Origin of the sequence: Actinacidiphila cocklensis (assembly GCF_907177275.1) — a bacterium.
GTDB lineage: Bacteria > Actinomycetota > Actinomycetes > Streptomycetales > Streptomycetaceae > Actinacidiphila > Actinacidiphila cocklensis.
On the sequence record NZ_CAJSLV010000084.1, the window covers coordinates 1 to 49,222 of the forward strand.

The 49,222-nt window shown below is 73.6% G+C and carries 44 protein-coding genes and 2 pseudogenes; 14 read left to right on the forward strand and 32 right to left on the reverse strand.

Annotated features, from left to right (window positions below; all coding sequences use genetic code 11):
* Positions 1 to 189, reverse strand: a pseudogene (locus tag NFU81_RS30710) (hypothetical protein); the annotation flags it as partial.
* A gap of 134 nt (positions 190 to 323) precedes the next feature.
* Between NFU81_RS30710 and hemG the strand changes: the two are divergent.
* The gene (hemG, locus tag NFU81_RS30715; RefSeq protein ID WP_251497162.1) at positions 324 to 1,811 is read left to right on the forward strand and encodes a protoporphyrinogen oxidase; all 1,488 of its coding nucleotides are present in this window, start codon (positions 324 to 326) and stop codon (positions 1,809 to 1,811) included.
* A 4-nt stretch (positions 1,812 to 1,815) separates the two neighbouring features.
* On the forward strand, positions 1,816 to 2,577 hold the full coding sequence (gene hemQ / locus NFU81_RS30720; protein WP_251497165.1) for a hydrogen peroxide-dependent heme synthase: 762 nt from the start codon (positions 1,816 to 1,818) through the stop codon (positions 2,575 to 2,577).
* A 7-nt stretch (positions 2,578 to 2,584) separates the two neighbouring features.
* Here hemQ and NFU81_RS30725 read toward each other — a convergent pair whose 3' ends face one another.
* Positions 2,585 to 2,998 (reverse strand): winged helix-turn-helix transcriptional regulator, encoded by a 414-nt coding sequence (locus tag NFU81_RS30725; RefSeq protein WP_251497168.1) that lies wholly within the window; start codon positions 2,996 to 2,998, stop codon positions 2,585 to 2,587.
* A 114-nt stretch (positions 2,999 to 3,112) separates the two neighbouring features.
* On the opposite strand from NFU81_RS30725, the gene NFU81_RS30730 reads away from it, so the two are divergent.
* Positions 3,113 to 4,045 (forward strand): NADP-dependent oxidoreductase, encoded by a 933-nt coding sequence (locus NFU81_RS30730; protein ID WP_251497171.1) that lies wholly within the window; start codon positions 3,113 to 3,115, stop codon positions 4,043 to 4,045.
* Between the two features lie 346 nt (positions 4,046 to 4,391).
* On the opposite strand, the gene NFU81_RS30735 is transcribed toward NFU81_RS30730, so the two are convergent.
* The gene (locus tag NFU81_RS30735; protein ID WP_251497174.1) at positions 4,392 to 5,093 is read right to left on the reverse strand and encodes a peptidyl-tRNA hydrolase; all 702 of its coding nucleotides are present in this window, start codon (positions 5,091 to 5,093) and stop codon (positions 4,392 to 4,394) included.
* A 50-nt stretch (positions 5,094 to 5,143) separates the two neighbouring features.
* Between NFU81_RS30735 and NFU81_RS30740 the strand changes: the two are divergent.
* Positions 5,144 to 5,956: pseudogene (locus tag NFU81_RS30740) on the forward strand (ABC transporter ATP-binding protein); the annotation flags it as partial.
* Positions 5,957 to 6,700: 744 nt separating this feature from the next.
* Here NFU81_RS30740 and msrB read toward each other — a convergent pair.
* The 4 genes from msrB to NFU81_RS30760 form a co-directional block, all read right to left on the reverse strand.
* The gene (gene msrB / locus NFU81_RS30745; RefSeq protein ID WP_251497177.1) at positions 6,701 to 7,105 is read right to left on the reverse strand and encodes a peptide-methionine (R)-S-oxide reductase MsrB; all 405 of its coding nucleotides are present in this window, start codon (positions 7,103 to 7,105) and stop codon (positions 6,701 to 6,703) included.
* A gap of 10 nt (positions 7,106 to 7,115) precedes the next feature.
* Positions 7,116 to 8,510 (reverse strand): UDP-N-acetylmuramate--L-alanine ligase, encoded by a 1,395-nt coding sequence (murC, locus tag NFU81_RS30750; RefSeq protein WP_251497180.1) that lies wholly within the window; start codon positions 8,508 to 8,510, stop codon positions 7,116 to 7,118.
* A 69-nt stretch (positions 8,511 to 8,579) separates the two neighbouring features.
* Positions 8,580 to 9,071 (reverse strand): indole-3-glycerol phosphate synthase, encoded by a 492-nt coding sequence (locus NFU81_RS30755; RefSeq protein WP_251497183.1) that lies wholly within the window; start codon positions 9,069 to 9,071, stop codon positions 8,580 to 8,582.
* Positions 9,072 to 9,244: 173 nt separating this feature from the next.
* On the reverse strand, positions 9,245 to 10,054 hold the full coding sequence (locus NFU81_RS30760; RefSeq protein WP_251497186.1) for a pyrimidine reductase family protein: 810 nt from the start codon (positions 10,052 to 10,054) through the stop codon (positions 9,245 to 9,247).
* A 123-nt stretch (positions 10,055 to 10,177) separates the two neighbouring features.
* Here NFU81_RS30760 and zapE point away from each other — a divergent pair, with 123 nt between their 5' ends.
* Together zapE and NFU81_RS30770 are read left to right on the forward strand one after the other, a co-directional pair.
* Positions 10,178 to 11,233 carry a cell division protein ZapE gene (gene zapE, locus NFU81_RS30765; protein ID WP_251497188.1) on the forward strand — a complete coding sequence of 352 codons (1,056 nt, stop codon included), beginning with the start codon at positions 10,178 to 10,180 and terminating at the stop codon, positions 11,231 to 11,233.
* Between the two features lie 19 nt (positions 11,234 to 11,252).
* Entirely contained in the window at positions 11,253 to 12,116 is an 864-nt protein-coding gene (locus NFU81_RS30770) for a PPK2 family polyphosphate kinase (protein WP_251497191.1), read from the forward strand.
* A gap of 162 nt (positions 12,117 to 12,278) precedes the next feature.
* On the opposite strand, the gene NFU81_RS30775 is transcribed toward NFU81_RS30770, so the two are convergent.
* The 3 genes from NFU81_RS30775 to NFU81_RS30785 form a co-directional block, all read right to left on the reverse strand.
* Complete coding sequence (locus NFU81_RS30775; protein ID WP_251497194.1) at positions 12,279 to 12,431, reverse strand: hypothetical protein; 153 nt, start codon at positions 12,429 to 12,431, stop codon at positions 12,279 to 12,281.
* Entirely contained in the window at positions 12,428 to 14,173 is a 1,746-nt protein-coding gene (gene treZ / locus NFU81_RS30780; protein WP_251497197.1) for a malto-oligosyltrehalose trehalohydrolase, read from the reverse strand. Before treZ ends, NFU81_RS30775 begins: the two co-directional genes overlap by 4 nt.
* Positions 14,174 to 14,274: 101 nt before the next feature.
* A complete protein-coding gene (locus NFU81_RS30785; RefSeq protein ID WP_251497200.1) occupies positions 14,275 to 15,708 on the reverse strand; it encodes an FAD-dependent oxidoreductase in 1,434 nt (477 codons plus the stop codon).
* An 88-nt stretch (positions 15,709 to 15,796) separates the two neighbouring features.
* On the opposite strand from NFU81_RS30785, the gene NFU81_RS30790 reads away from it, so the two are divergent.
* Positions 15,797 to 16,654 carry a LysR family transcriptional regulator gene (locus NFU81_RS30790; protein WP_251497203.1) on the forward strand — a complete coding sequence of 286 codons (858 nt, stop codon included), beginning with the start codon at positions 15,797 to 15,799 and terminating at the stop codon, positions 16,652 to 16,654.
* A gap of 58 nt (positions 16,655 to 16,712) precedes the next feature.
* On the opposite strand, the gene NFU81_RS30795 is transcribed toward NFU81_RS30790, so the two are convergent.
* Complete coding sequence (locus NFU81_RS30795; RefSeq protein WP_251497206.1) at positions 16,713 to 17,639, reverse strand: zinc-binding dehydrogenase; 927 nt, start codon at positions 17,637 to 17,639, stop codon at positions 16,713 to 16,715.
* A gap of 110 nt (positions 17,640 to 17,749) precedes the next feature.
* Positions 17,750 to 18,604: a helix-turn-helix transcriptional regulator gene (locus NFU81_RS30800; protein WP_251497209.1), complete on the reverse strand. Its 855-nt coding sequence runs from the start codon at positions 18,602 to 18,604 to the stop codon at positions 17,750 to 17,752.
* 151 nt (positions 18,605 to 18,755) lie between these two features.
* Between NFU81_RS30800 and NFU81_RS30805 the strand changes: the two genes are divergently transcribed.
* A complete protein-coding gene (locus tag NFU81_RS30805) occupies positions 18,756 to 19,526 on the forward strand; it encodes an SDR family oxidoreductase (protein ID WP_251497212.1) in 771 nt (256 codons plus the stop codon).
* A 22-nt stretch (positions 19,527 to 19,548) separates the two neighbouring features.
* The gene (locus NFU81_RS30810; protein ID WP_251497215.1) at positions 19,549 to 20,502 is read left to right on the forward strand and encodes a LysR family transcriptional regulator; all 954 of its coding nucleotides are present in this window, start codon (positions 19,549 to 19,551) and stop codon (positions 20,500 to 20,502) included.
* A gap of 19 nt (positions 20,503 to 20,521) precedes the next feature.
* Here the strand turns inward: NFU81_RS30810 and treY are convergent, their stop codons facing one another.
* Entirely contained in the window at positions 20,522 to 22,984 is a 2,463-nt protein-coding gene (gene treY, locus NFU81_RS30815; RefSeq protein WP_251497218.1) for a malto-oligosyltrehalose synthase, read from the reverse strand.
* A gap of 91 nt (positions 22,985 to 23,075) precedes the next feature.
* Positions 23,076 to 25,214: a glycogen debranching protein GlgX gene (gene glgX, locus NFU81_RS30820; RefSeq protein WP_251497221.1), complete on the reverse strand. Its 2,139-nt coding sequence runs from the start codon at positions 25,212 to 25,214 to the stop codon at positions 23,076 to 23,078.
* 258 nt (positions 25,215 to 25,472) lie between these two features.
* Between glgX and NFU81_RS30825 the strand changes: the two genes are divergently transcribed.
* Together NFU81_RS30825 and NFU81_RS30830 are read left to right on the forward strand one after the other, a co-directional pair.
* Positions 25,473 to 26,711, forward strand: a complete 1,239-nt coding sequence (locus NFU81_RS30825) for an SAV2148 family HEPN domain-containing protein (protein ID WP_251497224.1) — start codon at positions 25,473 to 25,475, stop codon at positions 26,709 to 26,711.
* Positions 26,712 to 26,811: 100 nt separating this feature from the next.
* A complete protein-coding gene (locus NFU81_RS30830; protein WP_251497227.1) occupies positions 26,812 to 27,516 on the forward strand; it encodes an exonuclease domain-containing protein in 705 nt (234 codons plus the stop codon).
* A gap of 61 nt (positions 27,517 to 27,577) precedes the next feature.
* Here the strand turns inward: NFU81_RS30830 and NFU81_RS30835 are convergent, their stop codons facing one another.
* Together NFU81_RS30835 and NFU81_RS30840 are read right to left on the reverse strand one after the other, a co-directional pair.
* Positions 27,578 to 29,029 carry an MFS transporter gene (locus NFU81_RS30835; protein ID WP_251497243.1) on the reverse strand — a complete coding sequence of 484 codons (1,452 nt, stop codon included), beginning with the start codon at positions 29,027 to 29,029 and terminating at the stop codon, positions 27,578 to 27,580.
* Between the two features lie 138 nt (positions 29,030 to 29,167).
* Positions 29,168 to 30,031, reverse strand: a complete 864-nt coding sequence (locus tag NFU81_RS30840; RefSeq protein WP_251497246.1) for an aminoglycoside phosphotransferase family protein — start codon at positions 30,029 to 30,031, stop codon at positions 29,168 to 29,170.
* Between the two features lie 249 nt (positions 30,032 to 30,280).
* Between NFU81_RS30840 and NFU81_RS30845 the strand changes: the two genes are divergently transcribed.
* On the forward strand, positions 30,281 to 30,544 hold the full coding sequence (locus NFU81_RS30845; protein ID WP_251497249.1) for an STAS domain-containing protein: 264 nt from the start codon (positions 30,281 to 30,283) through the stop codon (positions 30,542 to 30,544).
* Here the strand turns inward: NFU81_RS30845 and NFU81_RS30850 are convergent.
* The 16 genes from NFU81_RS30850 to NFU81_RS30920 form a co-directional block, all read right to left on the reverse strand.
* Complete coding sequence (locus tag NFU81_RS30850) at positions 30,446 to 31,492, reverse strand: sigma-70 family RNA polymerase sigma factor (protein ID WP_251497252.1); 1,047 nt, start codon at positions 31,490 to 31,492, stop codon at positions 30,446 to 30,448. The genes NFU81_RS30845 and NFU81_RS30850 overlap by 99 nt on opposite strands.
* A gap of 81 nt (positions 31,493 to 31,573) precedes the next feature.
* Positions 31,574 to 33,817 carry an MMPL family transporter gene (locus NFU81_RS30855; RefSeq protein WP_251497290.1) on the reverse strand — a complete coding sequence of 748 codons (2,244 nt, stop codon included), beginning with the start codon at positions 33,815 to 33,817 and terminating at the stop codon, positions 31,574 to 31,576.
* A gap of 256 nt (positions 33,818 to 34,073) precedes the next feature.
* A complete protein-coding gene (locus tag NFU81_RS30860; RefSeq protein WP_251497293.1) occupies positions 34,074 to 34,829 on the reverse strand; it encodes a sirohydrochlorin chelatase in 756 nt (251 codons plus the stop codon).
* A 14-nt stretch (positions 34,830 to 34,843) separates the two neighbouring features.
* A complete protein-coding gene (locus tag NFU81_RS30865; protein WP_251497257.1) occupies positions 34,844 to 35,800 on the reverse strand; it encodes an ABC transporter permease in 957 nt (318 codons plus the stop codon).
* Complete coding sequence (locus tag NFU81_RS30870) at positions 35,787 to 36,581, reverse strand: ABC transporter ATP-binding protein (protein ID WP_251497260.1); 795 nt, start codon at positions 36,579 to 36,581, stop codon at positions 35,787 to 35,789. The genes NFU81_RS30865 and NFU81_RS30870 overlap by 14 nt, the downstream gene beginning before the upstream one ends.
* A 71-nt stretch (positions 36,582 to 36,652) precedes the next feature.
* Positions 36,653 to 37,747, reverse strand: coding sequence for an aliphatic sulfonate ABC transporter substrate-binding protein (locus NFU81_RS30875; RefSeq protein ID WP_251497263.1), 1,095 nt, complete (start codon positions 37,745 to 37,747; stop codon positions 36,653 to 36,655).
* A 316-nt stretch (positions 37,748 to 38,063) separates the two neighbouring features.
* Positions 38,064 to 39,416, reverse strand: coding sequence for a sulfate adenylyltransferase subunit 1 (locus NFU81_RS30880; protein ID WP_251497266.1), 1,353 nt, complete (start codon positions 39,414 to 39,416; stop codon positions 38,064 to 38,066).
* Positions 39,417 to 39,418: 2 nt separating this feature from the next.
* Positions 39,419 to 40,354 carry a sulfate adenylyltransferase subunit CysD gene (gene cysD, locus NFU81_RS30885; protein WP_251497269.1) on the reverse strand — a complete coding sequence of 312 codons (936 nt, stop codon included), beginning with the start codon at positions 40,352 to 40,354 and terminating at the stop codon, positions 39,419 to 39,421.
* Complete coding sequence (gene cysC, locus NFU81_RS30890) at positions 40,351 to 40,890, reverse strand: adenylyl-sulfate kinase (RefSeq protein WP_251497296.1); 540 nt, start codon at positions 40,888 to 40,890, stop codon at positions 40,351 to 40,353. The genes cysD and cysC overlap by 4 nt, the downstream gene beginning before the upstream one ends.
* Positions 40,891 to 40,916: 26 nt before the next feature.
* Positions 40,917 to 41,621, reverse strand: coding sequence for a phosphoadenylyl-sulfate reductase (locus NFU81_RS30895; protein WP_251497272.1), 705 nt, complete (start codon positions 41,619 to 41,621; stop codon positions 40,917 to 40,919).
* On the reverse strand, positions 41,618 to 41,797 hold the full coding sequence (locus tag NFU81_RS30900) for an eL43 family ribosomal protein (RefSeq protein ID WP_251497275.1): 180 nt from the start codon (positions 41,795 to 41,797) through the stop codon (positions 41,618 to 41,620). Before NFU81_RS30900 ends, NFU81_RS30895 begins: the two co-directional genes overlap by 4 nt.
* Positions 41,794 to 43,518, reverse strand: coding sequence for a nitrite/sulfite reductase (locus tag NFU81_RS30905; protein WP_251497278.1), 1,725 nt, complete (start codon positions 43,516 to 43,518; stop codon positions 41,794 to 41,796). Before NFU81_RS30905 ends, NFU81_RS30900 begins: the two co-directional genes overlap by 4 nt.
* Positions 43,519 to 43,678: 160 nt before the next feature.
* Positions 43,679 to 43,834 carry a putative leader peptide gene (locus tag NFU81_RS41115; RefSeq protein WP_340188955.1) on the reverse strand — a complete coding sequence of 52 codons (156 nt, stop codon included), beginning with the start codon at positions 43,832 to 43,834 and terminating at the stop codon, positions 43,679 to 43,681.
* Between the two features lie 13 nt (positions 43,835 to 43,847).
* The gene (locus tag NFU81_RS30910; protein ID WP_251497281.1) at positions 43,848 to 44,420 is read right to left on the reverse strand and encodes a GNAT family N-acetyltransferase; all 573 of its coding nucleotides are present in this window, start codon (positions 44,418 to 44,420) and stop codon (positions 43,848 to 43,850) included.
* An 85-nt stretch (positions 44,421 to 44,505) separates the two neighbouring features.
* A complete protein-coding gene (locus tag NFU81_RS30915; protein WP_251497299.1) occupies positions 44,506 to 45,735 on the reverse strand; it encodes a GAF domain-containing protein in 1,230 nt (409 codons plus the stop codon).
* A gap of 251 nt (positions 45,736 to 45,986) precedes the next feature.
* Positions 45,987 to 47,624, reverse strand: coding sequence for an acyl-CoA dehydrogenase family protein (locus NFU81_RS30920; RefSeq protein WP_251497284.1), 1,638 nt, complete (start codon positions 47,622 to 47,624; stop codon positions 45,987 to 45,989).
* A gap of 18 nt (positions 47,625 to 47,642) precedes the next feature.
* Between NFU81_RS30920 and NFU81_RS30925 the strand changes: the two genes are divergently transcribed.
* Positions 47,643 to 48,863 (forward strand): YihY/virulence factor BrkB family protein, encoded by a 1,221-nt coding sequence (locus NFU81_RS30925; RefSeq protein WP_422665333.1) that lies wholly within the window; start codon positions 47,643 to 47,645, stop codon positions 48,861 to 48,863.
* 18 nt (positions 48,864 to 48,881) lie between these two features.
* A partial coding sequence (locus NFU81_RS30930; protein ID WP_340188956.1) for a DUF6597 domain-containing transcriptional factor occupies positions 48,882 to 49,222 on the forward strand: 341 nt, incomplete at its 3' end.

Here is a 49,222-nt window from a genome sequence, read left to right on the forward strand (position 1 = left end):
GGCCTGCGGCGCGCTGCGGTCGCCGTCGGACGCGGCCGACGCCGCCGCCTTGTCGGACGAGGCGGAGCTGTCGGACGACGCGCTGCACCCGGCGACGCCGAGCGCGCCGGCCAGCAGCAGCGCCGCGACCGCGGCGCCCCCGCGGCGGCGCCGGGCGCCGGGTGTGTTCTGTCTCGTGCTGGGTCTCATCTCAATTCCCCCCAAGGACAGGGCCGTTGTGTCATGCCATCGGTTGGACGGGCGACCCTCCCGGCGCGTTGCCGTTCCGCGGTACCGAAGGAGTCACGGTCGGAACTCGATCCGGAGTCTGAGACAGTGGACGCATGAGCGAGACGCACAGCGGCACGGGCGCGGAGGCCGCGCGCGGCGGGGCGGCAGGCCCCGGGACGGGACCCGCCGCGGGACACGTGGTGGTCGTCGGGGGCGGCATCTCGGGGCTCGCCGCCGCCCACCGGCTGGCCGGCGCCGGCGCCCGGGTGACGCTGGTCGAGGCCTCGTCCCGGCTCGGCGGCAAGCTGCACGCCGACGAGATCGCCGGGATGCCGGTCGACCTCGGTGCCGAATCGATTCTGGCCCGCCGCCCCGAAGCCGTCGGCCTGGCCCGCGAGGTCGGCCTCGGCGACGACCTCGAAGCGCCCGCCGTGCTCGGCGCCACCGTGTGGACCCGCGGCCGGCTGCGCCCCATGCCCAAGGGCCACGTGATGGGCGTCCCCGGCGACCTCGGCCCGCTCGCCGCCTCCGGGGTGCTCTCGGCCGCCGGCCTCGCCCGGCTCCCGCTCGACCACGTCCTGCCGCGCACCGAGATCGACGGCGACGTGGCCGTCGGCGCCTACGTCGCCGCCCGGCTCGGCCACGAGGTCGTCGACCGGCTCGTCGAACCGCTGCTCGGCGGCGTCTACGCGGGGAACGCGTACGAGATCTCGCTGCGCGCCGCCGTCCCCCAGCTCTACGCCGCAGCCCGCCGCGGGCGTTCGCTGATCGAGGCCGCCCGCGGCATCCAGCGCAAGGCCGCCGCCTCGACCGCCACCGGGCCGGTCTTCAACGGCATCCGCGGCGGCATCGGCCGGCTGCCGCTCGCCGTCGCCGAGGCCTGCAGGGCCGCCGGCGTCGTCATCGAGACCGGGGCGCCGGTGCGCGAGCTGCGCAGGACCGGGCCGCACGGCTGGCAGGTCCGCCTCGACGACCGCGCCATCGACGCCGACGCCGTGGTCCTCGCCGCCCCCGCGCCCGTCGCCGCCCGGCTGCTCGGCGCCGAGTCGCCCGCCGCGGCGGCCGACCTGGACAGCGTGGACTACGCGAGCATGGCGCTGGTCACCCTCGCCTACCGCCGCTCCGACCTGCTGCGGCTGCCGCAGTCCAGCGGCTTCCTGGTACCGCCGGTCGACGGCCGGACGATCAAGGCCTCGACCTTCTCCAGCCGCAAGTGGGGCTGGCAGGACGCGGCCGGCGGCGACACGATGGTGCTGCGCACCTCGGTCGGGCGGTACGGCGACGAGGCGGACCTCGCCTGGGACGACGCCGACCTGGTCCGGCTCTCCCGCGAGGACCTCGCGGACGCGGTCGGCCTGCTGGCCGCGCCGGTCGCCGCCAGGGTCACCCGCTGGGACTCGGGGCTGCCGCAGTACCCGGTCGGGCACGTGGACCGCGTCGCCCGCATCCGCGAGCAGGTCGCCAAGCTCCCCGGGCTCGCGGTGTGCGGCGCCCTCTACGACGGCGTCGGCATCCCGGCCTGCGTCGGCAGCGGGCAGCGCGCGGCCGCCGAGGTACTGGCCACCCTGGTGCCCGCCGGCCAGGGCGGCGCGGGAGAATAGCGGCATGACCGACTCCACTGCCGCCCACACCCCCGACCCCGCCGCCGCGGAAGCCGCGGAGCACGCCAGGACCGCGAACGCGGGCAAGAAGGCCAAGGACCTCAACGAGGTCATCCGCTACACGCTGTGGTCGGTGTTCCGGCTGCGCGCCCCGCTGCCCGAGGACCGCACCGGCTACGCCGACGAGGTCGACGAGCTGTTCGCCCAGCTCGCCGCGAAGGACGTGACGATCCGCGGCACCTACGACGTGTCCGGGCTGCGGGCCGACGCGGACCTGATGATCTGGTGGCACGCGGAGACCGCGGAGGCGCTGCAGGAGGCCTACAACCTCTTCCGCCGCACCCGGCTGGGCCGGGCGCTGGAGCCGGTGTGGTCCAACATGGCGCTGCACCGCCCGGCCGAGTTCAACAAGTCGCACATCCCGGCGTTCCTCGCCGACGAGACGCCCCGCGACTACGTCAGCGTCTACCCCTTCGTGCGCTCGTACGACTGGTACCTGCTGCCCGACGAGGACCGCCGCAGGATGCTCGCCGACCACGGCAAGCTGGCCCGCGGCTACCCCGACGTGCGCGCCAACACCGTCGCGTCCTTCTCGCTCGGCGACTACGAGTGGATCCTGGCCTTCGAGGCCGACGAGCTGTACCGCATCGTCGACCTCATGCGGCTGCTCCGCGCGTCCGAGGCGCGGATGCACGTCCGCGAGGAGGTGCCCTTCTACACCGGGCGCCGCCGCCCGGTCGCCGAACTGGTCGCCGGCCTGGCCTGACCCCGTCCTACGCGTCGGCGTCCGCGTGCGCCGCGTCGTAGGCGTCGCGGGAGTCCAGCACATGCTCGATGTGCCGCTCCGACCAGGACTTGACGGCGGCGAGCACGACGAGCAGGTCGCGGCCGATGCCGGTCAGCTCGTAGTCCACCCTGACCGGCACGGACGCGGTGACCGTACGCGTCACCAGCCCGTCGCGCTCCAGCGCGCGCAGCGTCTGGGTGAGCATCTTCTGGCTCACCCCGGCGATCGTCCTGGCCAGCTCGGCGTAGCGCAGCGGACCGTCCGCCAGCGCCGTGACGATCAGCGTCGCCCACTTGTCGCTGATCCGGTCCAGCAGCTGCCGGGACGGGCACACCGCCATGAACGCGTCGTAGGCGGTCCGGGCTTCCGCGCGGCGCTCGGCCGCGGTCCTCGTGGGCATGACGACTCCCGTGTGGGTTACGCACTTCCAGGTGCCTTCTTACCGAAAGAGAGTAACGCGACCTAGGTTCGCAGGTGTTGGGAGCAACACCACAGCGAACCCAGGAGAACAGCCATGCGTGCAGTCGTCGTACGGGACTTCGGCGGTCCCGAGGCGCTGGTCACCGTCGAGCAGCCGCTGCCCGAGCCCGGCCCGGGGCAGGTGCGGATCGCGGTACAGGCCGCCGCGGTCAACCCGATCGACCTCGCCGTACGCGCCGGGGCCATGATCACGATCGGCTTCGCCGAGCCGCAGCCGCAGTTCGGGCTCGGCTGGGACGTGGCCGGCACGGTCGACGCCGTCGGGGCGGGGGTGGAACTCGCCGTCGGCGACGCCGTGATCGGGCTCGTCGACCGGCTCGACCTGCCCACCGGGGCGTACGCGGAGTACGTCGTACTCGACGCGACGGCGGTCGGGCGGGCGCCCCGGCATGCGTCCCCCGCCGAAGCGGCCACGCTGCCGCTGTGCGGCCTCACCGCCGCACAGGGGCTCGACCTGCTCGGCCTCGCCCCCGGCGGCACCCTGCTGGTCACCGGCGCGGCCGGCGGCGTCGGCGGCTTCGCGGTCGAACTCGCCGCGGCCCGGGGCCTGCGGGTCGTCGCCCTCGCGGCACCCGGCGACGAGGAACTGGTCCGCGGTTTCGGTGCGGAGCACTTCGTGCCGCGCGGCAGCCGGGTCGCCGACGCGGTCCGTGCGGTCGTGCCGGGCGGCGTCGACGGGGTGCTCGACGCCGCGGTCGTCAAGACCCCCGCGCTCGAAGCGCTGCGCACCGGAGGGGCGTTCGTGGCCGTCGGCCTCGGGGCGGACCCCGTTCCGCGGCGGGGGACGCGGGTCGCGAACGTGTGGGTCCACGCGGACGGGGCGCGGCTCACCGAGTTGGCGGGGCTTGCCGATGCGGGCCGGCTCACGCTGCGCGTCGCCGGTACCTTCGCCCTCGACGGCGCCGCGGCCGCCCACCGCCGCCAAGCCGAAGCCGGCCTCCGCGGCCGCCTCGCCCTCCTCCCCTGACCCCTCACCCCTTGCGGCGGGCAGGTCCGCCTTTCGCCGGTGGTGGGTGTACGCGCAGTTCCCCGCGCCCCTTCGGGTCCTGCCCCTTGCGGCGGGCGGTTGGCTTCCCGGCCGTCTCGGCTGGTCGCGCAGTTCCCCGCGCCCCTTTCGGCCTGCGTCCTCCTGCGCCAGGTGATTGCCCCTGGCAGGGGCTTGGGCTTTGACGTGGAGGGTGAGCGTTCTTCGGGGGCGCTGGGGGTACTCCCAGGCGAAGCTCTGGGGGCGGAACCGCGCGACCAGCCCACGGCGGTGCGGCAGGCAAGCAACTCGCCGCAAGGGGCACTCGCCCGGAGGCGCCAGCAGAGGCTCAGGCGTGGAGGGCCGGGTGGGTGGCGATGACGGTCGGGGTGTTCGGGGGGATCTCGGTGAAACCGGCATCGCGGACGACGGGGAGGGCCGGGTCCGAGGCGAGTACGGCCCACGCCTGGGCCGTGGGGGTGCGGACGGCCAGGGGGAAGCCCGCAGAACGCCAGGCCGCGCGGCCGGAAGCGCCCAGTTCCCACCAGGCGAGCTGCGCTCCGTGCCCGGCCTGCGCCATCGCCTTGCCCGCGGACATCGTGACGTCCGGGTTGGTCCACAGCACCGGCACTCCCGGCTCCGGCGGAGCCACCGGCTCGGGATCGTCCAGCTCGGTGCCGGACACCTGGAGCCTGGCCAGGTCCTTGGGCCAGCCGTCGAGCGGCACCGGCGGGTAGACCCGGACCTCGGCCGAGCGGCCCGTGACGGTGATGCCCGGCAGCGCCTCGGCCCTGCGCCATTCCGCGCCCCGCGCGCGCCGTACGACCTTCCTGATCCTGGCGTCCTGCCAGTCGCGTACCGCCTGCGTCCACTCGCCGTCCTCGGCGGTGGCGCGCTCGTCGGACAGCAGGGTCAGTACGGCGCGGGCCGCCGTCTCCATCGCGTCGGTGCGCGCCGGCGGGGCGTCCCGCTCGATGCGCACGACGAGCGGCAGGACGAACTGCGGTGCCGCGTCCCGCTCGGCGGCAGTGTGCTGGAAGGGGCTGGTCACAGGCCAAGTCTGCCACCGGCCCTTGGCGCCACGCGGGCGGGTGGGCCAGGATGAGGCCCGTGCACGACACGGGACTGCTGCGGCTCGACGGCGTCGGGCGGCGCTACGGGCTGCGCGGGCCGTGGGTGCTGCGCGGCGTCACGCTGGACGTGCCGGCCGGGGCGCTGGTCCGCGTCGAGGGTGTGAACGGCAGCGGCAAGTCGACGCTGCTGCGCATCCTGGCCGGGGTGGACACGCCCGACACCGGCCGGGTCACCGGCCGCCCCGCGGCGTCCACCGCCTACGTGCCCGAGCGCTTCCCCGCGGCGCTGCCCTTCCCCGTGCTGCGCTACCTCGTCCACCTCGGCACCGTCCGCGGCCTGCAGGCCGCCGCCGCGCGGGAGCGGGCCGAGCACTGGCTGGACCGCTTCAGCATCGGCGGGTACGCCCGCACGCCGCTCGACGAGCTGTCCAAGGGCACCTGCCAGAAGGTCGCGGTGGTACAGGCCCTGCTCGCCGACCCGGAGCTGCTCGTCCTGGACGAGGCGTGGACCGGCCTCGACACCGTCGCGCGGGGCACCCTCGACGCGGTGGTCCGCGCGCGGGTGGCGGCCGGCGGCACGGTCGTCTTCGTCGACCACGACCCGCGCCGGCTGGCCGGCGAGGCCACCGTGACGGTGACCGTCCCCGCAGCGGCGGACCCGGTGACCGCCGTGGTCACGACGGCCGCGCCGCCGCCCGCCGCGGGCGTCGTCATCGAGGCGGTACGGCCCGGCGCGGGCACAGAAGGGAAGGACCTGCGGCTCGTCGTCGCCGCGGAGGAGTCCGACGCGGTGCTGCGCGAGCTGCTGCACGCCGAGCCGGCCTGGCATGTCACCGGCGTCAGCACCCACACCCGGGCCGCGGGCGACGCCCCCGGCCTGCCCGACGTCCCCGCGGCCGCCGCCGGGTCACGCAGGACCGCCGCACTGCTGCGCTACCAGGCCGACCTGCTGGCCCGCTCGCACCGCTGGCTCCCCCCGCTGCTCCTCTACGGCGCCGTCATGGCGATCGGCGTCACGGGCGGCCAGCCCGTGCTGGGCTCGCTCGGCTACGCGGCCGCGCTGCTGCTGCCGGTCGCCGCGTGGATGGTACGGGTCTGCGCCGGCAACGAGCCCCCGGCCGCGCGGGCGTGCGTCGCCTCCGCGGTCGGCGCCGGGCGCGCGCAGGCGGGCGCGCTGGTGACCGCGCTGCTCGCGTCGGCGCTGCTCGGGGTGATCGGTACGGGAGTGGTCGCGGTGATCAGCAGCGCCTACTCCGACGACAGGCACGTTGCGGTGCCACTGGGCCCGGCGGCCGTGGCGGGGCTGCTGGCCGCCGCCGTGTCCGTCTTCCTGGGCACGGCCGTCGGGGCGCTCACCAACCCGCCGCTGCTGCGCAGCGGCGGCTGGTCGCTGCTGGTCACCGCGCTCTCGGCGGGGGGCGTCCTGGTGGTCTCCGGCTCCCCGGCCCACGCGGCGGTGACCGACATGGTCACGGCCTCCCGCACCGGGTCCGTCACCTACCCCGTCCCCGCCGCCGTGGCGGCGGGGCTGCTCGCGGCCGCGGCGGGCTACCTGTCCACGCGCGCGGCCCGGCACACGTACTAGCTACTCCTTCGGGGCGAGCTGCAGGGAGATCGAGTTGATGCAGTAGCGCTGGTCGGTCGGCGTGCCGTAGCCCTCGCCCTCGAAGACGTGGCCGAGGTGGGAGCCGCAGCGGGCGCAGCGCACCTCCACCCGGACCATGCCCATCGTGCGGTCCTCGATCAGCTCGACGGCGTCGCTGTCCGCCGGGTCGTAGAAGGACGGCCAGCCGCAGTGCGAGTCGAACTTCGTGTCGGAACGGAACAGCTCGGCGCCGCACGCGCGGCACGCGTACACGCCCTCGGTCTTGACGTCGGTGTACTCGCCCGTGAAGGGACGCTCGGTGCCGGCCTTGCGCAGGACCGCGTACTCCTCGGGCGACAGCTCCGCACGCCACTGCTCGTCGGTCTTGTTCACTTCGTATGACATGGAGGTCCTCTCAGCTGCCGAGACGGGCGAGAATCCGCGGTCCGAGGTCGGTCACGTCACCCGCCCCCATGGTGAGAACGAGATCACCCGGCTTGGCCATTCCTGCCACCACTGCGGGCACCGCGTCCCGGTCGGATTCGGCGGTCACGTCGGCGCCCGCGGTCCTTGCCGCGTCGATGATCAGGGCGCTGGTCACGCCGGGGATCGGGTCCTCGCGCGCCGGGTAGATGTCCAGCACCACCGAGGCGTCGGCGAGCGCCAGGGCGCCGCCCATCTCCACGCCCAGCTCCCTGGTGCGGCTGAACAGGTGCGGCTGGAAGACCACCAGCACCCGGCCGCCCTCCGCGGCGCCGCGGATCGCCTCCAGGTCGGCGGCCATCTCCGTCGGGTGGTGAGCGTAGGAGTCGATCACCTGCACGCCGGCCGCCTCGCCCTTGAGCTGCAGGCGGCGCTTCACGCCGGTGTACTTGCCGAGCGCCGACGCCAGGTTGCGGGCCGGCGCCCCGATCGCGATTCCCGCGGCCAGCGCCGCCACCGCGTTGAGGGCGTAGTGCCTGCCGGGCACCGAGACGGTGAAGGTCAGCATCCGCCCGTCGAGCAGCACGGTGACCTCGCTGGTCAGGCCGCGCGGGTTGATCTTCACCACCCGCACGTCGGCGTTCTCCGCCTCGCCCACCGTCACGATCCGCAGGCCCCCGATGTCCCGCACCCGGGAGGTCAGCTCCACCGCGCCCGGCTGGTCGGCCGAGACCACCAGGGTGCCGCCCGGCCTGACCTTGCCGACGAAGGTCTCGAAGGAGTCGTAGATCTCCTCGATCGAGGCGTAGTTCGCGTGGTGGTCCAGCTCCACGTTCAGCACGATCGCCACCTCGGGGGCGTACGTGTGGAAGCTGCGGTCGCTCTCGTCCGCCTCCGCGACGAAGACCTCGCCGCCGCCGTGGTGCGCGTTGGACCCGGGTGCGTCCAGGTCGCCGCCGATCGCGTACGAGGGGTCCGCGCCCAGCGCGGTCAGCGCGACCGCCAGCATCGAGGTGGTCGTCGTCTTGCCGTGCGTGCCGGCCACCGCGATCGGCCGGGTGCCCTCCATCAGCGCGGCCAGCGCGTCGCTGCGGTGCACCACCGGCACCCCGCGCTCGCGCGCCGCCGCCAGCTCCGGGTTCTCCGGCCGGATCGCGCTGGAGACCACCACGGCGGTGGCGTCCTGGGCCAGGTGCGAAGCGTCGTGCCCGATGTGCACGGTCACGCCCAGCGCGCGCAGCGCCGCGGCCGTCTCGGAGTCGCGTGAGTCGCTGCCCGCCACGCTCGCCCCGCGCTGCGCGAGGATCTTCGCGATCCCCGACATCCCGGCGCCGCCGATACCGATGAAGTGCGGTCGGTCCATGCTGGGCGGAACGGACGGGCTCATACGCGGATCTCCAAAGGGTGAGCCGTTGACGGGTCAGCCGATTCTCGCACTGCGCGCGGCCGCCGCCCGTCACCCCTGGGCCGGCTGCTCCCCGTCGTCCTGCTGTGCGAACAGCTTCAGCACGGGCACGCCCACCTTGTGCCGGGCGCGGGAGGTCCAGTCGCGGTGGAAGAACTCCTCCACGAAGTGCGGCGCCGTCAGCACGATGACCTCGTCGGCGCTCGTCCGCTCCACCACCGTCCGCAGCATGTCCAGCGGGTGCTTCTGGACGATCTCGCCGACCGCCTCGGCGCCGGCCGCGCGCAGCGCCTCGATCGAGTGCGCCAGCGCGCGCTCCGCGGGCTGGAAGGCCTTCTCGCCTTCCGGCACCTCGTTCTCCCTGGCCGCGTCGTCCAGCCGGCCCAGCGCCACGTCGTCCACCGCCCGCAGCAGCCGGTCCTGGTCGCCACGGGGCTGCATCAGCACCACGAAGGAGACCTGCTCCTCGCCGTGCAGGTTCGTGATCAGCTCCACGTCCGCCGAGGCGAGCGGCTTCTCGATCATGAGTACGGTCGTGAACACGGACGCGTCCTTCTTTCTCGCGGGCCACTCGGCCGCCTTGGAACAATCCTGCCCCGATCTTCACAGAGCATCGCTGTAAGTGTTCCCGAGCGGAGCCAAGCGGAACGGGGGAATCCGGTTTTTTGCGGCTCATCCTTGCCCCCGTACGGTGCGGGGCTCGAACGGGGATGCGCCTACCCGCGGACGTAGCGCGTGAACAGGTAACCGTCCTCCTCCAGGACCGACAGCGGTACGAAACGGGCCGGTCCCTCGGGCACCGGGAGGCCGTTCATGACGCGCGGTGCGGCACCGCCCACCAGCAGCGGCGCCACCGTCAGGCACAGCTCGTCCAGGACCCCGGCCGCCGCGAACTGGGCGAGGAGGCGGGGGCCGCCCTCGTGCAGCAGGCGGGTGTGGCCCAGCGCGACCAGTTCCGCGACCGCGCGGGCCGGGTCCACCCCGTCGCCGCCCGCGAGGACCAGCCGGGCGCCGGCCGCCTGGGCGGCGGCGCGGCGGGACTCGGGTGCCGCCGAGCAGGTCAGGACCACCGTCGGGGTGACCGGCTCCCGGAACAGCGGGGCGTCGAAGTCCAGGTCGAGGTGGCGGCTGACCACCGCGATCGCCGGGGCAGGCGACTGGCCGGCGGCGGCGCGCTGCGCGGCGAAGTCCTTGCGGGCCTTGGCCGGGCGGTAACCCTCCCGGCGGACGGTCTCGGCGCCGACGACGACCGCGTCGGCGAGGGCGCGCAGCGTCCCGAAGATGCGCATGTCGGCGGGGGAGGACAGAGGGGCGGACCTGCCGTCGGCGTGGGAGGCGCCGTCGAGCGACCCGACCATGTTCGCCCGCAGGTACGGGCGGTGCTTCTCGCGGGCCGCCGGGTACGCGTACGCGGCCGCCAGACCGCCCGGGGTGTCGAGGTCGGCGTCGAGGTCGGTGTCGGGGTCCGCCGGCCCGGCGGGGGGATAGAGGTCCGCCGTCCCGGCGGAGGGATACAGGCGGCGCATGCGACGAGTCTGGCACGGTCGCCGCAGGTCCGCCCGCTGATGCGCGGCCGCCGGTTTCCGGGTAACCAGCCCGAAACACCCCGCGCCCTCAGGCGTAGCCGGCACGCATTACGCTAGGGAGCCGTGTCGTCCTCCGCCCTGATCAGACCGGTCGCCCTCAGCGTGCGCAGCCCACACGTCGAGGTCGGGAGGCTCGTCCAGGAGATGGTGCCGCCGCCGCGCTTCGACGGGGTGCGGTTCGAGACGTACGAGGCGGACCCGGCGCAGCCGAGCCAGGCCGCGGCCGTGGCGCGGCTCAGGGACTTCGCGGAGCGGAAGGCGCCGCAGGCCCGGCGCGGGTGGTTCCGGCGGGAGCCGGCCGCCCCGGCCGGCGGGGTGTATCTGGACGGCGGCTACGGCGTCGGCAAGACGCACCTGCTGGCCTCGCTGTGGCACGCGACGCCCGCGCCCAGGGAGCGCAAGGCGTTCGGCACGTTCGTGGAGCTGACGAACCTGGTCGGGGCGCTGGGCTTCCAGCCCGCCGTACACGCCCTCAAAGACCACCGGCTGCTGTGCATCGACGAGTTCGAGCTGGACGACCCGGGCGACACCGTGCTGGTGTCGACGCTGCTGGGCAAGCTCGCGGACGCCGGCGTACGGCTCGCGGCGACGTCGAACACGCTCCCGGGCAAGCTGGGCGAGGGGCGCTTCGCCGCGGCGGACTTCATGCGGGAGATACAGGGCCTGTCCGCCCGGTTCACCAGCGTGCGGATCGACGGCGAGGACTACCGGCACCGCGGCCTCCCGCAGGCGCCCGAGCCGTACGCGGACGAGCAGGTGACGCGGGCGGCGCTGCAGACGCCGGGGTCGGCGCTCGACGACTTCGACGCGCTGGCCGCGCACCTGGCGACGGTGCACCCGAGCAGGTACGGGGCGCTGTGCGACGGGGTCGAGGCGGTCTTCCTGACCGGGGTGACCGAGGTGACCGACCAGGCGACGGCGCTGCGCCTGGTCGTCCTGGCCGACCGGCTCTACGACCGGGAGGTTCCGGTGATGGCCTCGGGCGTGCCGTTCGACCGGCTCTTCGCGCCCGAGCTGCTGGCCGGCGGGTACCGGAAGAAGTACTTCCGTGCGGTGTCCCGGCTGACCGCGCTGGCCAGGGACGCCGGGCGGCGGAACGGAGCTGGCGGGGCCGCCTGAACGGGCGCACGATCGGTGCATGGCCAAAGACAGGCGCAAGAAGGCGGACGGCGGCCTGCGGTCGCTGCTGCGGGTCCCGCAGGGCGGTGTGAGCCTGGTGGACTACGACACCCGGGCGACGCCCGGCGGCCCCGGGGGCAAGGCGGCGGCGCTGGCCGAGATGGCGCAGGTGCGCGCACGGCTGGCCGAACTGCAGGAGCGGCTGTTCGCCCAGAGCACCGCGGGTGACCCCCGGTGCCTGCTGCTGGTGCTCCAGGGCATGGACACCTCGGGCAAGGGCGGCACCGTCAAGCACGTGGCGGCCGGGCTCAACCCGACGGGCGTGCGGGTGACCGCCTTCAAGGCGCCGACCGCCGAGGAGTCGCAGCACCCCTTCCTGTGGCGTATCCGCAAGGCGCTGCCGACGCCGGGGGAGATCGGCGTCTTCGACCGCTCGCACTACGAGGACGTGCTGATCGCCCGGGTGCGCGACCTGGTGCCGCGGGCGACCTGGGGCCGGCGCTACGGCGTGATCAACCGCTTCGAGCAGTCGCTCGCGGACGACGGCGTCACCGTCGTGAAGGTCTTCCTGCACATCGGCTACGAGCAGCAGCGCGAGCGCCTGGTGGCCCGCCTGGACAACCCGGCCAAGCACTGGAAGTTCAACGAGGGCGACATCGCCGAGCGCGCGCTGTGGCCGGCCTACCAGCAGGCGTACGAAGCCGCTCTCGACCGCTGCTCGACCGACAGCGCGCCCTGGTACCTGGTGCCCGCGGACCGCAAGTGGTACCGCAACTGGGCGGTCGCCAAGCTGCTGCTGGAACACCTGGAGCTGATCGGCCCGGAATTCCCCAAGGCCGACTTCGACGTCGCCGCCAGCCGGGCGGCGCTGCTGAAGACCTAGGGTCTGTCGTTTGGATCTCCGTGGAGCAAGGAGCGGTGTTCGGCACGCGCATCTGCCGCGTTGTCGTCGGTCGACGACGCTCCGCGTCGCCTCCCTCCTCCGCCTTGCAGCTGCACGCACCGAACACCGCTCCTTGCTCCACGGAGATCCAAACGACAGACCCTAGCCGGAGCAGGCCGTGCGCTGGGCCTCCTGCCACTCGCAGACCGGGCAGTAGGTGGCGCCGCGGGTGCTCGCCGGGTGCTCGGTCGGCTCGCCGCACAGCACGCAGTCGGCGAGCGGTTCGGTGTCGGGGGAGGTCGGTGTCTGCGTCACCCGTCCACCGTAGCCCCTGTGGTGCGCAGGACGGCCGCCCCGCGGGCGGGGAGCTGGACGGCGGGCTCGGCACCCGGCAGCAGCTTGCAGCCGGGGCGGGCCAGCACGACCTCGCAGGGGGCGTTCAGCGGCACCCGGGCCGGAGCGTCGGAGAAGTTGGCCACGATACGGAACGGGCCGCGGGCCACCCGCAGCGTGCGGCCGCCCGCGGTCGCGGTGACCGCGTCGAGCTGCGGGTCGGTCAGGGCGGGCTGGGCGCGGCGCAGGGCGATCAGGGCGCGGTACCAGTCGAGCAGTTCGCGGTGCTCGGGCTTGTCGGGCTCGGCCCAGTCCAGGCAGGAGCGGTCCCTGGTGGCCGGGTCCTGCGGGTCGGGCACGTCCTGCTCGGCCCAGCCGTGGCCGGCGAACTCCCGGCGCCGGCCGCGGGTGATGGCCGCGCCCAGCTCGCGGTCGTGGTGGTCGGTGAAGAACTGCCAGGGCGTTGTCGCGCCCCACTCCTCGCCCATGAACAGCATCGGCGTGAAGGGCGAGGTCAGCACGAGGGCCGCGGCGGCGGCGAGCTGCCGCACGGTCAGCCGGTCGCCGGTGGCCCGGTTGCCGACCTGGTCGTGGGTCTGCGCGTAGCCGACCAGCCGGTGGCCGGGCGCGGTGCTGGGGTCCAGCGGGCGGCCGTGGTGGCGGCCGCGGAAGGAGGAGTGGGTGCCGTCGTGGAAGAAGCCGTGCCCGAGGGTCTTGGCCAGCGCGGCGGGTCCCGCGGCGGCGAAGTCGGCGTAGTAGCCCTGCGCCTCGCCGGTGACCGCGGTGTGCAGGGCGTGGTGGAAGTCGTCGCTCCACTGGGCGTGCAGGCCCAGGCCGCCGGCCTCGCGCGGGGCGGTGGTGCGCGGGTCGTTCAGGTCGGACTCGGCGATCAGGAACAGCGGGCGGCCGAGCGCCGCCGACAGCCCGTCGACGGCGAGGGACAGCTCTTCGAGGAAGTGCAGCGCGCGGGTGTCGACCAGCGCGTGGACCGCGTCGAGCCGCAGCCCGTCGAGGCGGTAGTCCCGCAGCCAGGCCAGCGCGCTGCCGGCCAGGAAGGAGCGGACCTCGTCCGAGCCCGGCGCGTCCAGGTTCACCGCGTCGCCCCAGGGCGTGTGGTGGCGGTCGGTGAAGTACGGGCCGAACGGCGGGAGATGGTTGCCCGACGGGCCGAGGTGGTTGTGCACCACGTCGAGGACCACGCCGAGGCCGTGGCGGTGTGCCGCGTCGACAAAGCGCTTCATCGCCTCGGGGCCGCCGTAGGGCTCGTGCACCGCCCACAGCGACACCCCCTCGTACCCCCACCCGTTGGTGCCGGGGAAGGGGCAGACCGGCATCAGCTGGACGTGCGTGACGCCCAGCCTGGCCAGGTGCGGCAGCCGCTCGGCGGCCGCGTCGAAAGTGCCCTCGGGCGTGAACGTGCCGATGTGCAGCTCGTACAGGACGGCGCCGGGCAGCCCGCGGCCCGGCCAGGGCGCCGACCACGCGAAGGCGTCGTGGTCGACGACCGCGCTCGGCCCGTCGGGTCCGTCCGGCTGCCGGCGCGACCGCGGGTCGGGCAGCGGCGGACCGCCGTCCAGGACGTACGCGTAGCGGGTGCCCGCCGGTGCGGACAGCTCGGTGCGCCACCAGCCCTCGCGGGACGGGTCCGGGTCGAGCCGATGGGTGCGCTCGTCGATCAGGATCTCCACCTGCTGGGCAAGGGGCGCCCACACCTCGAACAGCACGCACGTCTCCCGTCCGGTCCGCGACAGTCGGTCCCGGGCAATGCATGCCCGCGGACCGGGCCGCTCAGACGAAGTTCACTCGCCGCAAATCCGGCGGCCGCTCACGCCGACTGGTGCAGCCCGCGGCCCGCCAGCGTCAGGAACACCTCGCCGACCGCCTCCGACAGCGTCGGATGCGGGTGGATGTGCCAGGCCACGTCGGCGGGCTCCGCCTCCCAGCCGACGATCAGCTGGCTCTCCGCGATCATCTCCGAGACATGCGGTCCCACCAGGTGGACACCGAGCACCGGCCCGCCGCCGCCGGTGGCGACCACCTTCACGCTGCCGCCCTGCCCGTGCACCATGCCCTTGGCGACCGCGGTCAGCGGCATCGTGTTCACGACCACGTCGAGCCCCCGGTCGCGGGCCTGCTGCTCGGTCAGGCCGACCGAGGCGGTCTGCGGGCTCGAATACGTCACCCGCGGCACCGCCGGGTAGTCGATCGGCCGCGGGGCGCCGCCGGCCAGGACCTCCGCGACCAGCAGCCCCTCGGCGAACGAGGCGTGCGCGAGCCCGGGCGACGGCGGAGGCAGCAGGTCCCCCACCACGTGGATGCCGGGCACCGCGGTCTCCAGCCGCGCCCAGTCGGCGGGCGCCACATGACCGCGGGCGTCGGTCGCGAGCCCGGCCGCGGCCAGGCCGAGCCCGTCGGTGACCGGCTCCCGGCCGACCGCGACCAGCAGCCGCGCCACCTCGTGGACCCGGGTCTCCCCGCGGTCCGTCAGCACGGTGACCCGCACCCCGCCGCCGTCGCCGCTCCCGTACGGCTCCGCGCCGGTCAGCCGCGCGCCGGTCAGCAGCTCGATCCCGCGCCTGCGCAACCCCCTGCCCAACTGCCGCGACACCTCGGCGTCCTCCAGCGGCAGCAGCCGCTCCGCGGCCTCGACCAGGACCACCCGGGCACCCATCGAGCGGTGCAGCGAGGCGTACTCCACGCCGATCGCGCCGCCGCCCAGCACCAGCACGGAATCCGGCAGGCCCGGCGCGAAGAGGGCGTCGTCGCTGGTGACCACCCGCCGCCCGTCGGGGACCAGCCCCGGCAGCAGCCGCGGCCGCGACCCGGTCGCCAGCACGACGCCGCGCCGCGCGGTGTACTCCCGGCCGCCCGCCGCCACGGAACGCGGCCCCGTCAGCCGGGCCGCCGCCCGCACCACCCGCACCCCGGCATGCGCCAGGTGGGCCTCCACGCCGCGGTGGTTGCGGGCCACGATGTCGTCGCGGGTCGCGGTCAGCGCCGGCCAGTCCACCGCGTCGAGGGTGGCCTTCACCCCCCAGCGCTCCCGCGCCTCGGCGATCCCGTCGACCAGTTCGGCCGCGTGCAGCATCGCCTTGCTGGGGATGCAGCCGCGGTGCAGGCACGTACCGCCGACCAGGTCCCGCTCCACCAGCACCACGTCCAGGCCGAGTGCCGCGGCGCGCAGGGCGGTGCTGTAGCCGCCCGTACCGCCGCCGACCACGAGGACATCCGCCGTGTCCGGCTCGTTTCCGCTCGTCATGACCGCCAGTCTCCGGCGGGGCGGTGCCATGAGTCCAAGGCCTAATGTGTGTACCAGTCATGCAGAACGTTTATGGGAGGGGGCCGGGATGAGCCTGCGCCAGATGGAGTACTTCGTGACCGTCGTCTCCGCGGGGTCCTTCACCCGGGCCGCCGAGCAGCTGCACGTCACCCAGCCCGCGCTGTCCCACCAGATCAAGGCGCTCGAACGGTACGTCGGCGGCCCGCTGCTCGAACGCCTGCCACGGGGTGTGCGGCTGACCCCGATGGGCCGGGCCTTCCTGCCGCACGCCGAGGTCGCCGTGGGCAGCGCGGCCCAGGCCGAGCGGGCCGCCCGCGCCGCGGCGGGGGTGCTCGGCGGCGAGCTGCACGTCGCCGCGGTCCACTCCGTGGCGGCCGGGCTGCTGCCGCCGGTCTTCGCGCGCTGGCGGCGCGAGCGGCCGGGCGTGGAGCTGGTGCTGCACGAATACGCGCGGGACGAGGACCTCGACGACAGCATGGAGCGCGGGGTCGCCGACGTCGCCGTCGGCCACGGCGGGGACGGGGCCGCGGCCCGGGTGCCGCTCGGCGACGAGGAGGTCGTCGTCGTGCTGCCCACGGGCGACCCGCTGATCGGAGCGGGACCCGTCACGCTGGGTGCGCTTGCCGGGCGGGACTGGATCCGCTGCGCCATGGAGCCGGTCGTGGACGGCCGGCCCTTCATCGACCTGGCCTGCGAGCGGGCCGGGTTCGCCCCGAGGACCGCGGTGCGCACGGAGCACACGACCACGGCGGTGGCCATGGCCGCGGCCGGGGCGGGGATCGCCGTGGTCCCCTCCTACGCGGTGCCCCCCGGCACCCCCGCCACCACCCTCACCCCGCCCTGGCGCCGCCCCCTCTTCGCCTGGTCCCGCACCACCTTCGCCGGCCCCGCCGCCGCACTCATCACCCTCCTCACGCCCCCGTGACGGTTGCCCACCTGCAGTGGCGTTGCCTCTTTCCCGCCGCGGTGGCGGGGCGCCGCGGTCAGGGTGCGGTCGTGAGGACCGCATTGCCTGCAATGCGACGGTCGTGGAGATCGGAGAGCACCTCCGCCGTGGAGGACCAGTCGGAGAGCCGCCCGATCTCCGGATGCAGCCGCCCCGCGGCGACAAGGCGGACGAGCGTCGCGAGGTCGGCCCCGTACGACTCGGGGAAGTCCTCGTAGTGGAAGTGCCGGATCGTCGCCGACGACGGCCCGTCGAAGAAGCCGAAGAAGTCGAGCGTGGCGGGCTGCCGGGAGGCCTGGCCGAACCAGATCAGCTCACCGTGCGGGCGCAGCAGCGCGAGCGCGCGGGCGGTCGCCGGGCCGCCGACGGACTCCATCACGGTGTGGAAGGGGCCGCCCGCCGCAGCGACGTCGTGCACGACGGTCGCCCCGAACTCCGCGAGCCGCCGCCCGCGTTCGGGCGTCGCACTGACCGCGGTGACGTCCGCACCCGCGGCGACGGCGAGTTCGGTGACGTAGTGGCCGACTCCGCCCGACGCGCCCGTGATGAGCAGGGAGCGTCCGGCCGGCCCGCCCGCGGTGCGCAGCAGGCGCAGGGCGGTGAGGCCGGCGAGCGGCAGGGCCGCCGCGGTGACCGAGGAGACGGTGTCGGGCAGCACGGCGAGCCGGTCGGTGTCGACGGCGGCGTACTCGGCCCAGCCGCCGCCCGGCGGGTGGGCGACGACGCGCTGCCCGGCGCGCGGCCCGCTGCCGTCGGCGGCGGCCTGCACGACCAGCCCCGCGATGTCCTTGCCCGGCCGCAGGCCGACGCCGGGCAGGGCGCCGTGCAGCCGGAAGACCTCACCGCGGTTGACGGAGAAGGCCTCGACCTTCACCAGTGCCTGGCCCGGCCCCGGCCGCGGCTCCTCGGCCTCGCCGTGCACGACCAGTGTCGCCGGGTCTCCCGTGGGAAGCAGTGCCCTCATCGTCGGCTCCTCGATCCGGTGCGGTGTGCTCCGCAGCGCTGAACCAAGGAAAACCGCAGGTCAAAGCCCGTGTCCAACAGCCTTCCTGCGCAATTGACAACCGCCGGTTGTCACCGCTGGCGGGTGACGGCGTCCGCGGGGGCCGGGTGCGCCGCCGCGTGCCAGCTGGCCAGGACCGCGAGGCGTTCCGCGGTGGGGGAGCCGGGCGGGGCGGTGTAGATGATGACGGTCAGGTCGGCGTCGCCGGGGAGGGCCAGCGTCTCGTAGGCGAGGTCCAGCTCGCCCACGACGGGGTGGATGAGGCGCTTGACGCCGTACGTCTTCTCCCTGACCAGGTGGTCGGCCCACAGCCGGCGGAAGGGCTCGCTCTTCATGGACAGTTCGCCGACCAGCTCGGTGAGCCGCCGGTCGTCGGGGTGCCGGCCCGCGTGGTAGCGGAGGTAGGCGACGGTCTCGGCGGCGACGGCGGGCCAGTCCGGGTAGATGTCCGTGGCCTGCGGGTCGAGGAAGACGCGGCGCGGCATGTTGCGGCCGGCGGTGTCGCCCGCGAAGTCGTGGACGGCGTCGCCGAGGGCGTTCCAGGCCAGCGCCTCCATGCGGTGGTCGATGACCATGGCCGGGCGGTCGGCCATGCCGTCGAGCAGCAGCCGCACCCCCGGGCGTACGCCGGTGGAGGGCGCGGTGGAGGCGGTGCGGCCGGGCCTGGCCAGGTCCCGCAGGTGCTCGTGCTCGGTCGGGTCGAGCCGCAGCACCCTGGCCACGGCGTCGAGCACGGCGTCCGAGACGTTCTTGCCGCGGCCCTGTTCGAGCCGGATGTAGTAGTCGACGCTGACCCCGGCGAGCTGGGCGACCTCCTCCCGGCGCAGCCCCGGCACCCGGCGCCTGCCGTAAGGCGGCAGGCCGACGTCCTCCGGCTGGATTCTGGCCCGCCTGGACTGCAGGAAGTCCCCCAGTGTGTTCTCCATGGGTACGAGCCTAGGACAGCTCCGGCACCCGGAGCCTGGTACTGGCGGACCCAGGTAGACGGGAGCCCTGGGTGGGCTTCGCGGGCCGCCGCACAGTGGAGGAGTCAGCACGGCAGAGCCCGCACGGCGGGTCACCCCAGGGAGTCACACCATGAGCACCGCATACGGCAACCTCAGCGGCCGCACCGCCGTCGTCACCGGCGCCGCCAGCGGGATGGGCGAGGCCACCGCACGGCTGCTGGCGGCGCAGGGTGCGAAGGTCGCGCTGCTGGCCCGCCGCGCGGAACGGCTCGACACGCTCGCCGAGAAGATCGCCGCGGACGGCGGCCAGGCGCTCGCGGTCACCGCGGACGTCACCGACGACGCCTCGGTGCGGGCCGCGGCCGCCCGGATCAGGGACGCGTACGGTCCCGCCGACCTGGTGGTCAACGCGGCCGGCGTGATGCTGCCCAACCCGATCGACGCGGGCCGCAGCGACGAGTGGGCGCGGATGGTGGACACCAACCTCACCGGCGCCCTGCGGATCATCGACGCCTTCCGCGACGACCTGCTCGCCGCGGGGGCCGAGGGCCGGCCCGCCGACCTGGTCAACGTCTCGTCGATCGGCGCGCACCTGGTCTTCCCCGGGTACGCGGTCTACAGCGCGACCAAGGCGGCACTGACCCATCTGTCGGCGTCGCTGCGCGCCGAGTTCGGGCCGCGCCGGGTCAGGGTCACCAACATCGAGCCGGGCCTGACCGACACCGAGCTGGGCGGGCACATCGACAACCCGGAGCTGTCGGCGCAGCTCGACGGGATGTTCCAGGCCTTCCCCGAGACGCTGACGTCGGAGGACATCGCTGACCTGATCGCGTACGTCACGAGCCGTCCGGCACGCGTTAACCTGCGGCAGGTGATCGTCCTGCCGACCGGGCAGGCGTGATGCGAACGGACGGAGGCCGGCGGTGGATCTCGACCTGGGGCAGGTGCGGGCCTTCGTGGTCACCGCCGACCGGCTGCACTTCGGGCAGGCCGCCGCCGAGCTGTACCTGACCCAGCAGGCGCTGTCCAAGCGGGTCGCCCGGCTGGAGGACGCGCTCGGCCGCAAGCTCTTCGACCGCACCGGGCACGGTGTCGAACTCACCGACGCGGGCCGCAGGTTCCTCGACCCGGCCCGCGAGCTGGTGCGGGCGGGGGAGGCCGCGGTGGCCGCCGCGCGGCACGAGGAGCGGCCGCTGCGGGTCAGCGTCTGGGGCCACATGTTCCTGCCGCTGCGCACGGTCCGCGAGGTCGTCGCCCGCGACCCGGACCTGGACATCGAGCTGAGCCTGCGGCCCGGCTTCCCCGCGGCGCTCGCCGGGCTGCGCGACGGCGAGATCGACTTCGCGCTCGGCCGCGCCCACGTGCTGGACGAGCCGTGGCCGGCCGGTGTCACCCGGCGGCTGGTCAGGCTCGAACCGGTCAAGGCCGTGATGAGCACGGCGGCCGCGCTGGCCGGCGCCACCGCCTTGAGCCCGGAGGAGCTGCGGGCGGCGCGGCTGTGGTTCCCCGCGCCGCGGGCGAAGGTGGAGTTCCTGCGGGCCTTCACCGAGCGCTTCGACGTGCCGGGCGAGTTCGGCGGCATCAACCTGGGCCTGGACCCCTTCCTCGCCCACCTCGCCGACCACCCCGAGCTGTTCTCGCTGCTGTGCGGGGACGTCGAGGTGCCGGGCGGCAGCGGCCTGAGCGAGATCCCGGTCGCGGGACCGGCCCCGCTCTACGCCTGGCACGCGATCTGGCGCACCGGCGAGCAGCACGCGGTGCTGCCCCGGCTGCTCGCCGCCTTCGCCGCCGCGGCGGCCGCGGAGTCCTGGCTCGACTACGACCCGGACCGGCACTGGCTCCCCGAGGCCGACCAGGCCGCGCTGCCGGGGGCGTAGGGCCGGGGCGCGGGCACGCTCAGCGGGTGAGGAGTGCCACCGGGGAGTCCGCGAACAGCTCGGCCAGCGGCACCCGGCCGCGGTACGCACCGGCGCCGAGCCGGTTGCGCCAGTGGCCCGGGGGGAGCGGCAGCACGGTGTCCCGCCAGCCGCCCGCCTGCTCCAGGCGGCGGGACAGCCGGGTCACCGCGGTCAGCGCGCCGCCGCCGCGCAGGAAGGCCACGCAGTGGTCCGCGGCCGGCCCGTCGGCGGCCAGCGGGTCGTACGCGCCGGTGGGGCCGTACCACTGCGGGTGGTCCCTGCGCAGCCGCAGCGCCACCGCGGTCAGGAGCAGCTTGGCCTCGTCGGCGCCGCGCGGGACCTGCCCGGCGAGCAGGCCGTCCAGGGTGCCACCGACGCCGAACCGCTGGGTGCCGCCCATCGGGCCGGTCATCGGGCCGCGGTTGTCGGGGTCGACCAGGGTGTGCACGGGGAACTCGGTGCCCTGGTAGACGTCCGGCACACCCGGCATCGTCAGGTGCAGCAGGGCCGCGGCCAGCGAGTTGGCGGTGGCGTACGGCTCCAGCCGCCCGGCGAACTCGCCGATGTCGTAGACCTGCACCCCGCAGGGGCCGTGCTCGACGAACTCGGCGACCGCCTTCTCGTACCCCTCGTCCTGCTCGGTCCAGGTGGTGTGGAGCCCCGCCTCCCGTACGGCCTTGAGCACCGCGGGCACCAGCCGGTCCGGGTGGCAGAAACCCAGGCCCACGCCGGTCTGGTACGCGGTGTACCGCACCTGCGGGTTGGGTGCGGGCGGGCAGTCGAGCTGGGCCTCGCGCGCCTCGCGCCGCCCCATCCACTCCCGCCACACCTCGGGCAGCTCGGACAGCACCGCGAGCCGCAGCCGCAGGTCGGCGCTGCGCTTGGTGTCGTGGGTGGACAGGACCGTGCCGGTGGTGGGCCGGTCGCGCTGGACGGCGGCGCAGTAGGCGTGGAAGTCCGCCGGCGCCGTGGCCGGCCGGCCCGGGTCGCGGCCGACCTCGCACAGCGACAGCAGCGGGGTGTAGCGGTAGAAGGCGGTGTCCTCGACGGACTTGGCGTGCAGCGCCGAGGCGACCTGCGCGAAGCGCACCGTGAAGTCGTCGGCGTCGGCGTCGGCGGCGGGGTCCGTGCCCCGGCCCGCGGCGGGGCGGGCCAGCGCCAGGTCCCGTACGAAGTCCACGGCGCCGCCCGGCCCCTGCCCGAGGGCCTCCCTGGCGCCGAGCGCGGCCCGCTCCAGCATCGCCTCGTCCGCCGCGCCCGCGGGACCGCCCGGCGGGACGTAGGGGCGGTAGACCGGCACCCGCACCAGCACCTCGCGGATCGCGTCGTCCATCACGTCCGGGGGATACGGCCGGGCGCCGGGCAGGCCGGCCCTGACGCGTTCGGCCGTCCGGCGCAGCCGGGCGACCTCGGCGGCCAGGTCGAGGGTGACCACCCGGTGGGCGGCCCTGCGCACGGTCGGCTCCCACCGGCCGCCGCGGTCGTCGGGGGCGCGGGTGTAGTCGCGGTGGAAGGCGTCGAGGTCGGCGGCGCCCTGCGGGTCGGTGAACAGCCCGTCGATCCGGTCCAGCGCGTCGTAGCCGGTGGTGCCCGCGCACTCCCAGCCCGCGGGCATCGGCTCGTCGCGCTGCAGGATCTTCTCCACCACCGTCCAGCGGCCGCCGGCGGCCTCGGCCAGCTGCCGCAGATAGCCCTCGGGGTCCGCGAGGCCGTCCGGGTGATCGATCCGCAGCCCGTCGGCCACCCCCTCGCGCAGCAGCCGCAGCACGGTGGCGTGGGTGGCCGCGAAGACCTCGGGCCGCTCGACCCGGACCGCGATCAGGTCGGCGATGGTGAAGAAGCGGCGGTAGTTCAGGTCCGTACGGGCGGTACGCCAGTACGCCAGGCGGTACCACTGCGCTTCCAGCAGCTCCGGCAGCGGCAGCCCCTCGGTGCCCGCGCGCAGCGGGAAGCGGTGGTCGTAGTACTGCAGCACCCGGCCGCCCGCGGCCTTGTCCCGGACGACCGACAGCGCGCCCATGGCGTCGGGCAGGGGCTCGCCGAGCACCGGCAGCAGCACCTTGCCGCCCAGCGCGGCCCAGTCGATGTCGAACCAGTCCCCGTGCGCGGAGCCGGGGCCGTCCCGCAGGACGGCCCACAGCGGGCCGTTCAGGTGCTCGGGGGCCGGGACGGCCATGTGGTTCGGCACGATGTCCAGGACGAGCCCGAGGCCGTGGTCGCGGGCCGTGCGGGACAGCTCCCGCAGGCCCTGCTCGCCGCCCAGCTCCGCCCTGACCCTGGTGTGGTCCACCACGTCGTAGCCGTGGCTGGAGCCGGGCACGGCCTCCAGCACCGGCGACAGGTGCAGATGGCTGACGCCGAGCCGCGCCAGATACGGTGCCGCGGCCGCCGCCTGGGCGAACGTGAAGCCGGGCTGTACCTGTATTCGGTAGGTGGCGCTCGGCGCAGCCATTTCGCTCATGCCAACCTCTCTACCCCGGTTCCGCCCGCTCTGCCCCTGGAGCCTGCCCCGTGCGGCGGAGGAAACGCGCAGCCGCGGGACACCCCAGGCCCTAGTCGGCGGGCCGCTGCAGGACGACCATGCTGCGGTCGGCCAGCAGGATACGGTCGCCGGCCGCGACCCGCTCGCCGGCGCCCGGGGGCACGCCCTCCGGGCGCTCGGTGTCGACGATCAGCTGCCACTCCTTGCCGTGGTTGACCGGGACCAGGAACTCCTGGGCGCGGGGCGCGGCGTTGAACATCAGCAGGAAGGAGTCGTCGGTGACCGGCTCGCCGCGCGGCCCCGGCTCCGAGATGGCGTTGCCGTTGAGGAAGACGACCAGCGAGCGGGCGTGCGCGGCCTGCCACTCGCGCTGCGTCATCTCCCCGCCCTCCGCGGTGAACCACGCGATGTCGGACAGCTCGTCGTGGGTGCCCTCCACGGGCCGCCCGTGGAAGAACCGGCGCCGCCGGAAGACCGCGTGGTCGCGCCGCAGCCACACCATCGTGCGCACGAACTCGTGCATCCGGTGCGCCTCGTCTGCCTCCTCGCCGGTGCCCTGCTTGTCCGGCCAGGTGATCCAGGCCAGTTCGTTGTCCTGGCAGTAGGCGTTGTTGTTGCCGCCCTGGGTGCGGCCGAACTCGTCGCCGTGGGAGAGCATCGGCACGCCCTGCGACAGCATCAGCGTCGCGAGGAAGTTCCGCATCTGCCGCTGCCGCAGCGCCTTGACCTGCCGGTCGTCGGTGGCGCCCTCCGCCCCGCAGTTCCACGAGCGGTTGAAGCTCTCGCCGTCCCTGTTGTTCTCGCCGTTGGCCTCGTTGTGCTTGTCGTTGTACGAGACCAGGTCGCGCAGGGTGAAGCCGTCGTGGCAGGTGACGAAGTTGATGGAGGCCAGCGGGCGGCGCCCGTCGTCCTGGTAGAGGTCGGAGGAGCCGGTGAGCCGGGAGCCGAACTCGGCGAGCGTGGCGCTCTCGCCGCGCCACAGGTCCCGCACGGTGTCGCGGAACTTGCCGTTCCACTCGGTCCACAGGGGCGGGAAGTTGCCGACCTGGTAGCCGCCCTCGCCGACGTCCCACGGCTCGGCGATCAGCTTGACCTGGGAGACCACCGGGTCCTGCTGGACCAGGTCGAAGAACGACGACAGCCGGTCGACCTCGTGGAACTGCCGTGCCAGGGTCGCCGCGAGGTCGAAGCGGAAGCCGTCGACGTGCATCTCGGTGACCCAGTAGCGCAGCGAGTCCATGATCATCTGGAGTACGTGCGGGCTGCGCATCAGCAGCGAGTTCCCGGTGCCCGTGGTGTCGGTGTAGTAGCGCTTGTCGCCGCCGAGCCGGTAGTACGAGGCGTTGTCCAGGCCGCGCAGCGACAGGGTCGGGCCGAGGTGGCTGCCCTCGGCGGTGTGGTTGTAGACCACGTCGAGGATCACCTCGATGCCGGCCCGGTGCAGCGCCCTGACCGCGGTCTTGAACTCCAGCACCTGCTGCCCGCGGTCGCCCAGCGAGGCGTACGCGTGGTGCGGCGCGAAGAATCCGATGGTGTTGTAACCCCAGTAGTTGGCGAGCCCGGCGTCGCTGAGCCGGTGGTCCTGGATGAACTGGTGGACCGGCATCAGTTCCAGCGTCGTGACGCCCAGTTCCACCAGATGGCCGATCACGGAAGGGTGCGCGAGGGCCGCGTAGGTGCCGCGGATCTCCTCGGGCAGGCCTGGGTGGGTCATCGTCAGGCCCTTGACGTGGGCCTCGTAGATGACCGTCCGGTGGTAGTCGATCCGCGGCGCGCGGTCGTCGGCCCAGTCGAAGTACGGGTTGACCACGACCGAGGTCATCGTGTGCGGGGCCGAGTCGAGGTCGTTGCGCGAGTCGGGGTGGCCGAAGCGGTAGCCGTAGACCGACTCGTCCCAGTCGATGTCGCCGCTCATCGCCTTGGCATACGGGTCGAGCAGCAGCTTCGCGGAGTTGCAGCGGTGCCCGCGCGCCGGATCGTACGGGCCGTGCACCCGGAAGCCGTACCGCTGACCGGGCATCACCCCCGGCAGGTAGGCGTGCCGTACGAAGGCGTCGGCCTCGCGCAGTTCGACCGCCGTCTCCGACCCGTCGTCGTGCAGCAGGCACAGTTCGATACGCGAGGCCACCTCGGAGAAGACGGCGAAATTGGTGCCCGCTCCGTCGAAGGTGGCGCCGAGGGGGTAGGACTGACCCGGCCAGACTTGCATGTCGAGACTCTTCCACTCCTGACCGGGCGCACGCCCCGGTCACCTGGTCCTCGCACCCGGCGGCGCCGTTGCCGAAGGTTTCCGAATCGTCATCCTCCCACCAGCTCCCTGCCGAGGGTGACACAGCCACAACAGGCAGCGACCGTACGAGTGATGGGGTTGTCCGGTAGTAGTCAAGTAGGGTCGATACTGCTGCGACAGCCCCCGCACCGCAGTACCCTTCCTTGATCGTGGACGGGGGTGGGAGGCGGTGAAGTGGTGACGTCCGGAGGTCTGATGCTCCCGGGAGGCGGTGAGCAGGGTGACCAGCACGACACCACTGTCGAGGCGGCGCAAGGAGCGGTCACTCTCGCCCAGCCCATGGAGATCGGAGCGGAGCTGGACTGGGGCGCCGACGCCTGGGCCGAGGTACGCACCCGCGCCCGCCGGGCCGGCCGCGCGTACGTCTGGCTGAACCTGGTCGAGCAGCGGCTGCGGGCCGTCGTCAACGCGGTGCTGCGCCCCATCTACGAACCCGTGCACGGCGAGGAGTGGGTGGTCGCCGCGGCGGGGCCCGCCGGCCACGAATGGGTCCAGCGGGCCGTCGCCGTACGGGAGGTGAGCCGCAGGAAGGGCTTCCTGCTCGACCCGGCCGACGACAACGTGCTCAGCTTCCTGACGCTGCCGCAGCTGCGGGAGCTCGTCGTCCAGCACTGGCCGTGCTTCGAGCCGTACTTCGACGACCGCCGCGACCTCGAACTCGCCCTGGACGAGCTGGAGGTGGCCCGGCATGTCGTCTCCCGCAACCGGGCGCTGTCCCGCACGGTCCTGGACCAGGCGGAGCGCGCCAGCGCGCGGCTGCTGGAACTGCTGGGCGCGGGAGACGCCCGTACGGCCGCGCAGCGGCTGCCGGTCGACGCGATCGAGGAGCTGGTCGCCGACCGCTTCTCCGACGTCGTCGGCGTCTACGCCGACCGGGTGCGGCTGCAGCGCCAGCTGCCCGTCGAGGACCTCTTCGCCGGCGCCAGGCGGCTGGACGCGGTCGGCATCGGGCTGAACCTGCTGGTGCAGAACTACTCCGGGCGGCGGCTCATCCGGCTCGCCGAGGCCGGCTGCCGGGTACGGCTGCTGTTCCTCAACCCGGCGAGCAGCGCGGTGCGCCGCCGGGAGCGCGAACTGGGCCTCGGCCGCAGCGAGATGAGCCGCTCGGTCGAGATGAACATCATGCACATGCGGCGGGTGCGGGCCAGGCTGCGCGACCCGGGCGCGTTCGAGATCCAGGTCTTCGACGAGACCCCGCGCTTCACCGCCTACCTGGTCGACGGCGACAGCGGCGACGGGCTCGCGGTCGTGCAGTCGTATCTGCGCAGGGCACGCGGCATGGAGGTGCCCGTGATGGTGCTGCGCGGCGGGTCGCGGCGGGTGGTCGCCGAGGACCGGCCGGCCGACAGCGGGCTCTTCGAGGTCTACCGCGAGGAGTTCGAGAGCATCTGGACCGACGCCCGGCCGGTGTCCTGACCCCGCGGCGCCGACTGCCCGGGCGGCCGTCCCGAGTGTCAGTGGTGCAGGCGATGATGGCAGGGCAAGGCGGGACAACGGGGCGGGAAGGGGACTCGGCATGGCATGGCACGAGGATCTGCTGGTCGGCTTCGACCTGGAGACCACGGGGACCGATCCGCGGCAGGCGCGGATCGTGACGGCGGCGGTCACCGAGGTCAAGGACGGCCAGCCCGTGCGGCACCGGGCCTGGCTCGCCGACCCCGGGGTGCCGATACCGGCGGAGACCACGGCCATCCACGGCGTCAGCACCGCCCGCGCCGCCGCGGAGGGGCGCCCGGCGCCCGAGGTGGTGGCCGAGATCGCCGACGCGGTGCGCGGCTACTGGGCCGTGCAGGTCCCGGTCGTGGTCTACAACGCGCCCTTCGACCTCACGCTGCTGGACGCGGAGCTGCGCCGCTACGCGCTGCCGCCGCTGGTCGCCCCCGGCGGGCGGCCGGGACCGGTGGTCGACCCGCTCGTCATCGACCGGGCGCTGGACAAGTACCGCCGCGGCAAGCGGACGCTGGAGGCTGCGTGCGCGGTCTACGGCGTGGTGCTCGACGGCGCCCACGACGCGGGCGCCGACGCGCTGGCCGCGGTGCGGGTGGCCCGGGCACTCGCCGCCCGCTTCCCCGAGGCGGGCTCCGCGGACCTGTGGGACCTCCACGAGGCGCAAGGCGGCTGGTACGCCGCCTGGGCCGAGGACTTCACGTCCTGGCTGCGCCGCCAGGACGCCGGCGCTGAGCCGATCCCGGGCGACTGGCCCCTGCACGCTGCGGCGTGACCCTTCGGGGGTGCCACTTGCGGTGGCGTTGCCTTCTTGCAAGGTGCACCGCCCGGAGGGGTCAGTCCGTCGGGGCCGGCGCGGCGTGGGGGGTCGCCGTCGCGGGAGACGGCGCCCGGGGCGGCTCACGGAGGGACGCGAGGGCGACCAGCAAGCCCAGCGCAGCGACCCCCGCCGCGCCCAGGAAGGCGAGGTGGAAGCCCGCGTTGACCGCGTCGGCGGGCGCACCGCCGTGGTGGGCGGTGCGCGAGGTGGCGACGGCGGCCAGGACGGCCACCCCCAGCCCGGCGCCGAGCCGCTGCGCGGTGTTGACCAGGCCGGAGACGATCCCGGTCTCGTCCGGCGCAGCCGCCCGCATCGCCGGCATCGTCGCGCCGACGAAGCAGGCCGGCAGGCCGACCGCGAAGACGAACGCGGCGGGCAGGAAGTCCGCCGCATAGTCCGCGTGGGCGGGAATCCTGGACAGCAGCAGCAGCGCGACCGTCAGCAGGGCCATCCCGCCGGCCAGCACCCTCCGCGGGCCGACCGCCCTGAGCGCCCGCGGGATCAGCAGCCGCGCCACCGGGATGCCGGCCACCGCGATGGGCAGCACCGCGAGCCCCGACCTGACGGCGCTGTAGTGGTGCACCTCCTGGAAGTACAGCGACAGGAAGACGAAGACCGGCACATGCGCCGCGCCGACCAGGAAGTTCGCCAGCGCCGAACCGGTGATGTCGCGGGTGCGGAAGAGCCGGAAGGGCAGCACCGGCGTCGCGGCCCGCCGCTCGGCCAGGACGAAGGCCGCGCCGAGCAGCACCGCGAGCCCCGCCAGCAGCCAGTGCCGCAGGTCCAGCGAGCCCTCGGCCCCCTTGGTGGCGACGTAGACCGCCAGCAGCAGGCACCCGGTGCCGGTGACCATGCCGGGCAGGTCGAGTTCGCCGCGCCGGACCGCGCGCAGGTCGATGCCGTCGCGCGGCAGCAGCCTGCTGCCGGCCAGCAGTCCCAGCACGCCGATCGGCACGTTGACCAGGAAGACCCACTGCCAGCCGAGCGCGGAAACGATCACCCCGCCCACCGCGACTCCGCCCGCCGCGCCGACTGCGCCCATCGCGCTCCACACGCCGAACGCCCGCCGGTAGGCCTCCGGTTCGGTGAACACCGCCGTGATCAGGGCGAGTTCCGCCGGGATGAGGATGGCGGCGCCGACCCCCTGGAGCGCCCGTGCGGCGATCAGCGCCCAGCCCGTATGGGTGAGGCCGGCCAGCAGCGACGCCGCGGTGAAGACGGCGAGGCCGGTCTGGAACATCAGCCGCATGCCGAGCCGGTCGGTGGTGCGGCCGGCGCCCAACTGGAAGCCGCCGAAGGTCACCTGGTAGGCGCTGCTGACCCAGACCAGCGTGGCCACGCTCATGCCGAGCGCCTTGCCGATGCTCGGCATCGCGAGGTTGACGACGGAGGAGTCGAGGAAGACGAGGAGTTCGACGCTCGTGAGCAGCAGGAGCGTGCTCCGCTGCCCCGCGAGTGTGTTGGGCATGCCGATTCCCTTTCCCGGCAGGGGAGTCACCCGGAAGCGGACGACCTGTTAAGTCTTACACCGGTGATAGAGATAGTGCCAGGCATGGCGGTGCCGCAAACTCAGGGCGGCCGCCCTGCAATTGCAGAAAGTGATCCCTCAGAAGGAGTACCAGCGCACCGTCGTGTCGCCGGAGCGCAGCGACGCCACCCGGCGCCGGAACTCGCTGCGCGCGGCCGGGTTGGCCGCCGCGTGCTGGGCGACCCAGGCGCAGCCCGCGGTCTCCCGCGCCCCGCGCAGCACGTCGCAGCCCTCCCACTCCGCGACGTCCCAGCCGTAGGCGGCGGTGAAGGCCGTGTACGCGGCCTGCGACACCCCGTAGCGGTCGCGGCTGAGGGTCTGCACGACGAGGTCGTGCTCGCGCAGGTCGGAGGAGAAGGTCTCCAGGTCCACCAGGACCGGCCCGTCCGGGCCGATGTGGACATTGCGGGGGAGCGCGTCGCCGTGGATCGGGCCGCGCGGCAGGTGCGGCACCAACTCCGTGACCGCCGCGGCCAGCCGGTCCCTGCGCGCCCGCAGGAACGCCGCGTCGGCCGGGTCGATCGCGTCACCCGCCAGCCGCAGCCAGCGCTCGACGCCGCCCAGCAGATCCCGCGGCGGCAGCCCGAAGTCCGGCTCAGGCAGGGCGTGCACCAGCCGCAGCAGCGGGGCCACGTCGGCGGGCTCCGCCGGCCGCAGCGACTCGGGGAGCCGCTGCCAGTAGGTGATCGGGTGGCCGTCGACCAGCCGCACCTCGGACTCCGCGGAACGCACCGCGGGCACATCGTGCTTGGCGAGCCAGTCGGCGGTGCGCACCTCGCGGCGGGCGCGGTCCAGCAGGTCGGCGCCGCGGCCCACCTTGATCACCAGCCGGCCCGCGGCGAAGACCGCGTTCTCCCCGAAGGAGAGCAGGTCGGCCGACGGGTGGCCGGCGGACTCCAGCACGGCCTGCGCCCGCTCCTGCGTGAACACCGCTGCCGCCATGCTCCGACCCCTCCGAGTCCGACGGCCGGGACCGGCAGCCCGCCGCCCCCGCCCACCTGCATATGCCGTTGTCATCGCCCATGTGTACGGACAACGGCAAGTCTCCCACTGGTGCGCCCCCGATTCGCGCCTGGTCTGCCGCCAATCCGCTCCGAATACGTACCCCGGTGAGCGATGACTTCGCACCGCGCGGGCGGTCGGTATCTGCGAAGCCCGCTGCTCGGCGGCCCTGCGCAAGGAGGACAACTGGTGACGGCGGCTCCCGGCACGGAGAACACCGCAGGTCACAGCGAGCCGACGACGGTCAGCGTGGACGCGGCGGGGCTCCCCGCCACGACCGCGACCCTCGGCGCGCTCGCCAGACTGCGGCTCGCCGCAGGCCGCACCGGCTACCGGGTGCGGCTGTGCGGTGCGTCACCCGGGCTGCGGATGCTCGTCCAACTCGCCGGGCTCGGCGGGGAGTTCGAGTGGGAGACCGAAGAGCGGGAAGAGCCGGGCGGCGTCGTGGAATGACGTCATCGTGCTGATCCGCCCGTCGGAGGTCTCGATCACCTGCAGCGCGAACGCCCGGAAGGTGCCCTCGGGCGTCGAGCGGTACTGCGCGAAGCCCGGCAGCCCGCTGGCCTCGACCGGCACCAGCCGTGAACCCGCGCAGCCCGCCCCGACGGTCGCCATGAAGTCGCGTATGTCGGCGTGGCCGGTCACCCAGATCGGATACGGCGGCATGTTGAGCACCGCGTCCTCGTGCAGCAGGGTGGTCAGCGACGCCAGGTCGTACCGCTCGAAGGCGTCGACGTAGCGGGCCAGCAGCGCCTCCCGCTCCTCGTCGAGCGCCGCGTCGCGCACCGCGGTGTCGGCCGAGGCGCCGGCCTCCGCCAGGGTGGCCCTGGCCCGCTGCAGCGCGCTGTTCACCGACGCCACGGTCGTCTCCAGCAGCTCCGCGGTCTCGCTGGCCTTCCAGGCCAGCACCTCGCGCAGGATCAGCACCGCCCGCTGCCGCGGTGGCAGATGCTGGAGCGCGGCCACGAAGGCCAGCCTGACGGTCTCCCGGGAGACCACCACGTCGGCCGGGTCGCCGCCCTCGGGCACCACCCGCCCGTCGGGCGCGGGCTCCACCCACATCCCGTCCGACGTCGGATCGGGCAGCACCGCGTCGGCGTGCGAGGCGGGGGAGAGGTCCATCGGCCTGGCGCGGCGCTTGCCGGCGTTGAGGCTGTCCATGCAGACGTTGGTGGCGATGCGGTACAGCCACGACCGCAGCGAGGAGCGGCCCTCGAACCGGTCGGCGGCACGCCAGGCGCGCACCAGCGTCTCCTGCACCGCGTCCTCCGCCTCGAAGGCGGAGCCGAGCATCCGGTAGCAGTAACCGGTCAGCTCCACCCGGTGCCGCTCAAGACCGCGCTCGACCTCGTCGGCGCCCGTCACCGTCGTTCCGCTTGCGCTGCTCTCCCGTACGGTCATGCTCTCCACCGTAACCGCGACCACTGACAGTGCCCCCGTACCGCATCGGTACGGGGGCACTGCCGTCGCAAGGCGACCAGGTCAGACGCGGTCGGGCAACTGCTGTGCCGGGTGCGGCGCGGCGGCCGGCGGCTGCGGCAGGGCCGACTCGTCGTGCGTGAGGTCGGGCAGCCGGTGCATCCAGCGCGGCAGGTACCAGTTCCGGTCGCCGAGCAGCGTCATCACCGCCGGCAGCAGCACCCCGCGGATCACGGTGGCGTCGATCAGCACCGCGAAGGCCAGGCCGACGCCCATCTGCTTCATGCTCTGCATCGACAGGGTGCCGAAGATCGCGAAGACGGCGACCATGATCACGGCGGCGCTGGTGACGACGCCCGCGGTGGTGGTGATGCCGTGCTCGATGGCGCCCTTGGTGGACAGGCCGCGCATCCGCGCCTCGCGGATCCGGGAGACCACGAAGACGTGGTAGTCCATGCTCAGCCCGAAGAGGATCACGAACAGGAACAGCGGCAGCCAGGCCACCACCGCGCCGGTGCCGTGCGCGCCCACCAGCGACGCGCCCCAGCCGTGCTGGAAGACCGCGGTCAGGATCCCGTAGGCGGCGCCGACCGACAGCAGGTTCAGCACGATCGAGGTCACCGCGATGGTCAGCGACCTGAAGGACAGCAGCATCAGCAGGAAGGCGAAGACGGTCACGAAGGCGAAGACCGGCGGCACACTGCTGGTGATCTTGTGGGTGAAGTCCATGGAGCCCGCCGTCTCACCGGTGACCGGTGCCTGCAGGCCCGCGACCTTGCCGAGCGTGTCGGGCCGCACGTGGTCGCGCAGCAGCTTCACGTCGGCCTCCGCCCTGGCGCGGTCGCTGCCGCCCTCCAGCGGTACGTCGATCCTGGCGACGTTCTGCGCGCTGTGCACGGTGACGGTCACCGGGCCCTTGCTCGCGCCGGAGGAGACCGCCTCCGCGCGGAAGTCGGCGATGGCCTGCTTCACCGCGGGGGAGTCGATGTCGGCGGCCTTGACGACCACGTGGGCCTGGTCGGGGCCGCCGGGGAAGGCGGTGTCGATGTGCTCGTAGGTCTGGATGATCGGCAGGCTGTCGCCCAGCTCCTGCTGCATCGACAGGTTCGCGGTCTTCATCCCGAACGCGGGCAGTGCCAGCGCCAGCAGCGCGCCGCCGGCGATGACGGTGGCGGCCTTGGGGTGGCGCAGCACAGGGCCGAGCACGGTCCGCCACAAGCGGCTGTTGCCGGGCGCCGCGGGACGTCCTGCGGCCTGCTTCCTGCGCCGGTTCAGGAACGGGAGGCGGCCCTTCTCGACCCGGTGGCCGAGCAGCGACAGCAGCGCGGGCAGCACGGTGACCGAGCCGAACATCGCGATGGCGACCACGATCATGGTGGCCACACCCATGGCTTTGAAGTCGCCGATGCCGGTGAAGAGCATGCCCGCCATGGCCACGATCACGGTGATGCCGGAGATCAGGACGGCCCGGCCCGACGTGGCGGCGGCGATCCGCAGGCTGGTGTCGGCGTCATGCCCCGCGGCCCGCTCCTCGCGCTCCCTGCGCAGGTAGAACAGGCAGTAGTCGACGCCGACCGCGAGGCCGACCAGCAGCATCACCGAGTTGGCGGTGTCGCTCATCGGCACCAGGTGGCTGACCAGCGCCACCACACCGCCGGCCGCGACGAAGGCGGTCATCGCCAGCGCCACCGGCAGCAGGGCCGCGACCAGCGCGCCGAAGGCGATCAGCAGGATGCCCAGCGCGAGCGGCACCGCGGAGAACTCGGCGGTCTTGAAGTCGCTGCCGAAGGCGTCGTTGAGCACCTTCTCCGCGCTCGCGTCGCCGAACTCCTCGACGCGCAGGTCCGGATGCTTCGCCTGTACCTGCTTGACCTGGTCGAGCACCGGGTCGATGCGGTCGGCCGCGGTCTTCTGGTCGCCGACCACGTCGAACCGGACCAGCGCGGAACGCCCGTCCGCGGAGATCGACTTGGTGTCGTACGGCGAGGTGACCGCGGTGACCTTGCCGGTGCTCTTGACCGCGGTCATCACCTCGCCGACCACGGTACGGAAGCCCGGGTCGGTGGCGCTGCCCGCGCCCTTGGCCTGGACGAGCACCATCTCGCCGGCCGGGGGCTTGAGCCCCGCGTCGTCGTTGATGGTGGCGGCCTGGCTGACCTCGCCGGGCATCGACCGGTCCTCGTCGACGTCGACCCGGCCGGCCGACTGGCCGACGAAGACCGCGAGGACGACGAAGAGCAGCCAGCCGCCCGCGGCCGCCCACCGGTGCCGGGCGCTCCAACTGCCCATCGATGCCGCGATGCCCATCCTGCTGCCGTGTGCGCGAGCGCGACTCACGGTGTCCCCCTTGTAAGGATCGTCTCGGGTGGCGGCGCCGGGCCGCTCCTTCCACCAAGGACGCTACGGGGAGTGGACGTCCCCACCCATCCGGCCTGCTGGTGACTTCACGGCGGGCCATCTCCCCCTCAGGGGGTGGGGACAACCCCACCATCCCGGGTGTGTGCCCCTTACACCTACAGCGGCGAAGGCCCAGGCCAGACCCCGTACGGGGGAGCGGAGGGGCTCAGGCGGAGAGCAGTTGCCCGGCGGCGGGGCGCAGCGCCTGGCCGTAGCGGCGCAGCAGCAGCGCGACCACCTCGGGGGCCGCCCCCAGCACCGGCGCCAGCACGTCCGCGCCCGCCTCGCGGGCGCCGCGGGCGATCCGGTCGGGCAGGAAACCGGGCGCGATCACGTACGGCGCCACGGCGATCCGCCGTACGCCCTCGGCCCGCAGTGCCCTGACCGCGTCCTCGGTGCGCGGCAGGGACGCGGAGGCGAACGCGGGCCGCACGGCGCACCAACCGGTGTGCCGCCACTCCCGCGCGATTGCTGCGATCACCGCGCTCGCCTCCGGATCGGTGGAGCCCGCCGAGGCCAGCACGACGCCGGTCGACGGGCGGTCGCCGGGCCGCAGCCCGGCCTCGGACAGCCGGCGCTCCAGCGCGGCCGTCAGCAGCGGGGCAGGCCCCAGGACGTCTGCGGTGTGCAGCCGCAGCGACGGCAGCGCGGCGGTGGACTCGCGCAGCACCGCGGGGATGTCGGTCTTGGCGTGGAAGGCCCGGGTCAACAGCAGCGGCAGCGCCACCGCGTCGCGTACGCCGTCGGCCGCCAGCCGGCTGACCGCCTGCGGCACCGAGGGCGCGTTGAAGTCCAGGAAGGCGGTGTCCACCCGCAGCCCCGGCCTGGCCGCCGCGACCCGCCGCGTCAGGGCGTGCACGGTCGCCGCGTGCCGCGGGTCCCGTGAGCCGTGCGCGATGACGAGCAGCGGGGGCGTGGACAGGCCGGGGCGCACGGTCACTGGCTCCGCGCGGTCAGTCCGCGGGAGCGCAGCACCCAGCGCTCCAGCGGGCTGAAGATGATCAGGTCGATGGCGATACCGACGAAGAGGATCAGCAGGATGCCGAGGAAGACGCCCGCCATGTCGGAGCCCTCCCGCATGTTCTCCAGATAGCGGCCGAGGCCGACCCCCAGGTCGGGCGAGGACGCGATCAGCTCGGCGGCCATCAGCGACCGCCAGGAGAAGGCCCAGCCCTGCTTCAGGCCCGCAACGTAGCCGGGCAGCGCGGCCGGCAGCAGGATGAACCACGCCCCGCGCAGCCCGGTGGCGCCGATGGTGCGGCCGGCCCGCAGGTACAGCGGCGGCACCTGGTCGATGCCGGCCACCAGGCCGTTGGCGATCGACGGCACCGCGCCGAGCAGGATGACCGCGTACATCGTGGAGTTGTTCAGGCCCAGCCAGATCACCGCGGCCGGCACCCACGCCACCGACGGCAGCGACTGGAGCCCGGACAGGATCGGCCCGATCGCGGCCCGGATGAACGGCACCCTGGCCACCACCAGGCCCAGCGGGGTGCCGATGACCAGCGCGGCGACGAAGCCGAGCAGGCCGTGCGACACGCTGGTCCAGATGATCGACAACAGGTCGCCGGCGTTCCACCGGTCGGCCAGTTCCTGGCCCACCGCGGAGGGGCTGGGCAGCTTCGTCTGGTCGGCGACCTTCGCCCAGACGGCGAGCTGCCACACCACCAGCACCAGCAGCACCGCGCTGATCGGCGGCAGCACCTTCTTGACCAGCACCTGCCCGATCGGCGCGCGCTTGACGACGACGGCGTCCAGCGCGTCCAGGCCGGCTTCCAGGCCCGACAGGTCGTGCCGCTTGTGCCGCTCGACCGCCGCGGCGTCGTCCGCCTGCCGCGGCTCGTCCTCCAGGGGGGCGGCGTCCTTCGCGCCGGACGTCTCAGTGCTGGCCATGACGGCGGATCTCCCCACGCAGTTCTTCGGTGATCTCGACGGACAGGTCCGCCACCGCCGCGTCCTCGATCCGGCGCGGCTGCGGTATGTCGACGGCCCACTCGCGGTTGATCCGGCCGGGCCGGGAGGACAGCAGCACGACCCGCTGCGCCAGCCGTACCGCCTCCCGCACGTTGTGCGTCACGAACAGCACCGACAGCTGGGTCTCCGACCAGATCCGGGTCAGCTCGTCGTGCAGCACGTCCCGGGTGATCGCGTCCAGCGCCGCGAACGGCTCGTCCATCAGCAGCAGTTGGCTGTCCTGGGCCAGCGCCCTGGCCAGTGCGACCCGCTGCCGCATACCGCCGGACAGCTCGTGCACCCGCTTGCCGTAGGCCCCGCCCAGCCGGACCAGCGACAGCAGCCGCTCGGCCTCCGGGCGGCGCTGCTCGCGGGGCATCCCGCGCATCCGCAGCGTCAGTTCGATGTTCTTGCCCGCGGTCAGCCACGGGAACAGCGCGTGCTCCTGGAACATCAGGGCCGGCCGGCCGCCGGGAGTCGTGATGCTCCCGGCGGTCGGCTCGTCGAGTCCCGCGACCAGGTTCAGCAGCGTCGACTTGCCGCATCCCGAGGCCCCCAGGAGGCAGACGAACTCGCCGGGGCGCACATCGAGCGTGATGTCGTCCAGCACGAGCTGCCGGCCGCCGGGCCTGCCGAACGCCTTCGACACATGGTCGAGCCTGGCCGCGTGCGCGGCGCTTTCCGCGCTCTGCGCGGCGGCACTGGTGAGAGTGTCGGCCATGGGTGTCACCTCCTGGGGTTCTCGGATCGATCAGCTGGTCGGTTGCTGCTGCTTGCCGGTGGTCCCCGCGGCTACTGGGCGCCCAGGCCCGCCGCGTCCACCGCCGGCTGGCCCTGCGCCTTGAGCACCTTGTTGAGCAGCGTCAGGTCGTAGATGCCGTCCAGCTTCGGGGACTTGAGCAGGCCTGCGGACACCGCGTGGTCGGCCTCGGACTTCGCGGTCGCGGCCAGCGGGTCGTCGAGCACCTGGATGGACTGCCACGCCGGGTCGAGGACGTCGGCCGGCAGCGCCTTCTGGGTCAGCCTCTCCAGCTGGGCGTTGGCGTCGGCCTTGGCCTTGTCGGAGTTGGCCTTGATCCACGCGTTGGTCTTCACCGAGCCGCGCAGCACCGCCTCGACGACGTCCGGGTGCGCGGACAGGAACTTCTGCGACACGATCACGTTGGTGATCACGAACTGCTTGTTCGGCCACAGCGTGCTCTCGTCGAGCAGCACCTTGGCGCCCTCCTTGACCAGCTTCGACGCGGTGGGCTCCGGCACCCACGCCCCGTCGATGGAGCCGTTCTTGTAGGCGTCGGGGGTGATCTTGTTGTCGGTGCGCACCACCGACACGTCGCCCTTGCCGCTCTGCGCGTCGACCTTCCAGCCCTGCGACTTGATCCAGTTCAGCAGGGCCACGTCCTGGGTGTTGCCCAGCTGCGGGGTGGCGATCTTCTTGCCCTTGACGTCGGCCAGGGTCTTGATCTTCGCCGGGTTGACCACCAGCTTCACGCCGCCCGACGCGGAACCCGCGATGATCTTCAGGTTGCTGCCGCCGGACTTGGTGTAGCCGTTGATCGCGGGGGAGGGGCCGATCCAGCCGATGTCGATCGAGCCGGCGTTGAGCGCCTCGATCTCGGCGGGGCCCGCGTTGAAGGTGGCTTCCTTGATCTTGGTGCTGCCCAGCTCCTGCTGGAAGAAGCCCTCCTTGAGCCCGACCAGAGCGGTGGCGTGGGTCAGGTTGGGGAAGTAGCCGATCTTGACCTCGTCGGTCGAGAGCTTCGACGCGGTGGCGGAACCGCCGGCAGCGGCGGCCGGTGCGGAGGTGTCCGAGTCGTCCGACTTCTTGTCGGAGCCGTAGCCGCAGGCGGCGAGTGCGCCGAGGAGCAGCGGGAGGGCGGCGGCCACGGCGACGAGTCTGTGGCGCGAGGCGGAGGTACGGGACGCGGAACGGAGGTGCGCAGACACGGGTGTGTCCTCTCGTCAGGCCCGGCGTGTCGCGCGCTAGGGCGCGGCCGGAAGTTCGTCAGGTCTTCGAAGGCGGTGCATCGGGGCGCGCAGAGCGCGACAGGGTCGTACGCCGACGGCCGCGGCTGTGCCGCGAACCGCCGTGTGCCGGGTCAGCCCGCACATCGTGCGACCCCGCCCGTACCCGAGCCGAGCGAGCCGCTGCCGACGCGCCCGCCCTCCTTCGCAAATCCCGAGAAGGCTTCCTGAGCCATGGTCAGAAGTCCCATCCCTCGTCGCCGGCCGCGCCACCGGCAGCAGACGGGGGCTCCGCGAACGCCTCGCCCGCCATGCCGGCGGTGAGCGTCGTTCCGTCCGCGGGGTCGATCAGCAGGAACGCACCGGTCAGCCGCGAGTCCGCGTAGGCGTCGATCGGCAGCGGTTCCGCGGTGCGCAGCTGCACCGCACCGATGTCGTTGACCTCCAGCGCCGCCGGGTCGTTGTCGTGGGCCAGCCCGTGCGACAGGTCGATCCGGTACGGCAGCGCCTTGACGATCGCCTTGACCGTACGCGTGGCGTGCTTGAGCAGCACCCGCTCGCCGATCCGCAGCGGCCGCTCGTGCAGATGGCACACCGTGGCCCGGACGTCCTGGGTCACCGCGGGCGCCGAGCCGGTCGGCGCGATCAGGTCGCCGCGCGAGACGTCCAGGTCGTCGGCGAGCAGCACCGTGACGGACTGCGGCGCCCACGCGGTGTGCACGCTCCGGCCCAGCGCGTCGATGCCGGAGATGGTGGTGGTACGCCCCGAGGGCAGCACGGTCACCGGGTCGCCGACCCGCAGCAGGCCCGAGGCGATCTGGCCCGCGTAGCCGCGGTAGTCGGGGTGCTCCGCGGTCTGCGGCCTGATCACGTACTGCACGGGGAAGCGCGCGGGGCAGCCGGTCAGGTCGTGGCTGACCGGGACCGTCTCCAGGTGTTCGAGCACCGTCGGGCCGCCGTACCAGTCCATGTTCGCCGACGGCTCCACCACGTTGTCGCCGGCCAGCGCGGAGATCGGGATCGCGGTGATCTCCGGGACGCCCAGCGAGGCCGCGTAGGAGGTGAACTCCTCGGCGATGGCGGCGAAGACCGGCTCCGCGTAGTCCACCAGGTCCATCTTGTTGACCGCGAGCACCACGTGCGGCACCCGCAGCAGCGCCGCGACCGCGGCATGCCTGCGGGTCTGCTCGACGACCCCGTTGCGGGCGTCCACCAGCACCACGGCCAGCTCGGCGGTCGAGGCACCCGTCACCATGTTCCGCGTGTACTGCACATGGCCGGGCGTGTCGGCCAGGATGAACCGGCGGCGCGCGGTGGCGAAGTAGCGGTACGCCACGTCGATGGTGATGCCCTGCTCCCGCTCGGCCCGCAGGCCGTCGGTGAGCAGCGCCAGGTCGGGCGTCTCCTGGCCGCGGCCGAGCGACGCGCGCTCGACGGCTTCCAGCTGGTCGCTGAGCACCGACTTGGAGTCGTGCAGCAGCCGGCCCACCAGGGTGGACTTCCCGTCGTCGACCGACCCGGCGGTGGCGAACCGCAGCAGAGTGGTCGCCGACAGCTCTTCCGCGGTCAGCGGGCTCGTGGTGCTGGTCATGGTTAGAAGTACCCCTCGCGCTTGCGGTCCTCCATCGCCGCCTCCGACATCTTGTCGTCGGCGCGGGTGGCACCCCGTTCGGTCAGCCGGGACGCGGCGATCTCGGTGATCACCGACTCCAGCGTGGTGGCCTCGGAGTCGACCGCGCCGGTGCAGGACATGTCGCCGACCGTGCGGTAGCGCACCGTCCTGGTCTCGACCGGCTCGCCGTCCTTGGGGCCGCCCCACTCGCCCGCGGTCAGCCACATGCCGTCGCGGCTGAAGACCTCACGCTCGTGCGCGAAGTAGATCTCCGGCAGCTCGATGCCCTCCCGGGCGATGTACTGCCACACGTCCAGCTCGGTCCAGTTGGACAGCGGGAAGACCCGGACGTGCTCGCCCGGCGCGTGCCGGCCGTTGTACAGCTGCCACAGCTCGGGGCGCTGCCGGCGCGGGTCCCACTGGGAGAACTCGTCGCGCAGCGAGAAGACCCGCTCCTTGGCCCTGGCCTTCTCCTCGTCGCGCCGCCCGCCGCCGAAGACCGCGTCGAAGCGGTGCGCGGAGATCGCCTCGGTCAGCGGCACCGTCTGCAGCGGGTTGCGCAGCCCGTCGGGGCGCTCGCGCAGCCGCCCGTCGTCGATGTAGTCCTGCACCTTGGCCACGTGCAGCCGCAGCCCGTGCTCGGCCACCGTGCGGTCCCGCAGGTCGAGGACCTCGGGGAAGTTGTGCCCGGTGTCCACGTGCAGCAGCGAGAACGGCACCGCGGCGGGCGCGAACGCCTTGAGCGCCAGGTGCAGCATGACGATCGAGTCCTTGCCGCCGGAGAAGAGGACCACCGGCCGCTCGAACTCCCCCGCCACCTCGCGGAAGATGTGCACCGCCTCGGACTCCAGCGCGTCCAGGTGCGTCAGCGCGTACGGGCTGTCCTTCTGCTCGGCGTGCGTGACGGTCGTGGTCATGTCGTGAGGCCCCTCTCGGCGAGCAGCGCGTGCACCGCTGCGGCGGACTGTTCCACCGTGCTGCCTTGCGTCTCGATCCGCAGATCCGGGGTCTCCGGGACCTCGTAGGGGTCGTCCACCCCGGTCAGACCGGTCAGTTCGCCCGCCGCCTGCCGGGCGTACAGGCCCTTGACGTCCCGTACCGAGCACACGTCGAGCGGGGTGGCCACGTGGACCTCCACGTAGCCGGTGCCCTGCACCTGGTGGCGCTTGCGCACCGCCTCGCGGCTGTCGGCGTAGGGCGCGATGACCGGTACGAGCACCAGCACCCCGTTCGAGGCCAGCAGTTCGGCGACGAAGCCGATCCGCTGCACGTTGGTGTGCCGGTCCTCACGGGTGAAGCCCAGGCCCGCGGACAGGAACTCGCGGATCTCGTCGCCGTCCAGCACCTCGACCCGGCTGCCCCGCGCCCGCAGCGTCTCCGCCAGCGCGGTGGCGATGGTGGTCTTGCCCGCGCTCGGCAGCCCGGTGAGCCAAACGGTGGCGCCGGTGGTCATCGGGGTCTCCTGCTCCTGGGGTGCCGTCACTGGTGGATACCGCACTCGGTCTTGCCTATCCCCGCCCAGCGTCCGGCGCGGGCGTCCTCGCCCTCCAGCACCCGGCGGGTGCAGGGCGCGCAGCCGACGGAGGCGTAGCCGTCCATCAGCAGCGGGTTGGTGAGCACGCCGTGCTCGGCGACGTAGGCCTCCACGTCCTCCTGCGTCCAGCGTGCGATCGGGGCGATCTTGACCTTCTGCCGCCTGCTGTCCCAGGCGACGACCGGGGTGTTCGCCCGGGTCGGCGACTCGTCCCTGCGCAGCCCGGTCGCCCAGGCGTCGTAGCCCTTCAGCCCCGCTTCGAGCGGTGCGACCTTGCGCAGCGCGCAGCACTGGTCGGGGTCGCGGTCGTGCAGCCTGGGGCCGTACTGCGCGTCCTGCTCGGCGACGGTCTGCACCGGGGTGAGGGTGATGACGTTGACGTCCATCACCGCCGCCACCGCGTCCCGGGTGCCGATGGTCTCGGGGAAGTGGTAGCCGGTGTCGAGGAAGACGACGTCGACTCCGGGCAGCGCCCGCGACGCCAGGTGCGCCACCACGGCGTCCTCCATCGAGGAGGTCACGCAGAAACGCGGCCCGAAGGTGTCGGCGGCCCAGCGCAGCACGTCGAGCGCGGACGCGTCCTCAAGGTCGCGGCCCGCCTGCTCGGCGAGCTGCTGCAGGTCCTGTGCCGTATACGGTGCGGTGGTCACGAAGCGCCTCCCTGCGGGGTGTCGGCGGCCGGCCTCCTGGCCAGCAGCCCGAGGAACGACAACTGGAATGCACGGCTGCACGCCCGGCATTCCCAGGCCCCGTGGGCCTCCTCGGACGGACGCAGATCCTCGTCCCCGCAGTAGGGGCAGTAGAACGGGGCGGCTCGCTCGCTCACGACAGCGCCTCCTCGGACGCGCGCGCCGCCCACTGGGCGAAGCGTTCGCCGTCGGTGCGCTCGGCCTGGAAACGGGTGAGCACCCGCTCGACGTAGTCGGGCAGTTCGGCCGAGGTGACCTTCAGGCCGCGCACCTTGCGGCCGAAGCCGGGCTCCATGCCGAGGCTGCCGCCCAGGTGCACCTGGAAGCCCTCGGTCTGCTGCCCGTCGGCGTCGGTGACCAGCTGGCCCTTCAGACCGATGTCGGCGGTCTGGATACGGGCGCAGGAGTTCGGGCAGCCGTTGATGTTGATCGCGATCGGCTCGTCGAACTCCGGCAGCCTGCGCTCCAGTTCGTCGATCAGCGAGGCGCCGCGCGCCTTGGTCTCGACGATCGCCAGCTTGCAGAACTCGATGCCGGTGCAGGCCATCGTGCCGCGCCGGAAGGGCGAGGGGCGTACCTGAAGGTCGAGCGACTCCAGCCCGCTGACCAGCGACTCGACCCTGGACTCCTCGACGTCCAGGACGAGCATCTTCTGGTCGGTGGTGGTACGGACCCGCTCCGAGCCGTGCCCCTCGGCCAGCGCGGCGATCTTCGTCAGCGTGGTGCCGTCGATCCGGCCGACCCGGGGGGCGAAGCCGACGTAGAAGCGGCCGTCCTTCTGCCGGTGCACCCCGATGTGGTCCCGCCACACCTGGGTCGGCATCTGCGGAGCCGGGCCGTCGACCAGCTCGCGCTTGAGGTACTCGTCCTGGAGCACCTGGCGGAACTTCTCCGGACCCCAGTCGGCCATCAGGAACTTCAGCCGGGCGCGGTGCCGCAGCCGCCGGTAGCCGTAGTCGCGGAAGATGCCCACCACGCCGGCCCACACATCGGGCACCTCGTCCAACGGCACCCAGGCGCCGAGCCGTTCGCCCAGCCGCGGGTTGGTGGACAGCGCGCCGCCGACCCACAGGTCGAAGCCCGGGCCGTGCTCGGGGTGTTCCACGCCGACGAAGGACACGTCGTTGATCTCGTGCACCACGTCGAGCAGCGGCGAGCCGGAGATCGCGGTCTTGAACTTGCGCGGCAGGTTGGAGAACTCCTTGCTGCCGATGTAGCGGGCCTTGATCTCGTCGATCGCCGGGGTGCCGTCGATGATCTCGTCCTCGGCGATGCCGGCCACCGGGGAGCCGAGCACGGTGCGCGGGGTGTCACCGCAGGCCTCGGTGGTGGACAGGCCCACCGACTCGAGGCGGCGCCAGATCTCCGGTACGTCCTCGATGCGGATCCAGTGGTACTGCACGTTCTGCCGGTCGGTGATGTCGGCGGTACCGCGGGCGAACTCCTGCGAGATCTCGCCGATCACCCGCAGCTGGGCCACGGTGAGCCGGCCGCCGTCGATCCTGACCCGCATCATGAAGTAGCGGTCGTCGAGCTCCTCGGGCTCCAGGATCGCGGTGCGGCCGCCGTCGATCCCGGGGCGGCGCTGGGTGTAGAGGCCCCACCAGCGCATCCGGCCGCGCAGGTCGGCGCCGTCGATGGAGTCGAAACCCGCTTTGGAGTAGATCGTCTCGATGCGCGTCCGCACGTTGAGACCGTCATCGTCCTTCTTCGTCTGCTCGTTGGCGTTGAGCGGAGTGAAGTGGCCCTTGGCCCACTGGCCTTCACCGCGGTGCCGGGTCGTCTTGCGACGTCCTGCGGGGGCGGTGCTGGGCTGACCCCCGGCCGGCGGCTGCGGGGTGGCGGGGTTGGATGCCATGGCGATGCGTCCTTCTGGCAGGCTCGAATACGGTCGTTTTCGGCGCGGGAGCACCCTGTGGCCTGGGGAAACGCAGAGCTGTGGGGCAGGCGCGGCGGACACAAGGGGAACTCCCGTGCATCCACGACGACGGGGATGGCGGAGCGGTGCGGCTGTGCGGTCAGCCCGCCGGACAGATGGCGCTGGACACGCGGCAGAAGTCGACGTGCGGCCGACCTACCAAGGCGATTCCAGTGCGTGACATGACGAAAGCGTGGCATGCAGGTCTCGGGCGAGTCCACCGGTATCCACTATGTGGACTAGATAATCTCACCATTCGAGAAACTGTGTCATGCGTCACTTCCGGCGCCGAGCGGGCGGCGCGGCCGCACGCTCGGTACCGCGGTCACCGTGTCGAAGACCGTGAAACCGCGCCGCCGGTAGTTGTCCAGCGCGTACGGCCCGTCCAGCGAGCAGGTGTGCACCCACACCCGCCGGGTCGCAGGCCGCGTCTGCCAGCGATCACCCAGGTCCCAGGCCCGCGCGGTGCCGTACGACAGCAGGTGGGCGCCGATGCCGCGGCCGCGGAAGTCCGGCAGCAGCCCGAAATACCCGATCTCGACGACGCCCTCGTCCTGCCCGGCCAGCTCTATGTATCCAGCCGGAGTGCCGCGCTCGTACGCCACCCACAGCTCGTTGCCCGGCCGCTCCAGCACCTCGCGCCACCGCTCCGGCGGCCACGGCAGCCGGTCCGTCCACGAGCAGTCGGTGCCCACCGCGGTGTAGAGGAAGCGCTGGAAGTCCGGTGAGGGGACTTCGGCCCGCACGATCCGGACACCGGAACCGTCCCCGGGCAGGGTCGCGGGCCGCAGCTCTTCCGGCGCGTTCAGTTCGAGGGACCAGGTCGTCACGGCGGTGCTCATGCGCACACCCTAAGCGGAGGCCGTGCCGCCGCCCCGCCCGCTCCCGGCACGGCAGCGGGCGCCGGCGACCGCGCTGCACGGCAGGTCAGCCGGGTGCACGGCTCGCCAGGACCGCAGGCGCCACCGAGTGCGGCAGCAGGTCCGGCAGGCGGTCGGGGCGCAGCAGCTCGACCTCCACCGCCTCGGAGAAACGATACGGCCGGTGCGCGAGCACCCCGGCCAGGTTCCTGCGCAGCCGGGACATCTCCGCCCGTACCGTCACCGTACGGCTCGGGTCCCCGAACAGGTCGCCGGCCAGCTCCGCCGCCGTACGGCCGGTCCGGTGCAGCGCCAGGACGTACAGCAGCTCCGCATGGCGCGGGCTGAGCGCCTGCGACCAGCTGCCCGCCGGTCCCGACACGGTCACCGTCCAGCCGGCCGGGCGGCTGACGTCCACCACCACCCGGCTCGCGGCCGGCGGCCGCTCCCGGCCGCCCACCCGGATCAGCCAGCCGCCCGGCAGCGGTTCGAGCCGGCACAGGCCCAGCGACGGCAGCCACATCTGCCCGGCCGCCACCGACGCCGGCAGCGCGATCCGCTCGGCGGGCGCGACACCCGTCGACGCGGCGGTCCAGCCGTTGCGGTCGACCACCAGCGCCTGGCCGCCGATCCCGGCCAGCAGCGGCGCCGCGACCGACCGCAGCCGCTCCACCGAGGCCCAGTGCCGCGAGCGCAGCTCGCCCTCCGCGACCCGCGCCACCGCCGACACCAGCGACAGCGTCGCCGGGTGCACCGTCGCCGCCGGCCCGCTGACGTCCACCACGCCGAGCAGCCGGCCGTCCCGCGGGTCGTGCAGCGGCGAGGCGGCGCACGTCCAGCCGTGGTGCGTGCGGACGAAGTGCTCGGCCGAGTGCACCTGGATCGGTGCGCGGGTGATCAGCGCCGTCCCGATGGCGTTGGTGCCGACCACCTCCTCCGACCAGGAGGCGCCCTCGGCGAAGCCCAGCCGGTCGGCGCTCCTGCGGACGGCGTGGCTGCCGTCCCGCCACAGCACCCGGCCCTCGGCGTCGGTCACCACCATGATGTGCCAGGCCGCGTCGGCCACCGAGACCAGGCCCTCGCGCAGCACCGGCAGGACGTCGCCGATCGGGGTGCTGCGCCTGCGGTGCTCGATCTCGTCGGCGCCCAGCAGCCCGTTGTGCCGGCCGATGTCCGGGTCCACCCCGTGGCCAAGGGTGCGCTCCCAGGACGCGCCGATCACCGCGCGGGGCGCTTCCGGCGGCACGTCACCTGCGAGGGTGGCCGCCCGTACGGAGGCGAGCAGATGCGGGGACATACGGACGTCGGTCCGCTCCAGCCGCCCGAAGCCGATCGGAAGGTGTGGCACGACATCTCCGTTCTGCCGTTCCTGCCATGGTGCCCGGGCGCGGACCGGGACCGCTCGGCTTTGCCGCAACCAGAACGGTGCAACCGGCTGCAACTATTGCGCTCATGGGCGCTTTGGGCGGACCCTGACGCTGCGTCACGGACGGGGGGTGGTGCCGAGTCGGCGCGGCACCACCCCCTCCGGACGCCTGCCGTCGCGGGCTACGGCGCAGCCGGGGTCGCACGGGTCAGGACGGCGGGCAGGTCGAGGCCGGCCGGGAGGGTGCCGAAGGTGGCGCCCCAGTCGCCCCCCAGGCGCGAGGCGCAGAAGGCGTCGGCGACCGCGGGCGGTGCGAACCGCACGAGCAGGGACCCCTGCAGGACGAGCGCCATGCGCTCGACGATGCGGCGGGCACGGACCTCGACCCCGTCCAGGTCGCCCAGCTCGGTGAGCAGGTCCTTGACGGCCGCGTCGAGCCGGTGGTCGGCGCCCCGGGCGAGCCCCACCTCGGTGAGGAACGCGTTGACCGCGAGCGGCTCGCGCCCGAGCACCCGCAGGACGTCGAGCGCCTGCACGTTCCCCGACCCCTCCCACACCGAGTTCAGCGGGGACTCCCGGAAGATCCGCGGCATCCCCGACTCCTCGACGTAGCCGTTGCCGCCCAGGCACTCCAGCGCCTCCGCCGCGACGGCGGGACACCGCTTGGTGACCCAGAACTTCGTCACCGCCACCGCCAGCCGCCGGAAGTGCCGCTCCTGCTCGGTGTCGGCGTCGTGCGCCGCGGCGAGCCGCAGCGCCGTCGTCGTGGCCGCCTCGGACTCCAGCGCCAGGTCCGCCAGGACGTTGCGCATCAGCGGCTTGTCGATCAGCGGCCCGCCGAACGCGCTGCGGTACGTCGCGTGGTGCACCGCCTGCGCGACGGCCTGCCGCATGAGTGCGGCGGACCCGAGCGCGCAGTCCAGCCGGGTCGCGGCCACCATCTCGATGATGGTGGCGACACCGCGGCCCTCCTCGCCGACCCGCCGCGCCCAGGTGTCGCGGAACTCGACCTCGGAGGAGGCGTTGGAGCGGTTGCCCAGCTTGTCCTTGAGCCGCTGGATCGCGAAGACGTTGCGCGTGCCGTCCGGCAGCACCCGCGGCAGCAGGAAGCAGGTCAGCCCCCCGGGCGCCTGCGCCAGCACCAGGAAGCCGTCCGACATCGGCGCGGAGCAGAACCACTTGTGCCCGGTGAGCGCGTACGCGCCCTCCTCGGCGAGCGCCCGCGCGACGGTGGTGTTGGCACGTACGTCCGAGCCGCCCTGCTTCTCGGTCATGCCCATACCGAACAGCGCACCGGGCTTGGCGTCGGCCGGCACCAGCCGCGGGTCGTAGACGCGCGAGCCGAGCCGCGGCTCCCACTCGGCGGCGAGCACCGGGTCGGTGCGCAGCGCGGGCACCGCCGCGTGCGTCATGGACACCGGGCAGCCGTGCCCGGCCTCCACCTGGGACCAGACCAGGAAGCCCGCCGCCCGCCGCAGATGCCCGTCGGGCCGTGACCAGGCGTCGGTCAGGCCCGCCGTGACGGCGTGCCCGAGCAGCCGGTGCCAGGCCGGGTGGAAGTCGACCTCGTCGACGCGGTTGCCGTAGCGGTCGTGGGTGCGCAGCACGGGGGAGTACGTGTTCGCCTCCTCACCCCACTTCTGCGCCTGTGCGGAACCCGCGGCGACCCCGAGCAGCGACAGCTCCTCGGTGATCTCCGGCAGCCTGGCCGCGTCCGCGTGGCGCGCGACGGCCTCGGTCAGGGCGGTGTCCGTGCCGTACACGTCATGGCCGGCCAGGGGCGGAACCTGGTTCGTCACCGTGTGAGTGGGGGCAGTCATGCCAGCTAACGTAAGGGCGTGCAAGCAGCAGAAGAAAGAAGCCATCGGCGTCCGAGCCGATGGCGGCGGGCCAGAGTGCTGTACCGCAACGTCTCCAAGCGGAAGGTCGGCTGGCTCCTGCTCAAGGACACGGTCGACTCCTGCATGGAGTACCGGGTCACCGGACTCGCCGCCGAGGCGGCCTTCTTCGTGCTGCTCTCCCTGCCGCCGCTGCTGCTGGGCCTGGTGGGCGCGCTCGGCTACGTCGACACCGTCGTCGGCCTGGACACCATAGACCACATCCGCCACAACATCCTCAGCGCGTCCTCGACCGTGCTGTCCGACAAGGGCGTCAACCAACTGGTCAAACCCCTGGTGGACGACGTCTTCCACGGGCGCCGCCCGGACCTGATATCCCTCGGCTTCCTGATCGCCCTGTGGTCCGGCTCCCGCGCGGTGAACGTCTTCGTCGACACCATCACGATCATGTACGGCCTGGAGGGCCGCCGGGGCATCGTGCGCACCCGGCTGATGTCGCTCGGCCTGTTCGTGGTCGCGCTGATACTGGGCGCCGCCGTGCTGCCGATGATCGTGGTCGGCCCGAGCGCGGTCAACGACCTGGTGCCCGGCACCTCGGGCACCGTGCACGTGCTGTACTGGCCGTTCGTCCTGCTGGCGTCGGTCGCCTTCCTCACCACGCTCTACCACGTGTCCGTACCCGTACGGGCGCCCTGGTACGAGGACGTGCCCGGCGCGCTCGTCGCGCTGCTGATGTGGGTGGTGGGCAGCTTCGTCCTGCGGATCTACCTCACGCACGCCGTCGAGGGCCACACGATCTACGGTTCGCTCGCCGCGCCGGTGGCCGTGCTGCTGTGGATCGGGGTGTCCGCCTTCGCCGTCCTGGTCGGCGCCGCCGTCAACGCGGCCGTCGACCGGATCTGGCCCTCGCTCGCCACCGCCGCGGCCCGCGAGGAGAACGACCGGCTCAAGGTCGCCGCCGCCGCCGAGGTCGTCGCACGCGCCGCCGCCCGCCGCGCCCGGCAGGCCGCGGCTGCCGAGGAGGACGACGACCCGCCCGCGGAGTACCCCGAGCGCTGGGTCGACGTGCTGCCGCACGGCGACGTACGCTCCCGGCTGCGCGCCCGCCGCCCGAAGCCGGCCCCGCCCGCCCCGATCGTTCCGCCCCGCCCGCCGGCGCCGCCGCCGATGCCCCCGGTCCCGCCGCAGCAGTCGCCCTGGGGCGGGCACGACCGGAGCTGACGCGGGCACCATGGAGGGGTGAGCGGGTATCGGGAACGGGCGGCCCTGGCGCCCGGGGCGACGCTGTGGACGCGCACCGACAGCGGTGGCGGTCCCTACCGCGTGCTGCCCGACGGCTGCATGGACCTGATCTGGCACGACGGTTCCCTGCTGGTGGCCGGCCCGGACACGGCCGCGTACGTCGTCGCCGACCGTCCTGGCAGCAGCTACGCGGGCCTGCGCTTCGCCCCCGGCGTCGGGCCTGCCCTGCTGGGCCTGCCCGCCCGCGAGGTGCGCGACCTGCGCGTGCCGCTCGACGCCCTGTGGCCCGCCGCCGAGGCCCGCGGGCTCGCGGCCCGCGCGGACGGCGGGCCCGCGGC

What these genes read in the sequence shown, in the direction of transcription:
- hemG (WP_251497162.1), top strand. Translation starts at nt 324, where the DNA reads ATGAGCGAGACGCACAGCGGCACGGGCGCGGAGGCCGCGCGCGGCGGG.
- hemQ (WP_251497165.1), top strand. Translation starts at nt 1,816, where the DNA reads ATGACCGACTCCACTGCCGCCCACACCCCCGACCCCGCCGCCGCGGAA.
- NFU81_RS30725 (WP_251497168.1), bottom strand. Translation starts at nt 2,998, where the DNA reads ATGCCCACGAGGACCGCGGCCGAGCGCCGCGCGGAAGCCCGGACCGCC.
- NFU81_RS30730 (WP_251497171.1), top strand. Translation starts at nt 3,113, where the DNA reads ATGCGTGCAGTCGTCGTACGGGACTTCGGCGGTCCCGAGGCGCTGGTC.
- msrB (WP_251497177.1), bottom strand. Translation starts at nt 7,105, where the DNA reads ATGTCATACGAAGTGAACAAGACCGACGAGCAGTGGCGTGCGGAGCTG.
- murC (WP_251497180.1), bottom strand. Translation starts at nt 8,510, where the DNA reads ATGAGCCCGTCCGTTCCGCCCAGCATGGACCGACCGCACTTCATCGGT.
- NFU81_RS30760 (WP_251497186.1), bottom strand. Translation starts at nt 10,054, where the DNA reads ATGCGCCGCCTGTATCCCTCCGCCGGGACGGCGGACCTCTATCCCCCC.
- NFU81_RS30770 (WP_251497191.1), top strand. Translation starts at nt 11,253, where the DNA reads ATGGCCAAAGACAGGCGCAAGAAGGCGGACGGCGGCCTGCGGTCGCTG.
- NFU81_RS30785 (WP_251497200.1), bottom strand. Translation starts at nt 15,708, where the DNA reads ATGACGAGCGGAAACGAGCCGGACACGGCGGATGTCCTCGTGGTCGGC.
- NFU81_RS30790 (WP_251497203.1), top strand. Translation starts at nt 15,797, where the DNA reads ATGAGCCTGCGCCAGATGGAGTACTTCGTGACCGTCGTCTCCGCGGGG.
- NFU81_RS30795 (WP_251497206.1), bottom strand. Translation starts at nt 17,639, where the DNA reads ATGAGGGCACTGCTTCCCACGGGAGACCCGGCGACACTGGTCGTGCAC.
- NFU81_RS30800 (WP_251497209.1), bottom strand. Translation starts at nt 18,604, where the DNA reads ATGGAGAACACACTGGGGGACTTCCTGCAGTCCAGGCGGGCCAGAATC.
- NFU81_RS30805 (WP_251497212.1), top strand. Translation starts at nt 18,756, where the DNA reads ATGAGCACCGCATACGGCAACCTCAGCGGCCGCACCGCCGTCGTCACC.
- treY (WP_251497218.1), bottom strand. Translation starts at nt 22,984, where the DNA reads ATGAGCGAAATGGCTGCGCCGAGCGCCACCTACCGAATACAGGTACAG.
- glgX (WP_251497221.1), bottom strand. Translation starts at nt 25,214, where the DNA reads ATGCAAGTCTGGCCGGGTCAGTCCTACCCCCTCGGCGCCACCTTCGAC.
- NFU81_RS30830 (WP_251497227.1), top strand. Translation starts at nt 26,812, where the DNA reads ATGGCATGGCACGAGGATCTGCTGGTCGGCTTCGACCTGGAGACCACG.
- NFU81_RS30835 (WP_251497243.1), bottom strand. Translation starts at nt 29,029, where the DNA reads ATGCCCAACACACTCGCGGGGCAGCGGAGCACGCTCCTGCTGCTCACG.
- NFU81_RS30840 (WP_251497246.1), bottom strand. Translation starts at nt 30,031, where the DNA reads ATGGCGGCAGCGGTGTTCACGCAGGAGCGGGCGCAGGCCGTGCTGGAG.
- NFU81_RS30850 (WP_251497252.1), bottom strand. Translation starts at nt 31,492, where the DNA reads ATGACCGTACGGGAGAGCAGCGCAAGCGGAACGACGGTGACGGGCGCC.
- NFU81_RS30855 (WP_251497290.1), bottom strand. Translation starts at nt 33,817, where the DNA reads ATGGGCATCGCGGCATCGATGGGCAGTTGGAGCGCCCGGCACCGGTGG.
- NFU81_RS30865 (WP_251497257.1), bottom strand. Translation starts at nt 35,800, where the DNA reads ATGGCCAGCACTGAGACGTCCGGCGCGAAGGACGCCGCCCCCCTGGAG.
- NFU81_RS30870 (WP_251497260.1), bottom strand. Translation starts at nt 36,581, where the DNA reads ATGGCCGACACTCTCACCAGTGCCGCCGCGCAGAGCGCGGAAAGCGCC.
- NFU81_RS30880 (WP_251497266.1), bottom strand. Translation starts at nt 39,416, where the DNA reads ATGACCAGCACCACGAGCCCGCTGACCGCGGAAGAGCTGTCGGCGACC.
- cysD (WP_251497269.1), bottom strand. Translation starts at nt 40,354, where the DNA reads ATGACCACGACCGTCACGCACGCCGAGCAGAAGGACAGCCCGTACGCG.
- cysC (WP_251497296.1), bottom strand. Translation starts at nt 40,890, where the DNA reads ATGACCACCGGCGCCACCGTTTGGCTCACCGGGCTGCCGAGCGCGGGC.
- NFU81_RS30905 (WP_251497278.1), bottom strand. Translation starts at nt 43,518, where the DNA reads ATGGCATCCAACCCCGCCACCCCGCAGCCGCCGGCCGGGGGTCAGCCC.
- NFU81_RS41115 (WP_340188955.1), bottom strand. Translation starts at nt 43,834, where the DNA reads ATGGTGAGATTATCTAGTCCACATAGTGGATACCGGTGGACTCGCCCG.
- NFU81_RS30910 (WP_251497281.1), bottom strand. Translation starts at nt 44,420, where the DNA reads ATGAGCACCGCCGTGACGACCTGGTCCCTCGAACTGAACGCGCCGGAA.
- NFU81_RS30915 (WP_251497299.1), bottom strand. Translation starts at nt 45,735, where the DNA reads ATGTCCCCGCATCTGCTCGCCTCCGTACGGGCGGCCACCCTCGCAGGT.
- NFU81_RS30920 (WP_251497284.1), bottom strand. Translation starts at nt 47,624, where the DNA reads ATGACTGCCCCCACTCACACGGTGACGAACCAGGTTCCGCCCCTGGCC.